This is a genomic window from Halofilum ochraceum (genome assembly GCF_001614315.2).
GTDB classification, from domain to species: Bacteria; Pseudomonadota; Gammaproteobacteria; order XJ16; family Halofilaceae; genus Halofilum; species Halofilum ochraceum.
In genome coordinates this window covers 57,341-98,687 of sequence record NZ_LVEG02000014.1, presented here as the reverse complement: position 1 = coordinate 98,687, position 41,347 = coordinate 57,341, and the positions used below count along the sequence as shown (strand labels likewise).

The window sequence follows — 41,347 nt, the reverse complement described above, 5'->3', positions numbered from 1 at the left end:
CAACCGGGTCTACGTCCTGCCCAAGCGCCTGGACGAGGAGGTGGCGAGCCTGCATCTCACCAAGATCGGTGCGAACCTCACGCGCCTCACCGACGAGCAGGCGGCCTACATCGGCGTCTCGCAGGACGGCCCGTTCAAGCCCGAGCACTACCGCTACTGATCCGGGCCGACCGGAGGCGGGGCCTGCGGGTCCCGTCTCCGGTCCATGGAACCACTGAATTCAAGAACCACGAATGAACACGAATGGACACGAATGGCTGCCGCAGGGGCCGGTAAGGTGATCGGAGCTATCGCTGATAGCCTGGTGATCCCGACGCCGGGATGAGAACCACGGATGAACACGGATGGACACAGATAAGGTCAAAACCTGCGTCGGAGCGAGATCAGGTTCTCGCGGTCAGCCATGCGGCGTCTTTGACTTTTATCCGTGTTCATCTGTGTCTATCTGTGGTTCATAACGAGACTTCATCCGCGCGGACACTTCAGCGAAGCTCCCGGGAGCCCGCCAGGCCCAGCGGCAGCATTCGTGTTCATTCGTGTTCATTCGTGGTTCAGAAATTTCGCTGAACCAGGTACGTTCAACATGAAAGTATCTTTCGAGTTCTTCCCGCCGCGCACGGAGGCTGCGGAGACGCGGCTCTGGGACGCGATTGTCGCCCTGGAGTCGATGCGCCCGGAATTCGTTTCCGTGACCTACGGCGCGGGTGGATCAACCCGCGAGCGGACCCATTCCACGGTTCGCCGCATCCTGCGGGAAACGGAACTGACACCCGCGGCGCATTTGACCTGTGTCGGCGCTTCGCGTGCCGATATCCAGCAGATCGCACGACGGTACTGGAAGAACGGCGTCCGTCGCCTGGTCGCCCTGAGAGGCGATCTGCCCGACGACGATCCAGGGCATGCGCTGCGCAGCGATGGTTACGGCTGCGCGGCCGAGTTGATCCCCGGGCTGCGGGAGGTCGGGCATTTCGATATCAGCGTTGCCGGTTATCCAGAGGTCCATCCCGATGCGACGTCACCCGATGCCGATATCGAATACCTCAAGCGCAAGGTCGATGCCGGTGCCAGCCGCGTGATCACGCAGTTCTGTTTCGACGACGACACGATCCTCCGCTTTCGTGATCGTGCGGTCGCGGCCGGGATCGATGTACCGATCGTGCCCGGCATCCTGCCCGTCGCCGATTTCCCGAAGGTGGCGCGGTTCAGCCGCAGCTGCGGGGCGACCGTGCCGGCCTGGCTCGAGCGGCTGTTCGCCAGTCTGGAACACGACCCGCGCGAGCAGGATATGGTCGCCGCGTCCGTGGCTTCGGACCAGTGCCGGGGCCTGATGGCCGAGGGCTTCGATCAGTTCCACTTCTACACCATGAACCGCGCGCCGCTGACGCGGGCCGTGTGCCGCATGATCGGCATCCTGCCCGACGAGCGCGCGCGTTCCGAACAGGCGAAGAGGAACCACGTCGCCTGAACGATGGGAGTATCCATGAATATCGACACACTGCATGAACGCCTGGCCGAGCGGATCGTCATTCTCGACGGCGGCATGGGCACGATGATCCAGCGCGAACCGCTGGAGGAGGCCGATTTCCGCGGCGAGCGTTTCGCCGATGGTTCCGGGGAGCTGTTCGGCAACAACGATCTGCTCAATCTGACCCGTCCGGATGTCATCGAGCGCCTGCACCGCGGTTATCTCGAGGCCGGGGCCGAACTGATCGAGACGAACACGTTCAACGCCAACCGGATCTCCCAGGCCGATTACGCCATGGAATCGGTCGTGGCGGAGATCAACGCCGAGGGTGCACGGATCGCGCGGCGCGCGGCCGATGCCGTCGCCGAAGAGACGGGCGAACCGCGCTGGGTCGTGGGCGTGCTGGGTCCGACCAATCGGACGGCCTCGCTGTCGCCGGACGTCAACGATCCGAGCAAGCGCAACGTGCGCTTCCCGGAACTCGTCGAGGTCTATCGCGAAGCCGCGGAGGCGCTGCTCGATGGCGGTGTCGATCTCATCATGGTCGAGACAATCTTCGACACCCTGAATGCAAAAGCCGCGCTCTACGCGCTCGACGATCTCTTCGAGGCGCGTGGTATCCGACTGCCGGTGATGATCTCCGCCACGATCACCGATGCCAGCGGCCGCACGCTCTCCGGGCAGACGGTCGAGGGTTTCTGGAACAGCGTTCGCCACGCGAAACCGTTCAGCGTCGGGCTCAACTGCGCGCTCGGTGCGGAACAGCTGCGCGAGTATGTGGAGGAGCTCGGCCGGGTCGCCGAGGTGCCGGTCAGCGCGCATCCGAATGCGGGTCTGCCGAACGAGCTCGGTGAATACGACCAGTCCCCCGAAGCGATGGGCAAGTTGATCACCGAGTGGGGCCGCGAAGGGCTGGTCAACATCATCGGCGGCTGTTGCGGTACGACGCCCGAGCACATTGGCGCGATCGCCGAGGCGGTGCGCGGTGTCGCGCCGCGTGAACCGGCGCAGCCGCCGCAGCGGCTGCGTCTGTCCGGGCTGGAGCCGCTGAACGTCGGGCCCGAGACGAATTTCGTCAACGTCGGTGAGCGCACCAACGTGACCGGCTCGGCGAAATTCCGGCGTCTGATCGAAGCCGAGGACTATGAGACGGCACTGGAAGTCGCGCGCCAGCAGGTCGAGGACGGCGCCCAGATCATCGACGTCAACATGGACGATGGCCTCCTGGATGGCGTCGCCTGCATACGCCATTTCCTCGATCTCGTCGCGACGGAACCCGATATCGCCCGCGTGCCGGTCATGGTCGACTCGTCGCGCTGGGAGATCCTGGAAGCGGGCCTCGAGTGCCTCCAGGGTCGCGCCATCGTGAACTCGCTGAGCCTGAAAGAGGGCGAAGACTCGTTCCTCGATCAGGCCCGCCGCGTGCGCCGCTACGGCGCGGCCGTGGTCGTCATGGCCTTCGATGAAGAGGGGCAGGCCGAGACCGTCGAGCAGCGCGTCGCGATCGCGAAACGCGCGGTTGCTCTGCTGACCGAGCGGGCCGGCTTCGCGCCTGACGATATCGTCATCGACGCGAACATCTTCGCCGTCGCGACCGGTATCGAGCAGCACAACGACTACGCCAATGCCTTCATCGAGGCGGTCCGCCGCATCAAGGAAGAACTGCCGGGCGTGCGGACCTCGGGCGGACTGTCGAACGTATCGTTCTCGTTCCGCGGCAATGAGCCGGTTCGCGAGGCCATGCATTCGGTATTCCTGTACCACGCCATCCAGGCCGGCCTCGACATGGCGATCGTCAACGCCGGTCAGCTGACGGTCTACGACGATATCCCGGAAGACCTGCGCGAACGCGTCGAGGATGTGATTCTCAATCGCCGCGACGATGCGACCGAGCGGCTGCTCGAGATCGCGGAGGACTACCGCGAGTCCGGCGAACGCCATGAGGTCCAGGCGGCATGGCGCGAGGAGGTAGTCGAGAAGCGCCTTGAGCACGCGCTCGTGCACGGCGTGGTCGATTACGTCGAGGAAGACGTCGAGGAAGCGCGCCAGCGCGCCGAGCGCCCACTGGATGTGATCGAAGGGCCGCTGATGGACGGCATGAACGTCGTCGGCGATCTGTTCGGCGCCGGCAAGATGTTCCTGCCCCAGGTCGTGAAGTCCGCGCGCGTGATGAAGAAGGCGGTCGCTTACCTGATCCCGTATATCGAGGCCGACAAGCGACCGGGGGACCGGGCCAAGGGTCATGTCGTGATGGCGACGGTGAAAGGCGACGTCCACGATATCGGCAAGAACATCGTCGGCGTCATCCTCCAATGCAACAACTTCGACGTCACCGACCTGGGCGTCATGGTGCCGGCGGATAAAATACTCGACACGGCCGTGGAGCAAGAGGCCGATATCGTCGGTCTCTCCGGCCTGATTACCCCCTCGCTCGACGAGATGGTGCGGGTGGCGAAGGAGATGCAGCGCCGCGGTATGGAACTGCCGCTGCTGATCGGCGGGGCGACCACCTCGCCGCTGCACACGGCGCTGCGGATATCGCCGGAATACGATCAGCCGGTTACCTACGTGAAGGACGCGTCACGCGCGGTGGGTGTCGTGAGCAAGCTGCTCAATCCGGACGTACGCGATGAATTCATCGCGCAGATCGCCAGTGACCAGGAGAAGCAGCGCGAGCGTCATGCCGGGCGCGGTGAACGCAAATCCTACATCGACCTCGAGACGGCCCGCGCCAACGCGTTCAGCTGGGACCCCGAGCAGCACCGCCCGCAGCAGCCGGCGCGCACGGGCGTCATCCCGGTGGCGGATGTCTCCGTGGCCGAGCTGCGCGAGTACATCGACTGGACACCCTTCCTGCACACCTGGCAGATCAAGGCGAGTTACCCGAAGGTGCTGGACGATCCGGACAAAGGCGAGGCGGCACGCAACCTGCTCGCCGACGCGGAGCGCATGCTGGATCGCATGGAAGCGGAGGGCTGGTTGCAGCCACGCGGTGTTGCAGGCATCTTCCCCGCCGGCGCCATGGGCGACGACGTCGCGATCTACGCCGATGAGCCGCGCCAGGCCATACGGATGCGGGTGCACTTCCTGCGTCAGCAGACCGAGCGGCCCCAGGGCAAGCCGAACCTCTGCCTGGCGGACTACGTGGCGCCGGCCGCTTCCGGGGTGCCGGACTGGATGGGGGCGTTCGCGGTCACCGCGGGCCGTGAGACCGCCAACCACGTCAAGCGTTTCGAAGAGGCCGGCGATGACTACAACGCGATTCTGGTCGAGGCGCTCGCGGACCGCCTCGCGGAGGCCTTCGCCGAGTATCTGCATCTGCGCGTGCGGCAAGAGTGGTGGGGCTACGACCCCGATGAATCGCTGGCGAACGAGGATCTGATCGCCGAGCGTTACCGGGGGATCCGACCGGCGCCGGGCTATCCCGCGTGTCCGGAGCACACGGAGAAGGCGTTGATCTGGCAGCTTCTCGACGTGGAGAGGCACACGGACATGCGCCTGACCGAGAGTTTCGCCATGGATCCCGGGGCTTCTGTCAGCGGCTTCTATATCGGCCATCCCGAGGCGCGTTACTTCGGTCTCGGCAGCATCCAGCGGGATCAGGTTCTCGACTATGCCGAACGCAAGGGCTGGTCGATCGAGGAGGCCGAGACCTGGCTGGCGCCGAATCTGGCGTACGACCCGGAGCAGGCGCCCGCCGAAGCGTTAAGCCGGGCGGGCTGACTCCGTGCCGCCGGTCAGGGCCACTCGTATTACATAGAGGCAGGGCGTTGAGGAGTGATGTAGGTCGGGCTTATAGCCCGACATTCGTAAGCCCCGGATCTGTCGGGCTATAAGCCCGACCTACAGGATTCCCGAAGATCAGGGGTTACCTGACGGGGCGAAAGACAATCAGAAATGCCGGCGCGGCCTCACGGTGGTGTCGGTATAAAACGAGGTGAAGCGAGGAACCGGAATGAGCAAATACGACGTCTACGGCATCGGCAACGCGCTGGTGGATATGGAGTACAGCCTGACGCCGGAGGATCTGCAGCGTCTCGGGATCGACAAGGGCGTGATGACGCTGGTGGACGTCGATCACCAGTCGGAGATGATGGTCTATCTGGATGAACATCACGTCCATCGCAGCGCCGGCGGTTCCGCCGCGAACACGGTCATCGCCCTGGCCCAGTTCGGTGGCCGCGGTTTCTACACCTGCAAGGTGGCCGATGACGATCTCGGCCGGCTGTATGCGGATGATCTGAAAGACAACGGCGTCGAGACCAACGCCCACGAGGTGGTGGAGCCCGGCTACACCGGACGCTGCATGGTACTGGTCACGCCGGATGCCGATCGCACGATGTGCACCTATCTCGGGATCACCGGGAGTCTCGGGAAGACGGAACTGGTGCCCGAGGCCATCCGCGAATCGGAGTATCTGTATCTCGAGGGCTATCTGGCGACTTCGGAGACGGCGCGCGAGGCGGTCGCCGAAGCCCGCCGGATCGCCGACGATGCCGGCGTCCGCACGGCCATCTCGCTATCGGATCCGAACATCGTCAGCCATTTCGGTGTCCAGCTCCGCGAGATGATCGGCGCGGGTGTCGATCTGCTGTTCGCGAACGAGGACGAGGCGAAAGAACTCACCGGCACGGAAACGGTCGAGGATGCGATCACCGCCCTCAAATCAAGCGCGCGTGAATTCGTCGTCACGCGCGGCCCGAAGGGCGCGGTCGTCTTCGATGGTGACAGGGAGTTCTCGGTGGACGGCCGTCAGGTCGACGCGATCGATACCGTCGGCGCGGGCGATATGTTCGCCGGGGCGTTCCTCTATGGCCGGACGCAGGGATGGAGTCATGAACGGGCGGCGCGGTTCGCGGTCAGCGCGTCCGCCGACATCATCACGACCTATGGTCCGCGCCTGACCCGGGATCGCGCGCTGGGTGTGCGCGACGCGATGGCCGGCGCCGCCTGATCACTGCCCCGCGACGCGGGCCCACAGCGCACTGGGCTCGCGTGGCGCTGTCGTATCCACGGTGACGATGCGGTCCGCTTCATCCGCCGTCACCGGTTCACGCAGATCGATCTGGTGCTCGAGTACCGCTTCGTCCGCCTCGGATGCATCATCGCGGCGCTGCGAGCGTGCCCGTACACGCTCCCGCAGGACCGCTTCCGGGGCGGTGACGTCCAGCACGACCCCGGGTACCCCGCGTCCACGCGCCAGGGCAAGAAACGGTTCGCGCTGGTCCCGCGTCAGGAAAGCCGCATCCACGACCACGGGCCAGCCCGCGTGCAGCAGCCGGCCCGCCTGTTCGAGGAGCCGTTCATAGGTGCGCCGCCCGGCTTCCGGCGTGTAAATCCCCGCCGCCATGCCGGAAGCACTGCTGTCGTCCGGTGAGAGGCCATACAGGCGTTTGCGCTCGACGTCCGAGCGCAGGCGGATCGCGTCGCCCGCTTCGATCAACTCGCCACTGACCCGGCTCTTGCCGGAACCGGACAGCCCGTGCATGAGGGCCAGCCAGGTGGGTCGCGGTGCCAGCATGCGCTCGGCGAGGTCGAGGTAGCCGGCGACCTCCGTCGCGGCCGCTTCCGCTTCTTCCGCCCGGGTCTGCAGGCCGCGCAGCCCCGCGACCTTGGCACGCACCATGGCCCGGTACACCCGATAGAAATCCAGCACCGCCACGCCGGTGTAATCGCCGCTCCACTCCAGATAGCGATTGAGGACATGCCGTGCGAGTTCCGGATGCCCGCGGTCGGCGGTATCCATAACCAGAAACGCGAGTTCATTGATCGTGTCGATCCAGTAAAAGGCCGGATTGAACTCGATACAGTCGAACGCGATCACGCGGTCCCGGTGCCAGACGAGATTGCCGAGATGGAGATCGCCGTGGCATTCACGGACGAAACCCTCGGCACGGCGCCGGACCAGCGTTGGCCGCAGCCGCTCGCCGGTCGTTTCGGTCCAGTCCGAAACCGCACGCAGACCCGCCCCCAGCCGCGGCGACCATTCCGGCTGCCGCTGCAGCAATGCCTCGAGCTGCCGGATATTCTCCCGTGCCGGGCCCATGACCGCCTCGGGCGTTCCCGGCGCCGACGCCGGATCGACCCGTGTGGCTTCGGCGTGGAACCGCGCGAGACGACGCGCGAAATCGCCCATCTCCGCCCGGGTCACCTGGCCGGCCGCGAGCCGGTGATCGAGTCGTGCGTCGCTGTCGAAACGCCGCATCCGCACGCCGAATTCGAACGCCTCGCCGGGCTCATGGCCATCTTCGTACAGCTGTGGACTGGCGGGGTCACCGCAGACGGCGATGACGGCCTCATAGATCTCTGCCGCGAGTGGCTGGTTGCGACGCAGTTCCTCCTGGCAGAAGAAGCGCCGGCGCTCCAGGGTGGTGAAATCGACAAAGCCGAAATCGACCGGTTTCTTGAACTTGTAGGCATGCGCCCCTGCGAGCAGCACCCAGGAGATATGCGTCTCCACCACCTCGACCTGATCCACGGGATGCGGATAAGGACCGGGATCAAGCAGTGCGCGGATCCACGCGGGATAGCACTCAGCCGACATACCGGTCCCCCTTGCCGGTGCCATCCAGCGCGCGGCCCGGGGCTACCGAGTGGCGCAGTTGCCAGAGTGCATTGCCGCCTTCGATGAGCCCGCCGACCATGGCCGGCAACAGGCGGTGCGAATAGGCGACCGTCGCCAGCAGCAGGGCCTCGGGGCGCTCGAGTCCATAGGCGAGATAGACCGTGACCGCGGCGACTTCTCCCAGGGTTACGCCGAACAGGTTGACCGGCACCAGCTGGAGCAACAGCGTTGCGGCGAGCGCCACGACGATCTCGGCAAAGGTGGCCGGTATGCCCAATGCCTGGCTCACGAACCAGATCGCCACCGCGACGAGCAGATGCGCCAACGCCGAGACGATCACTGCCGGGATCAGTGGTGCGACTCGATAGGCGCCCGTGCGTCGGGCGATGAGGCCGATGAACCAGATGGTGGCGCCAGCCGCCAGGAGCAGTAAGAGCCAGACCCATGCCGGGGCCGTCAGCCATTCGAGGCGGCTGTCCGGTGCAAGCCGGGTGAACGGCAGGGTGCCGAGTAACAGCAGGAAAATGCCCGCACCACCCGCCACGCGTTCCGCGGCGACAGCCGCCGTTACGTGCCAGGCCGCCGTGTCACGGGCCTGCAGGGAGATCTTCGCGACCTTGGAAAGGTCGTAGCCGACACCGGCCGGGAGGAAGAAGTAATAAAAAAGCGATGTCAGGTGGATACGCCACAGGCTCGCCCGCCGCAATCGGATCGAGAAGGCGTCGAGGATCCACGCCAGGCGGATCGCGAACAGGCCGTACCCGAGCATCGCGACCGCGAAGGAAGCGGTGACGGCGATGGCCGCCTCACGCAGCGCGACCAGTGGCAGTTCCTCGATCAGCAGGTAGAGCAGGGTGACCAGCCCCACCGGAGCGACGATGATCTGCGCGAGCAGGAGGAAACGCCGTACGCCGGGCTCGTTCAGCTTCGAGACGAGTTTCATGTCGTGCGCGTGGCGCCACGATGAAGCGGTGGGCCGGACCCTGGCCGCGTACGGTTTGGGCCATCCGTGTGTCCCGGTAGTGGTTGCAATCGCATGGTCCGCAGTCTCGCCAGATCGGGCGGGATTGTCCAACCGGCCGCACGAATCCGGCGGACGTTCGGCCGCGCTGTATCGGCGTGCGGCGATCTGGAGCGATACTCCGGTTGTCGCCGCTTCAGGGCATCACGTGCCCGCCACCCATCAGCATCACGATCGGTGCAAGGGCCGTCCACAGGCCGAGGCCGATCACCACCAGGCCGGCGATGCGGCGGAAGCGCGGGTGATGGGTGTACCGGCGGAACCGGCTGGCGAACGCGCCGGTCGCGATCATCGCCGGCGCCGTGCCGAGGCCGAACGCCGCCATCAGCCCGCCTGACTCGACCGGGTTGGCGGCGGCGAGAGCGGCGAACAGCATGCCGTAGACGAGCCCGCAGGGGAGCCAGCCCCAAAGGGCGCCGAGGCCGACCGCGGCCCAGGCCCCGCGGCGCGCCATCAGACCGCGGGCCAGCGGCGCGATCCGCCCCCAGAGTCTCAGGCCCACGCGCTCGATCGGTTGCAGCAGCCGCAGGCCGAAAGCCACCTGCAGACCGATCGCGATCAGTACCAGGCCGGTAATCGCGCGCAGGACGACGCCGGTGCCGGGTGCCTGCAGGCTGCCGCCCGCCAGCAGGCCGACGCTGCCAACGATGACCCCGGCGACCGTATAGCTGGCGATCCGGCCGCCGTTATACAGCAGTGCATACCCCAGGCTCCGCCAGGGCCCGGACCGTTCACCGGCCGTGCCCAGGCCGAGCGAGGCGACGATGCCGCCGCACATGCCCATGCAGTGCGCGCTGCCGGCGATACCGGCGATGAACGCGGCGCCGAGTGTGGTCGGATCCGGAGTCACCGGTGCTCGTCGTCGGGTTCGTCGGACGGTTGCCCGTTGGCCGCTGTGCCGGTCCGGGTCGTGTCGTGTTCGCGACGCCTGCGCTCGTCGGTATCCATCAGGATGCGGTAGGCCGGCGTCTCCAGATCATCGAACTGTCCACTGCGCACGGCCCAGAAGAAGACCGCGACCGCGAGCACGAGCAGGACGAGCGAGACGGGGATCAGGAGGTAGAGCACATTCATCCTTCCGCTCCAGCGGCGGCCGGCACGGTGCCGGTCGGCGGCTCTACGCGTCGCGGAGGTATGCGTCCGAGCCGCAGGGCGTTGCCGACCACCAGCAGCGAACTCGCCGACATGCCGATGGCCGCCATCCACGGTGGCACCATGCCGGTGGCGGCGAGCGGCAGGGCGAGCACGTTGTAACCCGCCGCCCAGGCGAGGTTCTGGCGGATGATCCGCAGCGTGCGCCGCGCGTGACCGATGCCGTCGGTCAGGTCGGCGAGGTGGCCGCGTGTGAGGACCATATCGGCACTGGTCTGGGCCAGCGCCGAGCCGCTGCCCATGGCGACCGCGACGTCGGCACCGGCCAGCACCGGGCCGTCGTTGACGCCGTCGCCGAGCATGATGACGCGATGTCCTGCCTGCTGCAGGGCCTGCAGGCGTGCGAGTTTGTCCGCCGGGGTCTGGCGCGCGGACCACTGGTCAATGCCGAGCTGTTGGGCCACGGCCGCGACCGGCCCGGGGCCGTCGCCGCTGACGATTTCGACACCGACGCCGAGTCGCTGCAGGGTCGCCACGGCATCAGCCGTTCCGGGGCGGACGCTGTCCGCCAGATGGAACCGGGCCAGCAGACCGTCGCTGTCGCCCAGCGCGACGACCGTCCCGTCGGCGCTGGTATCACCGCCGCCGCCGAGGCCCCCGACCCAGTCGGGTCGCCCGAGCCGCAGGTTCCGCCCGGCGACGAGGCCCTCGATGCCGCGCCCGCCTTCGGTGCGGATCCGACTGGCCTCGCGGCCATCGTGTGCGTGTGCGAAGGCGCGCGCGATGGGGTGGCTGGAGTGCGCCTCGAGCGCGGCCGCGAGTGCAAGTGCCTCGCCGGCGTCGATCCGGTCCATGGGCTCGATCCGCTCGATGGTGAGTTCGCCCCGGGTCAGCGTGCCGGTCTTGTCGAGGACGACGTGATCGGCGCGCGCCAGCGTCTCCAGGCCCCCGGTTCGGGCGACCAGCAGACCGCTGCGGGCCAGTCTCGAGGTGGCGGCGACCAGCGCCGTCGGCGTGGCCAGCGACAGGGCGCAGGGGCAGGTGACCACGAGTACCGCCAGGGTCACGGCGAAGGCCTCGTCCGGTGCGATTCGACTCCACGCGAACGCCGTGCCCGCGGCGGCCAGCAGGATGCCGCAGACGAACCAGCGCGCGACGCGGTCGGCCACACGCGCCAGCGCCGGCCGCTCCGCCTGGGCCCGGTCGAGCAGCCGCACGATGCCGGCCACGAGGGTGTCCCGACCGACGCGCGTGATCTCGATATCGATCGGCGCGTCATCGTTGATGCTGCCGCCGATGACCTCGCTGCCCGGGCCGCGGGTGACCGGCATGAACTCACCGGTCAGCAGGGATTCATCCAGACGGCTCTCGCCGGCCATCACGCGACCATCGGCCGGGACCGGGTCGCCGGCCGGTACGCGTACCCGATCGCCGACCGCGAGTTCGTGCACGGCGACCCGCTCGTCGCCGGCGGGGCTGATACGCAGCGCGGTCGCCGGCAGCATCCGGGCCAGCGCCCCGGTCTGTCGCGACGCCCGGTGGCGTGCCGTCATCTCGAAGAAGCGGGCGACGGTCAGGAAGAAGACGAACATCGTGACCGAGTCGAAATAGACCTCGCCGTCGCCGATGGTGGTGTTCCAGACACTCGCGGCGAAAGCGCCCCCGATCGCCAGCGCCACGGGTACGTCCATGCCCGGGCGGCCGGCCCGAAGATCCCGCCAGGCGCCACGGAAGAAGGGGGCGCCGGCATAGAGCACCACGGGGATGGCGATCAACAGGCTGACGCCGCGCAGCAGTTCGGTGATCCCGGGCTCCATGTCGGCCTGGATGGCGCCGGCATAGAGCGCGACCGCGTACATCATGACCTGCATCATGCCCAGACCGGCCACAGCCAGGCGCCGCAGGGCGGCACCGCGCTCGCGGGCGATCAGCGAGTCGCCGGCGTCTACCCCGAGCGGATGCGGCCGATAACCGGCCGCGGCGATCCGGCGCAGCAGCCGGGACAGGGCGACGCGGTCGGCTTGCCACCGTACCAGGGCGCGGCCGGTCGCTGGGTTGACCTCGATCGTCTCCAGCCCGGGCTCGCCGGCCAGTACGTGCTCGATCAGCCAGGCACACGCGGCACAGTACAGACCCTCCACCAGCACGACGGCCTCGCGGTGCTGATCGCCCAGCTCGCGTACGAACACCTTCTGGACGGCGTCGCGGTCAAACGCGGTCCATTCATCGGCGGTGGGCCCGCTCGGCGTGGGGGCGGGACCCGTGCGGTAACGGTAGAAATCGGCCAGGCCGGCGTCCGCGATCAGGCCGGCGACCGCCTCGCAACCGGGGCAGCATACCGGGTGATCGGCACCGTCGACATGGACGTAGCGGATGCCACGGCGCGGCAGGTCTTCGCCGCAGTGGAAACAGGTTGCCGTGACGGTGTTCATGCTCGAACGGGTGCGCCGGCCTATGGTGGAGAGGGGCGGCCCGGGCGTTGCCGGATGGCGTCAGCGCCGTGGGCGACCGTCATGGCTGCGGTTCGGGGCGATCCCGGCTACCGTCTTTCGACGCGTCCAGTGGTTCCATCTGGAATTTGCCACCGGGCGCGACATCGGCGAGCGCGTCGTCGGCGTGGCGCATCGATACCGCCACGGTCAGGACACAGCCGAGGATCGACCCGGTCAGCGCGAGAATACCGACCCAGAGCACCGGCACCTGGTACCAGCGAACCCCATCCGTTTCCCGCTCTTCGCTCATTCCGTATCGCTGCTCCCGCCGGTGTCCTGCGCCGGACCGCCCGCGCGGACCCAGGCGGTCAGTATCCGGATCTCTTCCTCGCGCAGACGCTCGGACCAGCCCGGCATGACGCCGCTGCGCCCGTCGCGGATGCTGGTAATGATGTCCTCCAGGCGCCCGCCATACAACCAGCTGTCGTCGGTCAGGTCGGGCGCGCCCATCGCGGTCTTGCCCTTGCCCTCGGGGCCGTGACAGGCCACGCACTGGGATGCATACAGTTCCTCGCCCTCGGCGACCAGGTCTTCGCGCGGCCAGTCGCGGCCGTTCATCTCGTAGACATACGCGGCGACCGCGCGGGTGCCGCGTTCGCCGAGCGCGCTCCCGAGCGCGGGCATCTGACCCTGGCGGCCCTTGGTCAGGCTGGTATGGATCGCCTCCACGCTGTCGCCGTACAGCCAGGCATCGTCGACCAGATTCGGCGCCCCGATGACCTGATTGCCGCCGGCGTTGGCGCCGTGGCAGGCCGCGCAGTTGTCTTCATAGAGCACCTGACCGGCGTGGATCACCTGCGGGTCGCGGGCGAGGGTGTCCACGGACTCGGTTCGCACGCGGTCAAACAACAGCGAGAGGCGCTCTTCGTTTTCGGCCATATGCCGTTGCACCCGCTCCTCGGAGGTCCACTCCTGCGTGCCTCCGAATGCCCCGAAACCGGGATAGCGGAAGAGGTAGACGGTGCCGAACACGATCACCACGAGCGAGAGCACGACCCACCACATCGGCAGGCGCCGCACGCCCTCGCGGATGGCGCCGTGGGCCCAGACGTGACCGGTGGTGCCATCCCGGTAGGTCGGAATGGGCACCCGGGTGCCATAGATCAGCAGGAACGTCACCAGAAGCCAGTTCAGCGTGACGAAGAAGATGATCCAGCCGCTCCAGAAGGCGCTCATCGCTGCTCTTCCCCGTGGTTGTTCGTGCGTTGTTCATCGCCCCGGCGCTCGCCGGGCGCGGTGTCGTTTTCGAGCGGGACGCGCGCCATCCGGCTGAACACGCGGTGGTGCCGGGGCAGCCAGGCCCAGATCCATACACCGACGAAAGCGACGATCAGCAGGATGATCACCACCCCGATGACGTGTCCCCAGATGTCGCTCATTGCCCGGCGTCCCCCGGGGCGGTGTCGGTGAGACGCTCGAGCGCTTCCTCGTCGACCTGCTGCCCGAGCCCCTGCAGGTAGGCGACCAGGGCGTCGAGTTCGGTCTTGCCTTCGAGCGCCTCCGGTGCCGACTCGATCTGCTCTTCCGTGTAGGGGTCGCCGACCAGGCGCAGCGCGCGCATGCGCGCAACGATTTCGTCCGCATCGATCGGTTCCCCCTTCAGCCACGGATAGGCCGGCATGTTCGAGTCCGGTACCAGTGCCTGCGGATCGAGCAGATGGGCGCGCTGCCATTCATCCGAGTATTTGCCGCCCACACGGGCGAGATCGGGCCCGGTGCGCTTGCTGCCCCACTGGAACGGACGGTCATAGGCGGACTCGCCCGCCAGCGAGTACGCGCCATAGCGCTGCACCTCGGCACGGATACGTCGGATCTGCTGCGAGTGGCAGCCATAGCAGCCTTCGCGGACGTAGATATCCCGGCCCGCGAGTTCGAGTGGTTCGTACGGTTCGACGCCGGGTGCCGGTTCCGTCGTGGTCGCCTGGTAGAACAGCGGCACGATCTCGGCGAGTCCACCCAGGGTCAGAGCGACGGCCAGCAGCACACCGAACAGGCCGAGGCGCTTCTCGATGGCTTCGAAATAACGATGGTGAAACTGCATGTCGGCATTCCCGGCTGTCAGGTCCCCGGTCGACGCGCGTCCGAGGGATCCGCGCGGTGACCGCTTTGCGATCACCGCGCACGTGGATAGTCAGTTCGATCGTGATTCGCGTTCGCGCACCGCGCTTTACCGGGCGGGCGATGCCGATATGCCGGCATCCGGTATGGGCTCCGGAATCGGCACCGGGATCGGCGAGATCAGTTTCGCGCGGGCGGCGGCGGCCGTGTGCCAGAGGTTCCAGGCCATCACTACCATGCCGCCCATGACCAACACGCCGCCGAGGAACCGCATGATGTAGAGCACATCGATGGTCCGGAAGATCTCCATGAAGCTGTAGACAAGCGTCCCGTCCTCGGCCGTGGCGAACCACATGGAGCCGGTCGCGACGCCGGAGACCCACATCGCGGTGACATAGATCAGCAGCCCCATCGTGTGCATCCAGAAGTGCAGGTTCATGGCCTTGACCGAATGCATGGGGCGGTCGAGCGCGCGCGGCGCCATCGCGTAGATCGACCCGATCGTGATCATCGCGACCCAGCCGATGGAGCCGGAGTGCACGTGCGCGATGGTCCAGTCGGTGTAATGGCTCAGGGCGTTGGCACTGCGGATCGCGAGCATCGAGCCTTCGAGCGTCGCGGCGGCATAGAACACCAGCGCGATCACCATGAACTTGGCGGCCGGGTCGACCCGGACCTTGTGCCAGGAACCGTTGAACGTGAGCAGGCCGTTGGCCGCGGAGCCCCAGCTCGGCATCAGCAGGATGACCGAGAACACGACGCCGACCGTCTGCACCCAGTCCGGCAGGGAGGTATAGATCAGATGGTGCGAACCGGCCCACATGTAGACCGAGATCAGCGCCCAGAAGTTCACGATCGAGAAGCGGTAGCTCCACAACGGTTGGCCGGCCTGGCGCGGCACGAAGTAGTACATCATGCCGAGGAAGCCGGCGGTCAGGAAAAACGCCACCGCGTTATGCCCGTACCACCACTGGACCATCGCATCGACGGCGCCCGAGTAGACCGGATAGGACTTGGTCAGCGAGACCGGGATCGCGATGTTGTTGACCACGTGCAGCAGGCCGACCGCGACGATGAAGGCCGCGTAGTACCAGTTGGCGACGTAGATGTGGCGGATGCGCCGCTTCGCGAGTGTGGCGAAGAAAACCACCCCGAAGGAAATCCAGACCACGGCGATGAGAATGTCGATCGGCCATTCGGGTTCGGCGTATTCCTTGCTCTGGGTGATGCCGAACGGCATCGTCGCCAGCGCCAGGAACACCGCGACCTGCCAGCCCCAGAAGGTGAAGGTGGCCAGACGGCCGAGGGCGAGACGCACGTGGCCCGTGCGTTGCACCACGTAGTAGCACGTGCCCATCAGCGCGGAGCCGCCGAAGGCGAAGATGATCGAAAACGTGTGGTTGGGCCGGATGCGGCTGAAGGTCAGCCAGGAGGTGTCGAAATTGAGCCAGGGCCAGGCCATCTGGGCCGCGATAAGGACGCCGATTGCGGTGCCGACGATGCCCCATACGGCCGCCGCCAGCAGAAACAGGCGGACGACATGGTCATTGTAGGTTTCTTGCTGTGCCATGCTTGCGGGTCCTGGCTGGAAAGCGATTGCCGGCTATTGTGCCGACGACAGGGCTGATACGACACATCGATCGGCTATTCCCCCGTCGATCGCGACCGGTTGTCAACGAAAGGCGGAACGTACCAGAGTCGAATCGCCGGCGACTTGATCAGGATCAAGTACAGGGGGGGCGGACTCTATTACGCGCCGGCGGAAATCACATGGGGATCGCGGCAGCCAGGCCGGCCTGCGACCGGCGGGAGCCAGCCGGCGGACATCGCTGGGCCGCGCCGCAGGGGCAGGCCGGCTGTTGCCTGTCGGCAAAAGCCGGCCTGCGAGTGAGCACTGGTGCAATTCGAGCCGGCCGGCGGGTTTTGCTGCCGCGGGGCCTCGCATATAGTAAGCCGCTCCCACTGACCCGGATGCCCGGCATGCTGCACATTGCCCGCGGGATCGCCCCGCCGAAGCATTCATGACGCCGGAGCGCCGCCGTATCTTCGCGTGGGCGTTCTACGACTGGGCCAATTCCGCCTACGCCACAGTGGTCATCGCCGGGTTCTTTCCCCTGTTCTTCCGTGATTACTGGGGCTCGGGGCTGGAGCAGGCGGAGCGCACCTTCTGGCTCGGTGCCGCCAATTCCGCCTCGAGCCTGCTGATCGTCCTGCTCGCGCCACTACTCGGCGCGGTGGCCGACCGCGCGGGCCTGCGGCGGCGTTTCCTGATCCGTTTTGCCCTGCTGGGCATCCTCGCCACCGCGACGCTGGCACTGATCGGTGCCGGACAATGGGGGTTCGCCGCCGGTGCCTTCGCCGTGGCGACGGTCGGGTTCATGGGCGCGAATGTTTTCTATGACGCGCTGATCACGGAGGTCGCGCCGCGGGGGGAGGGGGATCGCGTTTCGGCACTCGGATACGCGCTCGGCTATCTTGGCGGCGGGATCCTGTTCGCAGGCTGCGTGGCCCTCGTGCTGATGCCGGAGACGTTCGGGCTGGCCGACCGTGCGGCCGCCGTGCGGTTGTCGTTCCTGCTCACGGCGGTCTGGTGGGCCGTCTTCTCGATCCCGCTGCTGCGTACGGTCGGGGAGCGCGACGGCCCGCGGGTGCCGTTCGGTCAGGCCTTCGTCGAGGGGGCGGCTCAACTCCTGCAGACGCTGCGGGATATCCGCAAGCATCGCCAGGTCGCGCTGTTTCTGGGCGGCTATTTCCTCTATATCGACGGCGTCGACACGGTCGTGCGGATGGCGGTCGATTACGGGATGTCGATCGGTTTCGGCACCAACGACCTGATCGCCGCGCTGCTGCTGGTCCAGTTTATCGGCTTTCCGGCGACCCTGGTGTTCGGTCGCCTCGCCAGGCCACTGGGTGCGCGTGGCGGAATCCTGTTGGCCCTGGCGGCCTATGCCGGGGCGACGATCTGGGCGTCGACCATGAGCGCAACGTGGGAATTCTATGGCCTCGCGGTGACCATCGGCCTGGTTCAGGGTGGGGTCCAGGCCCTGTCGCGCTCGTTCTTTGCCCGCCTCGTCCCGGCCGACTGCGCCGCCGAATTCTTCGGCTTCTATAACATGATGGGGAAATTCGCCGCGGTAATCGGGCCGGTTCTGGTCGGCTGGGTCGGCTGGATGACCGGCGATCCGCGGATCGGGATCCTTTCGTTGCTGCTGCTGTTCGGCGGTGGTGCACTGCTGCTGATGCGGGTGCGCACGCCAGCGGACACATGATCGGCCCGTGCCCGTGGCGTGAGGCCTGTGGGACAATCCGGCTGCGGCACCCGTCCGGGTGCCTGGAATGACGGGACGAGTAGACGGTGAGCGACGACGATATCGATACCGAGTGGTTCCGCGCACGGTTGCTGGAACTGCGCGAGGAACTGACGGCGGCAACCGGCAACACGGACGCCAATACGGTCGAACTCGATCAGCAGCGTCAGGGGCGCCTGTCGCGCATGGACGCCCTCGGGGCCCAGCAGATGAGCCTGGCCGCCCAGCGCCGCCGCCAGGAAACGCTGCGCCGCACGGAGGCGGCGTTACGCCGGATCGACGACGGCGACTATGGGCTGTGCCAGTCCTGCGACGAACCGATCAACCCGAAACGCCTCGAATTCGACCCGACTGTCCTGTACTGCATCCACTGCGCCAGCAAGGCCGAGCAGGCGTAATACTCCTATCCGGGCGCTGTGCAGTTTGGGTTCTCGCCAAGGCGCGGAGGGCGCCAAGGGACGCGAAGAAGGCAAAACATTGTAGGAGCGAGCTTGCTCGCGAACCGATGTCCTCTCCCGCAAGGTCTCTTCAATCGTTCCGGTAACGGACGTTGCAGGCAACATTCGTCCGCCCAGCCAATAAGAACCGCGAAGGCCCCGAAACCGGTTCGCGGCCAAGGCCGCTCCTACAGCATTTCTTTGCGTCCCTTGGCGCCCTCTGCGCCTTGGCGAGAACCCTCACGCACAGCGGTGGATCCGGTAACCGGGTAACACGAAGTCCGAAACGGCATGATCCGGGATGATAAGCGCATTCCCCGAATATCAATCCACTGGCTTGACCGTATAGCCGGCCTCTTCCAGCAGCCGCAATACCCCGCGCTCGCCCGGCAGATGCAGCGCGCCGACGGCGACGAACGCGCCGCCGCGTTCGATCAGAGGCTGCATGCGCTCCACCATGCGCTCGTTGCGTTCGTCGACGACCCGCTCCATGAAGGCGTCATTGCGCTCGGCGTCCGGCAGCATCGGGTTGTTCTCGCCGATCTCCATGAGCGCGGCCAGATCGCCGCGCAGCCAGGCCCGGGTCAAGGACTCGAACATCGGTGCGAGGCCGCCCTGTTCGGCCAGGTCGAGGGTGGCGCGCAACAGATCGAGCTGTTGCGTTTCGGGCAGATCGGAGAACAGGGCAAGCTGCTCCTCCGCCGTCTCGAGACCGGTCACCGGGCGCCCCAGATCGGAAGCACGCTGGAACAGGACCCGATCCAGCGTGGCGGTCGGGTCCATCGGGGGTACCGACAGCGTGATGGCGAGTGCCCAGGGCTCCATCAGCAACAGCGCGTCGCCCGGAACGCCCCGGGCCTGCGCCGCACGGCGGGCGCGTTGCCAGTCTGGTCCGCCGAGTTGTTCCTCCAGCGTCGGCGGCGCCCGGTCGAACATCGCCCGCGCCATGGTCTGTTGGATATCGGCGCCGAAATCGAGTTCGAAGGCGTAACGCCGGGCCGATCGAAACGCACGCTCGATGGTCGGATCGAGATCGAGCACGCGGGGGTCATCGCTGTGGATCGTCCCGAGAACGTGGCTCGGCTGCGTTTCGCCGGGACCCTCGATCTCCCAGAGCACACCATCGGCGTGTACCGGCGTGGCGCCGTGCCCGGCAGCCGGCAGCAGCAGGCAGGCCAGCAGCAGGGTCATCCGTCGGTATGTATATCCTGATCCTTTCATGGGCTCCCTCCGTTTGTCCCCGACGCGGGCGGTGTGACGCACGTCTCCGTGCGTGACCCGGATATTACCCCGCGAGGCGGGGTCTGGATGTCCAGGCACCAAGCCCGGCAAGCGCTGTCATACTGTGTATATGATCCAGTCCACGGGAAATATGACACAAAATCGGATTCTGTCGCCGTTGCTGCCCCTTGTGCTGGCCGCCGCCGGGCTGTTGCTCCCGGGGCGGGCGGAGGCGCTGCGCTGCAATGGCAGCCTGGTCGATGAGGGGGACCCCGCGTTCGAGGTGCGCGAGGCGTGTGGTCAGCCCGATTATGTCCAGCCGCTGTACGCGCATGGTCATGGCCATGTGCTCGAGGAACTCTGGTACTACAACTTCGGCCCTCAGCGGCTGCTGCGCGAGCTGCGGTTCCGCAATGGCCGGCTCCAGCGCATCCGCACTCCCGGGCGCGGCTTCCGCGAACGCGATCGGGTTGGCGACTGCGTTCCGGTCGACGTCAACGCCGGCATGACGGCCTATGAACTGCTGAGCCGCTGCGGCGAACCGGTGCAGCGCGAGGCGCGGCGCCTGCTGCGGCGGGACCATCGAGGCGGCCTCAAGCACGGCTATCACCACGTCTGGATCGAGGACTGGTACTACCCGTTCGGCGACCAATACCTCAATCGACGGGTGCGGCTGACCGATGGGCGCGTCACCGATATCGATACCGTCGACTGAGGCGGTTTACACCGGTGCCTGCGGGACCGCTGCGATCGACCGGTCGATCCGCGGTAACCACAGCGCGAGCAGCAGTGCACGCAGAACGAAGAACCCCATGAAGGCGAGCCACAGCCCGTGGTTGCCGAGATCCGGCACCAGCAGTTCGGTCGCGAGCCAGAATGCCCCGGCCGCGATCAGCATGCCGTTGCGCATCTCGACGGTGCGGGTCGTGCCGATGAATACGCCATCCAGCTGAAAGTTCCACACGGCGACGATCGGGGCCAGCAGCATCCACGGCAGGTAGGTGGTCGCCAGCTCCCGGACCTCGGGCAGGTCCGTCATCCAGCCGATAAAGACGCCGCCGAACAGCGCGTACACGACGGAATAACCGACCGCGAGGGCGGCCGCGCAGACGGTGCTCGTGCGCACCGCCGCGCGGAACTGGTCCCGGCGCCCGGCGCCGCGGGCCGAACCCGCCAGCCCCTCGACGGCGTGGGCGAAGCCATCGAGCCCGTAGGAGAGGAAGAACAGCAACTGCAGCAGGATGGCATTGGCCGCCACCACGACCTCGCCGAGCCCGGTTCCCACGGCGGTGAAGTAGAACAGCGACAGGACCAGGCAAAGCGTGCGCACGAAGATATTGCCGTTGACCCGGATCAGCGCACGCAGCGCGGCTGGTTCGAGCAGGGTGATTCGGTGGCCGGGGCGCGGCAGCGGCCGCAGCCGGCGTACGACCAGCCAGAGTCCGATGCCCACCGCCGTGAACTCCGCGATCACCGAGGCGAGGGCGACGCCCTCGACCCCGAAACCGAGCACCGGCACGAACAGCAGGTCGAGGGCCACGTTGGTGCCATTCAGCAGCAGCTGGACGACGAGGACGTCACGCGTTCGCTGCAGCCCGATGAGTGTGCCGACGATCGCGTAATTGGCGAATACCGCCGGCGCTGACCAGATGCGCCACCCGAAGTAGACCCGGGCGAGTTCTTCGACCCGCTCGCTGCCATCGACCATGTAAAAGGCGATCATCCCGATCGGGATCTGCAGCGACCACACCGCGAGCGCCAGCCCGCCCGCGATCAGCAGGGCACGCTTCAATGCCGCCGCGGCCTCGCCGCCGTCGCCGGCACCGGCGGCCTGCGCCACGAAGCCCGTCGTGCCCATGCGCAGGAAGCCGAAGGCCCAGTAGATGATCGAGAACAGGTTGGCGCCCAGCGCCACCGCGCCGATATAGGCGGCGTCGGGCAGATGCCCCATGACCGCCGTGTCCACCGCGCCGACGAGCGGGATCGACGAATTCGCCAGGATGATCGGCCAGGCGAGCTGCCAGGTACGGCGGTATCCGGGGGTCTCGGCGGTCTGCATCGGGGTCGGGGGCCTTCGGGAAAGGGCGCATACTACTAACGTGGGCACTGGTAAGGCCACACGCGGTGGCTGTTGTCCGGGGCGACACGCGCGGGGGCGTAACCGGCCGCGGTTTAGGGGCTCGTTTGACGCGGATCAAAGTATGGTTGTCATGCTCGTCTACTATAGGGACCGTAGACGCCGATATGGGCGAACCCTTCGACCAACGACAGGATGGGATCCGTGATGTACGAACCAATCAGTAAAAAATGGGCAGTCCTCGCACTCGCTTTGTCCGCCACGCTGGCGAGTGGTGCGGTCATTGCCCATGGCGGCAGTGCGTCCGGCATGGGTGGTGGCCAGGGCATGATGGCGCAGGGCCAAGGCATGATGGGCGGTCAGGGCCAAGGTCAGGGCATGATGCGCGGTCAGGGCCAGGGAATGATGGGCCACGGAATGGGGCAAGGCATGATGGGGCAGGGAATGGGCCCGGGCATGATGGGGCAGGGAATGGGTCCCGGCATGATGGGGCAGGGAATGGGTCCCGGCATGATGGGGCAGGGAATGGGCCCCGGCATGATGGGCCAGGGCATGATGGGCCAGGGCATGATGGGGCCTTACATGAGCGGGGTGCTTGGCCTGTCGGCGGAACAGCGTCAACGGCTGGAAGATATCCAGCGCGAGAACGCCGGCGAGCACTGGCAGATGATGCAGGAAATGCAGCAGCACCGGCGCAACATGATGGAGGCGTACGGGCAGGAGGCGCCGGACCCCGGTAAGGTCGGCGATGCCTTCTCGCGCATGATGGAAACCCGGCGGGACATGATCGAACAGCAGGTCCGGATGCAGAACCGGATGCACGAGGTGCTCACCGACGAACAGCGCGAGCGGATGCAGGAAATGCAGCGGTTCCACTGGTCGGATCAGTAGCGCCGAGGCTGCGTTGGACTTCGTGTCACCGGGTTACCGGATCATCGCGCCCTGCAATGCCGGTTCTCGCCAAGGCGCCAAGCGCGCCAAGGGACGCGAAGAAGGCAAAACATTGTAGGAGCGAGCTTGCTCGCGAACCGGCGTCCTCTCACGCGACGCCCGGGTCAATTGCTCGGGCAACGGACGTGACTGGCAAAATTGTGCCGCTCAGCCAATGAAAGCCGCGAGGGCCCCGAGACCGGTTCGCGGCCAAGGCCGCTCCTGCAATCTTTCTTTGCGTCCCTTGGCGCGCTTGGCGCCTTGGCGAGAACCCGTATTGCAGGGAGTCTGACTGGAACCCTTTCGCGGCCAAGGCCGCTCCTGCAATCTTTCTTTGCGTCCCTTGGCGCGCTTGGCGCCTTGGCGAGAACCCGTATTGCAGGGAGTCTGACCGGAACCCTCACGGGGGGTGAAACCCGGTAAGGTGAATACGCCCGGAGACCGCCTTTGATGGCCTCCGGGCGCTGAGTCTCAGTGCCGCGGGCCTGCGTTACTGCAGCTCGGGATCGATCCCGCCCATGCACATGTACTTCACCTCGAGGAAGTCCTCTATCCCGTACTTCGAGCCCTCGCGCCCCATACCGGATTCCTTCACCCCGCCGAAGGGCGCGACGGCCGTGGAGATCAGCCCGGTATTGATGCCGACGATGCCGTACTCGAGCTCGCGGCCGACGCGCCACGCGCGGCCGATGTCGCGCGTATAGAAGTAGGAGGCGAGCCCGACCTCGGTATTGTTGGACATCTCGACCGCTTCGCGTTCCGTGCTGAAGCGGAACAGCGGGGCCACCGGGCCGAAGGTCTCTTCGCCGGCGATCTGCATCTCCGGCGTCACGCCGGTCAGAACGGTCGGTTCGTAGAAGGTGCCGCCCAGCGCATGGCGCTGCCCGCCCGTCAGGACCTTCGCGCCGTGTTCGAGCGCGTTGCCGACGTGCTCTTCCACCTTGGCCAGCGCGTTGTCGTCGATCAGCGGCCCCTGCACGACGCCCTCACCGAAACCTTCACCGACCTTCAGCCCGGCTACGCGCTTCGCGAGTTTCTCGGCGAATGCGTCGTAGACGCTGTCCTGCACCAGGATGCGATTGGCGCATACGCAGGTCTGGCCAGTGTTGCGGTATTTGGAGGCGATCGTGCCCTCGACGGCGGCGTCGAGGTCGGCGTCATCGAAAACGATGAACGGCGCATTGCCGCCGAGTTCCAGCGAGACCTTCTTGACCGTGGCGGCGCACTGTTCCATCAGCATTTTCCCGACCGCCGTCGAGCCGGTGAAGGTGAGTTTGCGCACGGTGGGATTGCTCGTGAACTCGCCGCCGATCGACTTCGCCCGTCCGGTAATGACGCTGAAGACACCGGCCGGGATACCGGCCCGGGAACCAAGTTCCGCCAGCGCCAGCGCGGACAGCGGCGTCTGTTCCGCCGGCTTGACCACCATCGGGCAACCGGCGGCGAGTGCGGCGCCGGCCTTGCGCGTGATCATGGCAAGCGGGAAGTTCCACGGCGTGACCGCGGCGCATACGCCGATCGGCTCCTTTGTGACGACGATGCGTGCATCCGCGGTGTGCTCGGGAATGATGTCGCCGTAGACACGCTTGCCTTCCTCGGCGAACCACTCGAGGAAGGAGGCGGCATAGGCGACCTCGCCCTTGGCCTCGGTGAACGGCTTGCCCTGTTCGGACGTCATGATCCGGCCGAGGTCCTCGACGTTTTCATGCATGAGTTCGTACCAGCGCCGCAGAATCGCGCTGCGTTCGGCGGCCGTCTTGCGGCGCCACTCCGGGAATGCGCGGTTCGCCGCTTCGATCGCCTGGCGGGTTTCCTTTTCCCCGAGACGGGGGACTTCGCCGAGCGTGTCACCCGTGGCCGGATTCTTGACCGGCAGGCTCTCGCTGCCCTTCACCCATTCACCATCGATGAAGCAGGCATCACGCAGCAGGGACGGGTCTTCAAGTTTCATGGGATCTCCGGCGACCGTTGAATGTGGCCTGCAGGATAGCGCATCCGGGCGGGATCGACCGAGCCCTGCTGCTGCCGGGTCAGTCGGGGTCGGCGAAGATCGCCGGGACCGGTGTGTCCACCAGGGCGGCGAACATGCGCAGCAGCTCCGCCTCGCTGGCCCGGATGTGATCGTCGGCCGAGATCGTCCGGGTGCAGGCCTCGAGCAGGGCGCGCTTGTCCCCCGGCTGCACGGCCTCGAGCACCGTCAGCGCCCGGGTGACGAGCTTCGGGCTGCACTCGCTCGGTTGCAACAGCTCCGTATCCGCCAGGCCGCCCGGCAGGCCCTCGACCCCGCGGGCATACGCCGTGGCGCGCTGTTGCCGGTCGCCACCGCCGGCGTGGGCGAGCAGCGACAGTACGATCGCCGCCTCCCCGCGATGGCGCTTCAGTTTGGCGGTGCCATAACGGGAGACCCGCTCGGTATCCAGTTCGCGCCGGAGCAGGGTCCGCGCCGCGTACTCGAACATCGATATGCGCCCGTTCACGCGGATCTGTGCATCCAGGCGCTTCAGGAAGGACGCGCGCGCCTCGGGCTCGAGCTTGCGCAGCGAGCGCAGCGCGAGTTCGAGTAGTGGCAGCCGTACCCGCGGATCGAGGCGGTCGGCGGTCTTGCCGGGCCAGTTGCATTCCAGCGCGAGGCGCAGGCGCCCGACCTGCTCACGCCGCGCCTCGGGCAGGACCCCGAGGTCGCGCTCGCGGGTGTCCGGCCCGTGCAGCAGCAGCGCGGACACCGCGTCCTCCGCGCCGTTCGGAGTGTGTACCGCCTGCAGGATCTCCTCGGGCAGGCGGCGCAACAGTTCGTGGGCGCGCTGGACCGAGCCGCCGTCGAGCGATCCGGCGATCCCCGCCAGCGTGGCCGCCGAGAGCCCGGCACTGACCGCGTCCGCACCACCGAGGCCGGCCAGCACCGCACCCTCGCTGGCGCTCGTCGCGGCCGCCCGCTGCTCGTCCTTGCGCGCCGCTTCCTCCTCCGCCTCGGCCTCGCGCTGTTCCCTGCGCCGGATGCGCTCGCCGTCGCGGTACCAGTATTCGTACTTGGGGCCGAGGGCCGCCATGCGGTCCTTGATCGGCGGGTGCGTGGCCGTCAGTCCGGTGATGCCGCTGACGGTGCGCCCGAAGCCCATGTGGCTGACCTCTTCCGCGTGGTGATTGCGCAGGCGACTGCCGCCGCCGGACGCCTCGTGGATCTCCAGCAGGGCGTGGGCGAGCCCGTCGGGATTGCGCGTGAACTGTACCGCCGCGGCATCGGCGAGGAATTCCCGCTGGCGCGAGACGGCCGCCTTGATCACGCGTCCGCCAAGGACGCCGATCCAGCCGATCGCCGCCACGATCAGGCCGGCGACGAGGATGGCCAGGTAGGCCTGACCCCCGCGGCCACGGGTGCCAAGGAACATGCTGCGACTGTGGTGCCCGCGATGCCGGCCCATCGCCATCGCGCGCCACGGCTTGGTGCCGATCTGGCTGATCATCGTCATGCCGGCCAGCAGACCGATCATGCGGATATTGAGCCGCATATCGCCGTTCAGGATGTGGCTGAACTCGTGGGCGATCACGCCCTGCAGCGCATCCCGGTCGAGACGCTCGAGCAGCCCGCGCGTGACCGCGATCACGGCATTCGCGGGGCTGTCGCCGGCGGCGAAGGCGTTGATCGCGTCCTCGTTTTCGAGCACGTAGACATCGGGCACGGTGATGCCGGCGGCGATCGCCATCTCCTCGACGACATTGATCAGGCGCGACTCATCTTCGTCCTTCGTGTCCGGGTCGACGATGCGCCCACCCAGCAGGAGGGCCACGCGGCCGCCGCCGCCCTTATACAGTTGCGCAGAGCGCCAGGCACTGGTGGCGAGGATGCTCACGAGCAGGACGGCGGTGATGATCCAGGCGCGCGGCGTGGCCAGCCAGGCGAGGAAATCGAGCGAGGTTCGATCGAGGACACGCAGCGTACCCCAGACCACGGCGTCGACCGCGATGGCGACCAGCAGGATGGCCACCACGAACGCCAGTACCAGCACCGCCGTCGACCGGCGGGCCTGATTCTGGCGTTCGAAGAAGTCCACGGGCTCGCGTGCGGGCAGGTGCGTGCGCGCTGGACGTCAGCCGAAGGACACGCGCACCGGCTGGCGCACCTCTTCGGGGTTGTCCAGTTCGAGCTGTTCAGCCGCCTGGAAACCGGTGGGCCCCGCGATCAGGCTGTTGGGGAACTGCTCGCGGTAGGTGTTGTAGTACATCACCGCGTCGTTGAAGTGCTGGCGCGCGAACGAGACCTTGTTCTCGGTGGAGGTGAGTTCCTCCATCAGGTCGCGCATGGTGCCGTCGGCCTTCAGGTCCGGATAGCTCTCGTTCAGTGCGAACAGCTTGCCGAGCGCGGCCGACAGCCCACCCTCGGACTGCGAGAGCTGGCGCATCGCCTCGGCGTTTTCCGGTTGCTGCGCGGCCTTCTCCTCGGCCGCCTTCGCCTGATTGCGTGCCTCGATCACCTGCGTGAGCGTCTCGCGCTCGTGCGTGATATAGCTCTTGGCCGTCTCGACCAGGTTCGGGATCAGTTCATAACGCCGCTGCAGCTGGACATCGATCTGCGCGAAGCCGTTCTTGACCCGATTCCGGAACTCGACCATGCGGTTGTAGATCACGATCGCATAACCGATCGCCACGGCCAGCACCACGAGAAAAACGATCATACCGGTGGACATAATCCGCTCCCTGAAAACACGCCAACGGCGATCCGCTGAGTCTATTCACATGGATCGAGGAGGGCAAACCGGGCGTAAAGGCGGGAACCACGAATGAACACGAATGGACACGAATGGTCACCGGGGATTGGTGACGCTCCTGGGAGCTTCGCTGAAATGTTTTGGAATCTGAATTTCAGTCTGGAACCACGGATGAGCACAGATGGACACAGATAAAGTCAAACCCGTAACTCCGCCGTTTTCTGCGTTCATCTGTGTCTATCCGTGGTTCCCGAATTACCGATATCCGATATTTAGCTCCGTATCAGCGCAGCTCCCGAAATATCTGCAGACCCCAATCCCATTCGTGTCCATTCGTGTTCATTCGTGGTTCTAAAAAACGCTACAACACCTCGGAAGCATAATCCGCCAGCCGCGAGCGTTCGCCGCGGGTGAGGATGATGTGTCCGGCGTGTTCCCAGCCCTTGAAGCGGTCGACGACGTAGGTGAGGCCGCAGTTGGTCTCGCTGAGGTAGGGCGTGTCGATCTGGGCGATGTTGCCGAGGCAGACGATCTTCGTGCCTGGTCCGGCGCGCGTGATCAGGGTCTTCATCTGTTTCGGCGTCAGGTTCTGCGCCTCATCGATGATCAGATAGCGGTTGAGGAACGTGCGCCCGCGCATGAAATTGACGGAACGTACCTTGATGCGGCTGGAAAGCAGATCGTTCGTCGCCTGGCGCTCCCAGCTGCCGCCGTCGCCATCGCCCGTCTGCGTGAGGACCTCGAGATTGTCCATGAGCGCGCCCATCCACGGCGTCATCTTCTCTTCCTCGGTGCCCGGGAGGAAGCCGATGTCATCGCCGACCGGGACGGTCACGCGGGTCATGATGATCTCGTTGTAAGTACGGTCGTCCAGGGTCTGTTCCAGTCCGGCGGCCAGCGTCAGCAGCGTTTTGCCGGTGCCGGCCATGCCGACCAGCGTCACGAACTCGATCTCCGGGTCCATCAGCAGATTGAGCGCGAAGTTCTGCTCGCGGTTGAGCGCCTTGATGCCCCAGACCGACTGTTTCTCGCTGTAGAACCGGCGCGCGTGCTCGATGATCGCGCCGTCGCCTTCCGTGCGCCGGACCAGGGCCTCGAACTCGTCCTCGTCATCGAGGTACAGGCATTCGTTCGGTACCCAGTCGGTGCTCTCCGGGCCCGTCAGGCGATAGAACGTACGACCTTCTTCCTGCCACGACTCCATCTGCTTGCCGTGCGTTTCCCAGAAATCGGCCGGTAATGCATGGACGCCGCTGTACAGCAGGCTGGCGTCCTCGAGGACCTGGTCGTTGTAGTAATCCTCGGCGTGGATGCCTACGACATTGGCCTTGATGCGCAGGTTGATGTCCTTGGACACGAGCGTGACCCGGTACTCGGGGTGCTCGGACATCAGCGCCAGCGCGGTGCCGAGGATCGAATTGTCCGGCCGGCTGCCGGGCAGCGACTCGGGCAGGGCCGAGCTGTGGCTCTGCATCTCGAAGAACAATCGGCCGGCCGGTGTTTTTTCGAGGTCGTGGCCATTGCCGTTGGCCGCGAGGAATGGGACCTCGGCCAGCGGCAGGCCGTGCCGGATCGGTTCGTCGGGGTGATTGACCATCAGTTCATCGATGAACCGGCTCGACTGCCGGGCGTTGCGGGCGGTCTCCGACATGCCCTTCTTGCCGGCATCGAGCTCTTCGAGCACGACCATCGGCAGATAGACGTCGTGTTCCTTGAATCGAAACAGGGCCGACGGGTCGTGCATCAGCACGTTGGTATCGAGGATGAACAGGCGACGTTCTGCGTCCGTCATTGGAGGCCCTCGCAGCGATACGGTGGTTGGCGGTGAGCTCAGTGCGCCGCGGGCGCCTCTGTCGGGAGTCCGGGCCGCGGCGAGCGATGTGGCGCGGGCGGTAGGTTCATGCGTCCCCGGACAGGTTCCTTGCGGCGGCAAGCACCTCGTCGACGTGGCCCGGCACCTTCACACCGCGCCACTCCTGCTGCAGCACGCCATTGGCATCGATCAGGAACGTGCTGCGCTCGATACCGCGGACTTTGCGCCCATACATGTTTTTCTCGCGCAGCACGTCGAAGGCATTGCAGGCCACTTCGTTGGTGTCGGCCAGGAGATCGCAACCGAGTTCATGTTTGCTGCGGAAATTCTCGTGACTGCGGACGCTGTCGCGAGAGATGCCGATGACGACCGTATTCGCCTGCTCGAAGTCGCCGGCGCGGTCGCGGAATTCCTGGCTCTCGGTCGTGCATCCGGGGGTGTTGTCCTTCGGATAGAAATAGAGCACGACGTTGCGGCCACGGAAATCGGCCAGGCTCAGGGTCTGCCCGCCGGTCGCGGGCAGCTGGAAATCGGGGGCCGGTGTGCCCACTGCCGGTCGCGTCATGGTATCGAGCGGGTCCCGTGGAGTCGGATGGTCGGGATCGAGTGTACACGGGCGCCGCGATACTGAAAACGCGCCGGCGCGGCCCGCGCGGCAGACCGCCCGCGGCAGCGTGCCGGGACGGATGCCCGGTCCGCCGCAGCTTGTCAGTCGTGCCCGCTGGCAGTACCATTCCCGTTTTCGTGTCTGCAGGAAATCCCCTCATGTATCAAGGGAGTATGGTCGCGCTCGTCACCCCTATGCATGGGGATGGCTCGCTCGACGATGCCGCGCTCGCGCGTCTGGTCGAATTCCACATCGAAAACGGGACCGATGCGATCGTCTCGGTCGGCACGACCGGCGAATCGCCGACGCTGAGTCCCGGTGAGCATATCGATGTCATTCGTCGCACCGTCGAACTGGTCGCCGGGCGGATTCCCGTTCTGGCCGGGGCCGGCGGCAACGCGACCACCGAGGCGATCGAACTCGCGCGCGCCGCGGTCGATGTCGGCGCGGATGCCACGCTGCAGGTCACCCCGTATTACAACAAACCGACCCAGGAAGGCCTGTACCGGCACTTCGCGGCCGTCGCCGAGGCGGTCTCCTGCCCGCATATTCTCTACAACGTCCCGGGTCGCACCTCGGTGGATCTGCTCCCGGAAACGGTCGAGCGCCTGGCGGCGATCGAGAATATCGTCGGCATCAAGGAGGCGACCGGCGATCCGGCACGCGCCCGTGACATCATCGAACGCTGCGGCGACCGCATGGCGGTCTACAGTGGCGAGGATCCGACCGCGCTGGATCTGATTTTCGAGGGTGGGCGCGGCGATATCTCCGTGACCGCCAACGTGGCGCCGCGCCTGATGCACGACATGTGCATGCTGGGTATCCAGGGCGACCGGGAAGCCGCCCAGGCGATCGACGACCGGTTGCGCCCGCTGCACGCGGCGCTCTTCTGTCAGACCAGCCCGATCCCGGTGAAATGGGCGCTGGCCGAGATGGGGCTCATGGAGCCCGGCATTCGCCTGCCGCTGGTCCCGCTCGAGGAGCGCTACCACGAAACCGTCCGTGAGGCACTGCGAGCCATTGATGCGCTGTAACCGTCTGACCCGCCTGCCGGCCGGGTCGCTGCTGGTGGTCACCCTTCTGCTGGGTGGCTGCAGTCTCACCGCCGACGAGGGACCGACCGTCGATTACCGCGATGCCGAGAGTGCGAAATCGCTGGAGGTGCCGCCGGACCTGACCGGGCCCGACTCGCGTGCCGGGCTCTCGGTGGATGGTGGCGCGACCGGTGATTCCACGATGGCCTCCACCGGTACTTCGTCGACCGGTACGTCCGGTGTCGGCAGCGGTCTTGACGGTTCCGGCCAGGCGGGCGTCCTCCCTGAGTTCGACAACGTGCGCTTCGTGCGCGCCGGCGCAAGCTCCTGGCTGGAGGTCGATAATGCCGCCCCGGACGCGGTATGGCCGCGCGCCGAGCGCTTCATTCGTGCGCAGGGCCTCACGATCGAGCGTCGCGAGCCCACGCTCGGCGTGATCGAGACCGATTGGGCCGAGCGGCTCGACGGCCCCGAGTCCGGCGGCCTGACCGGATTCCTGAGCGACGCACTGGGCGGGTTGACCTCCGAGAACCTGCGGGACCGCTACAACCTGCGGCTGGAACGCATGGATGACGGCGGCACCCGGATTTTCGTGACCCATCACCTCGCCCAGGAGATCGATGCCGAGGCCGATACCCGCCGCGAGGCGGATTTCGAATGGGTTCGCCGCCGTGGGGATCCGAGCGTCGAGGCCGAGATGGCCCGGCGCCTGCTGGTCTACCTCGGGGTCTCCGAGGAGCGCTCCGAGACGATCGTCGCCGACGCCGGCGAGCCGCTGGAAGGTGCCGTGCGCTATCAGCAGGACGACGGTGTCGCATGGGTCGTCGTGGATGACCCCGATCCGCGGCGGGTCTTCGTCCGGGTCGGCGATGCGCTGGCGCGGATCGGTGCGGATATACGCTCCAGCGAGCGCGAGCAGCGTGTCTACGTGTTCGACTGGCAGCCGCCGGAAGGGGCCGTCGACAGTGGCGGCCTGTTCGGCTTCTTCGGCGATGACGAGCCGGAAACGCGCCGTCTGCAGCTGCAGCTTGCCCGGGAAGCCGGGCGGACCGAAATCCGGGCTGCGGACGAGGGTGGCGAGCCCCGCAGTGGTGATGTCCATCGGGCACTGCTGCGCGAGGTCGCGGTGGCCATGGGCGCTGACGAGGCGCTGGTGCGCGGTGACGGTGACGGTGACGGCGGCGACACGGGCCGTTCCGGTGGCGGGGGCTACCAGGAACCGGAGCGGCCCCCAATGTGATCCGGCGAATGTGCGGTCGCGTATCCCGCCTGATCCCGTGATGACGCGGTCAGGGGACGGCGCCCGCAGCCGGCTGGCGCCGCTCGCGAATGAACACATAGAGCCCGGCGGCAACGATCAGCGCGGTACCCGCCCAGGTCATCGCGTCCGGAAACTCCCCGAAAAACAGCAGGCCGAGCAGCGTCGCGCTGATGATCTCCAGGTACTGGAAGGGTGCGAGGATGCCGGCCTCCGCGAAGCGGAAGGCGAACGCGATCGTTACGTGCGTGGTGGCGGAGAACGCACCGAGGCCCACCAGCAGCGCCCACTCGTGTGGTGCGGGCAGCACCGGGTCGATGGGCCCGATGCCCGTGCCGTCACCGAACCCGATGATCGCCGTGAGTCCGAGCGTGGCCGCCAGCCCGGCCCATAGCTGCATGGCCAGCGGGTGCTCTCCGTCGCCCGAATGGCGTGTCAGCGCCAGATAGCCGGCGAAACAGACCGCCGCCCCGAGTGGCAGGACCGCCGCCCAGCCGAACATCGCCCAGTTCGGGCGGATCACGATGAGTGCCCCGACCAGCCCCACCGCGACGGCCGCCAGTCGCCGCGCGCCGATCCGTTCCCCGAGAAACGCCGCCGACAGCAGGGTCAGGATCAGCGGCTCCACGAAGAAGATCGCGATCGCGTTCGCCAGTGGCAGGTACTGGAACGCCCATATGATCAGAAGCAGGGCGCCCGCGAGCAAGAACCCGCGTGCCCCGTGCAGAAGCGGGCGCCCGGTGCGGATCGTGCGGCCGGACAGCCAGAGCACCGGCAGGATCGTCAGCGTCTGGAACAGGAATCGACCCCAGGCGATCTGAGCGGGCGCCAGCGTCGCCGTCAGGGTCTTGGCGATCGCATCCAGTCCCGGCACCAGCAGCATGGCCACGGCCATCAAGGCCATGCCGGTCTCCGCGCTGCTGCGCGCACCGGCCGCGTCGGCACTGTTGCTGGAGATCACGGTGGGTTCCTTCTGGTCGGACGGAACCCGGCATCGTACGGGGGGCACGCGCATGCGCCAATCCCCGGGGAGTCATCCCGAGAGAGCAGGAGTGCGCCAATGCGGGTGGTGACGGGTGCAGGTCGGACTTCCAGTCCTTCCTGAGCACGTACCGGCGCTGCGCCATTGCAGGTGAGTCTCCCCACGAACAATACGCACGGGCGCGCCACGGTGGTCGGTCGATTGTGATGGACGCAAAAAAAAGCCCCGGCGGGTAGCCGGGGCTTTCGATTGCGTGCCTCTTGTCGTCAGAGGCTTACAGGTCGAGTGCGTCGCCGATGATCGCCGCGGGATCACCCGTGCCGTCGGCCTTCTTGATGCCGCCGGTCTGGTAGATGCCGCTGCGGCCGAACCAGCGTTCCAGCATCTCCGGATTCTGGCGGATGACCTTCTTGCCGGCCTCCAGGGGCGTCATGTCGTCGTTGTTGACGTAGCCCATCGCCAGGCTCTGCTCCTCGACGGTCCAGTCGTAATTGTCGAGGAACTGACCGACGTTCGGGCAGGCCCAGGCGAAGCCGGTCGGCGTGACCGTATTCACGATGACCTCGCCCTTGTTCGGCCCCCAGTAGTCTTCGCCACCGGCGAGGTATTCCAGGTCATGGTTGATGTTCATCGGGTGCGGCGCCCAGGCGAGGAACGCGATCCATTCCTCATTGCGTTCGCGCTTGCTGACCTCGGACAGCATGCCCGGCTCACTGGATGCGATCAGTTCCCAGTCACCCAGCCCGGCATAGTCGTCAGCGATCATATTCTTGATCGTATCGTTGCCGCCGCTGCCCGGTTCGATCCCGTAGATCTCGCCACCGAACTTCTCTTTGTTCTTGTCGAGGTCTTCGATGCTCGTGATCCCGGCGTCGTAGACGTAGTCGGGTACGGCCACGGTGTAACGGCCACCGACGAGGTTGGGTGATACCACATCGAGGGAGCCTTCGATGCCGAACTCGCGGTATTGCTGGCGCTGGGACGGCATCCACTGTGCGAGCAGGACGTCGATCTCCCGGTCCGACATCGTCTGGTAGACGATGGGCAGCGATCCCTTCGTCGTCTCGGTCTCATAGCCGATCTGCTCGAGCATCCAGGTGGCCGTATCGGTCTTGATCGATACGCCGGTCCAGTTCGGCTGGCCGAAGTGCACGCTGCCGCAGTCGAAATCATGATCCGCTTCGGCAGCGCTGGCCGCGGACCCGAAGGAGAGGGTCGCGGCGGCGAGCGTTGCGAGCACGTGGTGTTTCATATGGTGCACCTCCATCGGTGTTTCGCGTTATCGGTCGTTGTGCGCGGCCACGTCGCAGGGGCTTCCCGCGCGTCTTTGCAGGCCGCGAAGGGGATCAGCTTGGCGACCGGGGTGTAGAGTGTCAATAGTCAATGGTTGATTGTTGACAATTTTCGTCGGCGACCGGTATTGTTCGACACATCAAAACAGGACGTATGCCCTGTTTTTCACTCTATCGACGGGAGGTTCCATGGAGACGGTCAGTTTCCGCCAGATGAAAGACGGCACGAAGGCCGACTACGAACTGCTCGGGCGGCTCGAGCAGCAATTCATCGATGAGCTGCCGGATCGGATACTGGGCGCCCTGAAGGCGCTCGACGATACCCTCAGCGGATACCAGGTCACCCGCCTGGAGCACTCGCTGCAGACGGCCACCCGCGCCGAGGCCGATGGTGCCGACGAGGAAATGGTGCTGGGCGCGCTGCTGCACGATCTCGGCGACGACTTGGCGCCGGAGAACCACTCGCGTTATGCCGCGTCGATCATTCAGCCCTACGTGCGCCCCGAGGTGACCTGGGTGGTCGAGCACCACGGTCTGTTCCAGAAGGTCTATTTCGCGCACCATTTCGGTGAGGATCCGAACCAGCGCGATATCTACCGGGATCACCCGTATTACGACTCCTGCGTGCGCTTCTGCGAGCGCTGGGACCAGGCGGCCTTCGATCCGGACTACCCGACCCAGCCGCTCGAGTACTTCGAGCCCCTCGTGCGCCGGATGTTCGCGCGCGAGGCCTTCGATCCCGCGGTGGTGAACCGGACCGAGGCGCTGGCGGCGTAACGGCGCAGGGAGGCATACGGGAATGGCGACCGGAGAAGTCGATTCGATCACGAAGCGCAGCCTGGAAGCCCAGGCGACCGATCTCGTGCGGCGCCGGATCGTGTCGGGCGATCTCGGACTCGGCGAGCGTCTGGTCGAGACTGCGCTGGCCGAGCGTTACGGCCTGTCACGCGGCACCATTCGGGCCGCACTGCGGCGCCTCGTCGACGAAGGGCTCGTGCGCCAGGTCCCGTATGCCGGTTACCGCGTGGTCGATTTCAGCGACCACGATCTGTGGGAACTCTACACGCTGCGCGGCGCACTCGAAGCGCTTGGTGCGCGACTGGCGGCCGGGCGGATTACCGCGGACGGTCGTGAGCAACTGCGCGCCGCTTTCGACGCGCTGGTAGCCGCTGCCTCCGCCGACGACCAGAGCGAGGCCAACCGCTGCGATCATGAACTGCACCTGCTGATCATCCGCCTTTCGGGCAATGAACGCCTGGTGCAGCACTATGCCCGCGTCGCCAACCAGGTGCGTGCCTATATCTCGCTCGCGAACCGCGCCGTCGATTCGCAGGAAATCTGCGAATCCCATCGCGCACTGGTCGAGAGCATCTGCGCCGGGGAGGGCGAGCGGGCAGGGCGCCTGGCCGAGGCCAATGTCACGTTCTTGTCAGCTCCGGCATCTTCCGGGGATGCCGGTGCGGAGGATACCGATGGTCAATGAAACCCGCGCCCGTGAAGACCTGGCAGCCGCCTTTCGCTGGGCAGCGCGGCTCGGGCTGCATGAAGCGGTCTCCAATCACTTCAGCGTGGCCCTGGGTGACGGGCCCGAGGCGCCGTTCCTGATTCAGCCCAGCGGTTGTCACTTCTCGCGTGTCCGCGCGAGTGAACTGCTCAAGATCGGCCCGGACGGGGAAGTGCTCGCGGGTGATGCCACGCCGGACCCCACGGCGCTGCACATCCACGGCTCGATCCATCGCCAGGTGCCGGCGGCGCGCTGTGTGCTCCATACCCACATGCCGTACGCGACCGCGCTGACCTGCCTGCAGGGCGTGGACCTGGAGCCGGTCAGCCAGAACGCACTGCGCTTCTACGAGCGCGTCGCGTGGGACGAGGACTTCGCCGGCATGGCGCTGGACGATGACGAGGGCACGCGTCTCGCCCGCGCGCTCGCCGACAAGCCGGTCCTGTTCATGGGCAATCACGGCGTCACGGTGGCCGGGCGCGACGTGGCCGAGGCCTTCGACCGGCTCTACTTCCTCGAAAAGGCGTGCGAGGCCCAGGTCCTCGCCATGTCGACCGGACGCGAGCTACGCCGCGTCGACCCGGCCACGGCCCGCCTGACCCGCGACCAGTGGGAGGCCTACCCGGACGGCCCCGAAAACCACTTTGCGGAAATCCGCGCGATCCTCGACGAAGAGAGCCCTGGCTATCGACAGTAGCGCGCGTTCGCCTTCGGCGAAAACGCGCCTACGCCACGGGGCGGCGCCCGTAACACCGTAGGCGCGTCTTCGGCCGGCGCCACCGCACCGGCCGAATGCGCGCAGCCGGCCCGAAACGCCAGATCCCACTGGCAGGACCGATCAAAGGTTCGGTTTCACGTTGAGCGGATTTTCGCGCTGTTACCTCAGGCCAACTCCCCGCACTCCCGCACGAACCAGTCCACGATCGGTGCGATCACGGCGCTGTCTTCATGGGGCGTCCCGAGGAGATAACCCTGACCGGTGCGCTCGACCACCGGTGACAAGGCGACCAGCGTGCCTTCTTCCAGCAGGGAACCGATCAGCCCGTGCCAGCCGAGCGCGACGCCCTTGCCCTCGATGGCCGCGTTCAGCAGCAGCGGATAGTTGTTGTAGTGAAAGCGCGCGGCCCGCGGTGGCGCGCTCAGTCCGGCGAGTTCGCACCAGCGCGGCCAATCGAGCCAGCGTGGGTCGCGATCGTCCATGTGCAACAGCGGCAGGCGCGCGATCGCCGCGCTGTCGAGTTCCCCCTCGATACCGTGCGTGGCGGCGAACGCGGGACTGCAGACCGGATAGACGGATTCGGCGATCAGGGGACGTTCGTTCAAGCCGCTCTCCGCGAAACGGCCGAAACGGACCGTCAGATCCGCGCCGGTCACTTCCTCGCCCCAGAGCTGGTCGACCGGCAGCACCTCGAATTCGGTGCCGGGAAACGCCGCCTCGAGCCGCGGCAGCCTCGGCAGCAGCCACAGATGCGCGAACCCGAAATGCACGGCGATGCTGAGTTCGCGGCTGCGCGCACTGGCGCGGGCCCGCAGACGCCGGGTCGCGCCCTGGATCCGGCGCAGCGCGCCGGCGATCTCTTCATGGTAGGAACGGCCATCGGCGGTCAGCCGGGGGCGGCGTTGCGTCCGATCGAACAGGGGCAGCCCGAGGGCGTCTTCCAGCTGCCGGATCCGCTGCGAGATCGCCGGCTGGGTAGTGCCGAGTTCGCGTGCCGCCGCCGTCATCGATTCCCGTCGCACGGTCGCGTCGAACGCGGTCAGGCATTTCAGCGGTGGATCATCCTCTTTCATAAGAAAACGTTATGGTTCGTATCATGATATGGCCAGTTTACCGGCAGTTGGAAAGAACCACATAATAAATCCGGTATAAATTGCGATGGAGAGACCTATGACGTCCGTGCGTTTCCACGTCGAGTCCGGGACACCGCGTGTGCTGGCGCGGACCCCGCAGGATGAATTCGAACTGCCGGCCCTGTGGCTGCGCGAGCGTTGCCAGGATCCGGACCACGTCGATCCCGATACGGCCCAGCGCGTGTTCGACCCGCATCGTCTGCCCGAGGACCTCGAACTCGTCGCGGCCAGCGAAGACGGCGACGGCCATCTCCGCCTCGCGTTCAGTGATGGCTATGAGGGTCGCTATGACCCGAACGGGCTGGCCGCGGACTTCGATCCGACGGACGGCCTCCCCGCGGCCGTGGCATGGGACGCGGAGCTGGCGCTGGACTCGGTCCGTGTCGACTGGACGGCGCTGGGGGATCCGGCGGCCCTGCAGGATGCCGTCGGTACCTTCCTGGCGTACGGCTTCATCGTGCTCTACAACGTCCCGACCGATTCGGAGCGGATCCTCGAGGTGGCACGGACCTTCGGGCACCCGCGCGAGACCAACTTCGGCCGCTACTTCGAAGTCTATTCGCGGCCGCGCTCGAACGATCTCGCCTATCGGCCGGTCGCCCTCGGCGCGCACACCGACAATCCCTACCGCGAACCGGTGCCGGGCATCCAGTTGCTGCATTGCCTGGTGAACGAGACCACGGGCGGCGAGTCCACGCTCGTGGACAGCCTTGCGGTCGCTTCCGCACTGCAGCGCGAAGACCCGGAAGGCCTCGAACTGCTCGCGAACACGCCGGTCAGGTTCCGTTTTATCGACGATCATGAAGAACTCGTCGAACGCCGCCCGATCGTGCAGCGCGATGCCACCGGCCGGATGACCGGCGTGCATTACAGCCCGCGGCTGGATTATCTGCCGGTGATGGACGCCGAGAGCACGCGTCGGTTCCAGCGCGCGCGGCGGCGCCTCGGTGAGCTGTTCTCGGATCCCGCGTTCGAACTGCGGTTCCCGCTCGCCGCGGGCGAGTTGATGATGTTCGACAACAGCCGCGTGCTGCACGGCCGGACATCCTATGACCCGTCCGAGGGGTTCCGTCACCTGCAGGGCTGTTACATCGACCTGGATGGCCCGCGCAGCCTGTACCGGACCCTCAACCGGGAACACCGCAGGGCGGCCTGAGGTCGCCCTCTGCGGCCGGACGGACCTGCGCGGATGTCCCGCACGGGGCGGCGGACTGGTTCGATGGATACGCGAGGCGGGTGGACGATCGGGCGGCGAGTGATGCGCCAAGGAGCCTCTGATCAAGTCGAGGCACCATGTTCAGTAACGGTGTAGGTCGGGCTTCAAGCCCGACAGATCAGGGGCTCACGAGTGTCGGGCTGCCGCGCCGATCCGCTCCCGGCGGATCGGTCAGTCCGAGAGATCAGGGGCTTACGAGTGTCGGGCTGTAAGCCCGATCTACAGAATTCCCGATGATCAGACGTTCCCTTAGAGGAAATGCTGCCGGACCGGCGATGATCGCCGGCCCGGCCGTCAGCGCGCGTCGGATCAGGCGGAGGCGGCGTCCTTGACCCGGTTGATGATCGCGTACGCCTGGTGGTTGTGGATGGCCTCGAAATTCTCGGCCTCCAGCTTGTAGGCGCGGATCCGGTCCTCGCGGTCGAGCGCACCGGCCATATCGCGGATCATGTCCTCGACGAACTTGGGGTTGTCGTAGGCACGCTCGGTCACGTACTTCTCGTCCGGGCGTTTGAGGATCGCGTAGAGCTGGCACGACGCGGCTTCCTCGACCAGGTCGATGATGTCCTGGATCCAGATCGGGCCGTCGACGCGCGCGTTCACGGTCACGTGGGCGCGCTGGTTGTGCGCACCGTAGTCCGAGATCTCCTTCGAGCACGGGCACAGGCTCGTGACCGGGATCTGGACACCGATGTAGAAGCTGCGATTGCCGTCGAGATCGCGCTCGCCGGTGAGGGTCACCTCATAATCGAGCAGGCTCTCGGTGCCGGTGACCGGCGCGGCCTTGCGGGCGAAGAACGGGAATGCGAGCACGATCCGGCCGGCCTCGGCCTCGAGGCGCGCGAGCATGGATTCGAGCAGGGCGCCGAAGGTGTCCGCGGAGATCGGCTCCTTGTGCTGGTGCAGGATCTCGATGAAGCGCGACATGTGCGTGCCCTTGTACTGCTCGGGCAGCTGCACGGTCATGGTCGCGTGCGCCACCGTCGGCAGGGCCTCGCCGGCGCGGTCGCGAACCGTGATCGGGTAGCGGATATCCTTGATCCCGACCTGATCGATCGCGATCCGGCGCGTATCGGCTGTGCCCTGGATGTCCGGAATGTCGTTGATGTTGGCCACCATCGTGGTATCAAGCCTCCCCTTCAGTGTATCGCACGCAGGCGCGGTCGTTTTCCCAAACGGTCACGGCCTGTACGGATACGGCCGGTCGGTCGATTCGCGCGCCGATTTCGTGGAAGCAGTGCGCGGCAATGTTCTCGGCTGTCGGATTGATCTCGGTGAACGGTTCCAGTTCGTTGAGGTAGCGGTGGTCCAGCCGATCCGTTACCTCGCGGGCGATCTTCCGGATCTCCCGGAAGTCCATGCCCATACCCGTTTCGTCCAACTCGTCGGCCCGGATTTCGATTTCGACTTTCCAGTTGTGCCCGTGCAGTCGGCTGCACGAACCCGGATAGCCGCGCAGGCTGTGCGCGGCGGCGAATTCGGTTACGACGCGGAGTTCGTAGGTGGCCATATGGGGTGGGTACCCGACCAAAGCGGTGGGATATTAGAGGACCGTGCTGCACTGCGCAACCCCGCATGGCCCGCCATGCCCCGGCGTGTCGCCGTCAGGCCTGTCGCTGTCGGTCTCCGGCCAGGGGGGCGGGCAGGGCCTCGATGCGGGCCTGCAGCGAGGCCGCGTCCAGGCCGGCGTCGCGCAATTGATCGCCGCGGGAACCGTGGCCGACGAACCGATCCGGGATACCGATGTTGTGCACATCGACCCGGACGCGATGGGCCGTCAGGCAGCTGTTGATGGCCTCGCCGGCGCCGCCCGGCACTGCCGCTTCCTCCAGCGTGACCAGCACATCGTGATGCTCCGCGGCCTCCAGCACGGCGGCCTCGTCCAGTGGCTTCACGAACCGCATATTGTACAGCGAGGCGTCCAGCGCCTCAGCGACCTCCGCGGCCGGCGCGACCATGCTGCCGAACGCCAGCAGGGCGATGCGCTGGCCGCTGCGGCGCTTCTCGGCGCGGCCAATCTCCAGCGCCTGCATGGTCTCCTCGATCGCGGCGCCGGGCCCGGGCCCCTTGGGATAGCGGACCGAGGCCGGGCCATCGAGCTGGAGCCCCGTGTACAGCATCTGGCGGCATTCGTTCTCGTCGGCCGGCGCCATGACCGTCATGCCCGGCAGGCAGCGCATGTAGGCGAAATCGAAACTGCCGAAATGGGTCGGTCCGTCCTCGCCGACGAAGCCGGCCCGATCGAGCGCGAACAGCACCGGCAGCCCCTGCACGGCGACGTCATGCACGAGCTGGTCATAACCACGCTGCAGGAACGTGGAATAGATCGCCACGACCGGCTTCTGGCCCTCGCAGGCGAGGCCCGCGGCCAGCGTTACCGCGTGCTGCTCGGCGATGCCGACATCGAAATAGCGCTGCGGG

The 41,347-nt window shown here is 66.6% G+C and carries 37 protein-coding genes (1 of these 37 only partly in view); 14 read left to right on the top strand and 23 right to left on the bottom strand.

Annotated elements, in window-relative coordinates; all coding sequences use genetic code 11:
- From A0W70_RS16480 to A0W70_RS12855, 4 genes are all read left to right on the top strand, one after another.
- Nucleotides 1-160: adenosylhomocysteinase (locus A0W70_RS16480; protein WP_139150865.1), on the top strand; the 160-nt coding region annotated here is incomplete at its 5' end.
- 423 nt (nucleotides 161-583) lie between these two features.
- Nucleotides 584-1,465, top strand: coding sequence for a methylenetetrahydrofolate reductase [NAD(P)H] (gene metF, locus A0W70_RS12865; RefSeq protein ID WP_067563143.1), 882 nt, complete (start codon nucleotides 584-586; stop codon nucleotides 1,463-1,465).
- Nucleotides 1,466-1,480: 15 nt separating this feature from the next.
- The gene (metH, locus tag A0W70_RS12860; protein WP_217495445.1) at nucleotides 1,481-5,188 is read left to right on the top strand and encodes a methionine synthase; all 3,708 of its coding nucleotides are present in this window, start codon (nucleotides 1,481-1,483) and stop codon (nucleotides 5,186-5,188) included.
- A gap of 232 nt (nucleotides 5,189-5,420) precedes the next feature.
- The gene (locus tag A0W70_RS12855; protein ID WP_067563136.1) at nucleotides 5,421-6,419 is read left to right on the top strand and encodes an adenosine kinase; all 999 of its coding nucleotides are present in this window, start codon (nucleotides 5,421-5,423) and stop codon (nucleotides 6,417-6,419) included.
- Here the strand turns inward: A0W70_RS12855 and A0W70_RS12850 are convergent, their stop codons facing one another.
- The 10 genes from A0W70_RS12850 to ccoN form a co-directional block, all read right to left on the bottom strand.
- Nucleotides 6,420-8,009: a bifunctional aminoglycoside phosphotransferase/ATP-binding protein gene (locus A0W70_RS12850; protein WP_245675883.1), complete on the bottom strand. Its 1,590-nt coding sequence runs from the start codon at nucleotides 8,007-8,009 to the stop codon at nucleotides 6,420-6,422.
- The gene (locus A0W70_RS12845; protein WP_067563130.1) at nucleotides 7,999-8,973 is read right to left on the bottom strand and encodes a lysylphosphatidylglycerol synthase domain-containing protein; all 975 of its coding nucleotides are present in this window, start codon (nucleotides 8,971-8,973) and stop codon (nucleotides 7,999-8,001) included. The genes A0W70_RS12850 and A0W70_RS12845 overlap by 11 nt, the downstream gene beginning before the upstream one ends.
- A 214-nt stretch (nucleotides 8,974-9,187) precedes the next feature.
- Complete coding sequence (locus A0W70_RS12840) at nucleotides 9,188-9,901, bottom strand: sulfite exporter TauE/SafE family protein (RefSeq protein ID WP_067563126.1); 714 nt, start codon at nucleotides 9,899-9,901, stop codon at nucleotides 9,188-9,190.
- On the bottom strand, nucleotides 9,898-10,125 hold the full coding sequence (gene ccoS / locus A0W70_RS12835) for a cbb3-type cytochrome oxidase assembly protein CcoS (protein WP_067563123.1): 228 nt from the start codon (nucleotides 10,123-10,125) through the stop codon (nucleotides 9,898-9,900). The genes A0W70_RS12840 and ccoS overlap by 4 nt, the downstream gene beginning before the upstream one ends.
- Nucleotides 10,122-12,575: a heavy metal translocating P-type ATPase gene (locus A0W70_RS12830; protein WP_067563121.1), complete on the bottom strand. Its 2,454-nt coding sequence runs from the start codon at nucleotides 12,573-12,575 to the stop codon at nucleotides 10,122-10,124. The genes ccoS and A0W70_RS12830 overlap by 4 nt, the downstream gene beginning before the upstream one ends.
- A gap of 79 nt (nucleotides 12,576-12,654) precedes the next feature.
- Nucleotides 12,655-12,885 (bottom strand): hypothetical protein, encoded by a 231-nt coding sequence (locus A0W70_RS12825; protein WP_067563118.1) that lies wholly within the window; start codon nucleotides 12,883-12,885, stop codon nucleotides 12,655-12,657.
- Nucleotides 12,882-13,811: a cytochrome-c oxidase, cbb3-type subunit III gene (ccoP, locus tag A0W70_RS12820; RefSeq protein ID WP_067563115.1), complete on the bottom strand. Its 930-nt coding sequence runs from the start codon at nucleotides 13,809-13,811 to the stop codon at nucleotides 12,882-12,884. The genes A0W70_RS12825 and ccoP overlap by 4 nt, the downstream gene beginning before the upstream one ends.
- A complete protein-coding gene (locus tag A0W70_RS12815) occupies nucleotides 13,808-14,014 on the bottom strand; it encodes a cbb3-type cytochrome oxidase subunit 3 (protein WP_067563112.1) in 207 nt (68 codons plus the stop codon). Before A0W70_RS12815 ends, ccoP begins: the two co-directional genes overlap by 4 nt.
- A complete protein-coding gene (gene ccoO / locus A0W70_RS12810) occupies nucleotides 14,011-14,676 on the bottom strand; it encodes a cytochrome-c oxidase, cbb3-type subunit II (protein WP_067563108.1) in 666 nt (221 codons plus the stop codon). Before ccoO ends, A0W70_RS12815 begins: the two co-directional genes overlap by 4 nt.
- A 126-nt stretch (nucleotides 14,677-14,802) precedes the next feature.
- On the bottom strand, nucleotides 14,803-16,263 hold the full coding sequence (gene ccoN / locus A0W70_RS12805) for a cytochrome-c oxidase, cbb3-type subunit I (protein ID WP_067563105.1): 1,461 nt from the start codon (nucleotides 16,261-16,263) through the stop codon (nucleotides 14,803-14,805).
- A gap of 451 nt (nucleotides 16,264-16,714) precedes the next feature.
- Here ccoN and A0W70_RS12800 point away from each other — a divergent pair, with 451 nt between their 5' ends.
- Together A0W70_RS12800 and A0W70_RS17180 are read left to right on the top strand one after the other, a co-directional pair.
- Nucleotides 16,715-17,962, top strand: coding sequence for an MFS transporter (locus tag A0W70_RS12800; protein ID WP_067563102.1), 1,248 nt, complete (start codon nucleotides 16,715-16,717; stop codon nucleotides 17,960-17,962).
- Between the two features lie 86 nt (nucleotides 17,963-18,048).
- Entirely contained in the window at nucleotides 18,049-18,399 is a 351-nt protein-coding gene (locus A0W70_RS17180; protein ID WP_067563098.1) for a TraR/DksA family transcriptional regulator, read from the top strand.
- A 363-nt stretch (nucleotides 18,400-18,762) separates the two neighbouring features.
- On the opposite strand, the gene A0W70_RS12790 is transcribed toward A0W70_RS17180, so the two are convergent.
- Nucleotides 18,763-19,659: a TraB/GumN family protein gene (locus A0W70_RS12790; protein ID WP_070989410.1), complete on the bottom strand. Its 897-nt coding sequence runs from the start codon at nucleotides 19,657-19,659 to the stop codon at nucleotides 18,763-18,765.
- A gap of 151 nt (nucleotides 19,660-19,810) precedes the next feature.
- On the opposite strand from A0W70_RS12790, the gene A0W70_RS12785 reads away from it, so the two are divergent.
- Entirely contained in the window at nucleotides 19,811-20,374 is a 564-nt protein-coding gene (locus A0W70_RS12785; protein WP_070989409.1) for a DUF2845 domain-containing protein, read from the top strand.
- 6 nt (nucleotides 20,375-20,380) lie between these two features.
- Here the strand turns inward: A0W70_RS12785 and A0W70_RS12780 are convergent, their stop codons facing one another.
- Nucleotides 20,381-21,718, bottom strand: a complete 1,338-nt coding sequence (locus tag A0W70_RS12780; protein ID WP_067563089.1) for an MATE family efflux transporter — start codon at nucleotides 21,716-21,718, stop codon at nucleotides 20,381-20,383.
- Between the two features lie 225 nt (nucleotides 21,719-21,943).
- Here A0W70_RS12780 and A0W70_RS16615 point away from each other — a divergent pair, with 225 nt between their 5' ends.
- Nucleotides 21,944-22,627, top strand: coding sequence for a Spy/CpxP family protein refolding chaperone (locus tag A0W70_RS16615; RefSeq protein ID WP_067563086.1), 684 nt, complete (start codon nucleotides 21,944-21,946; stop codon nucleotides 22,625-22,627).
- A 529-nt stretch (nucleotides 22,628-23,156) separates the two neighbouring features.
- On the opposite strand, the gene A0W70_RS12770 is transcribed toward A0W70_RS16615, so the two are convergent.
- The 5 genes from A0W70_RS12770 to A0W70_RS12750 form a co-directional block, all read right to left on the bottom strand.
- A complete protein-coding gene (locus tag A0W70_RS12770) occupies nucleotides 23,157-24,617 on the bottom strand; it encodes an NAD-dependent succinate-semialdehyde dehydrogenase (protein WP_067563083.1) in 1,461 nt (486 codons plus the stop codon).
- A gap of 79 nt (nucleotides 24,618-24,696) precedes the next feature.
- The gene (locus A0W70_RS12765; RefSeq protein ID WP_067563079.1) at nucleotides 24,697-26,715 is read right to left on the bottom strand and encodes a M48 family metallopeptidase; all 2,019 of its coding nucleotides are present in this window, start codon (nucleotides 26,713-26,715) and stop codon (nucleotides 24,697-24,699) included.
- Between the two features lie 36 nt (nucleotides 26,716-26,751).
- The gene (locus A0W70_RS12760; RefSeq protein WP_067563076.1) at nucleotides 26,752-27,348 is read right to left on the bottom strand and encodes a LemA family protein; all 597 of its coding nucleotides are present in this window, start codon (nucleotides 27,346-27,348) and stop codon (nucleotides 26,752-26,754) included.
- A gap of 382 nt (nucleotides 27,349-27,730) precedes the next feature.
- On the bottom strand, nucleotides 27,731-29,161 hold the full coding sequence (locus A0W70_RS12755) for a PhoH family protein (protein WP_067563073.1): 1,431 nt from the start codon (nucleotides 29,159-29,161) through the stop codon (nucleotides 27,731-27,733).
- Nucleotides 29,162-29,267: 106 nt separating this feature from the next.
- Complete coding sequence (locus A0W70_RS12750) at nucleotides 29,268-29,747, bottom strand: peroxiredoxin (RefSeq protein WP_067563066.1); 480 nt, start codon at nucleotides 29,745-29,747, stop codon at nucleotides 29,268-29,270.
- Nucleotides 29,748-29,947: 200 nt separating this feature from the next.
- Between A0W70_RS12750 and dapA the strand changes: the two genes are divergently transcribed.
- Both dapA and bamC read left to right on the top strand, forming a co-directional pair.
- The gene (dapA, locus tag A0W70_RS12745) at nucleotides 29,948-30,823 is read left to right on the top strand and encodes a 4-hydroxy-tetrahydrodipicolinate synthase (protein ID WP_067563062.1); all 876 of its coding nucleotides are present in this window, start codon (nucleotides 29,948-29,950) and stop codon (nucleotides 30,821-30,823) included.
- On the top strand, nucleotides 30,813-32,063 hold the full coding sequence (gene bamC / locus A0W70_RS12740; RefSeq protein ID WP_067563059.1) for an outer membrane protein assembly factor BamC: 1,251 nt from the start codon (nucleotides 30,813-30,815) through the stop codon (nucleotides 32,061-32,063). Before dapA ends, bamC begins: the two co-directional genes overlap by 11 nt.
- 49 nt (nucleotides 32,064-32,112) lie before the next feature.
- Here bamC and A0W70_RS12735 read toward each other — a convergent pair whose 3' ends face one another.
- Together A0W70_RS12735 and A0W70_RS12730 are read right to left on the bottom strand one after the other, a co-directional pair.
- Complete coding sequence (locus A0W70_RS12735; RefSeq protein ID WP_217495444.1) at nucleotides 32,113-33,042, bottom strand: DMT family transporter; 930 nt, start codon at nucleotides 33,040-33,042, stop codon at nucleotides 32,113-32,115.
- A 295-nt stretch (nucleotides 33,043-33,337) separates the two neighbouring features.
- A complete protein-coding gene (locus tag A0W70_RS12730) occupies nucleotides 33,338-34,315 on the bottom strand; it encodes an ABC transporter substrate-binding protein (RefSeq protein WP_175443121.1) in 978 nt (325 codons plus the stop codon).
- A 229-nt stretch (nucleotides 34,316-34,544) separates the two neighbouring features.
- Between A0W70_RS12730 and A0W70_RS12725 the strand changes: the two genes are divergently transcribed.
- From A0W70_RS12725 to A0W70_RS12715, 3 genes are read left to right on the top strand one after another with little or no spacing between them, the layout of a single operon-like run.
- A complete protein-coding gene (locus A0W70_RS12725) occupies nucleotides 34,545-35,132 on the top strand; it encodes an HD domain-containing protein (RefSeq protein ID WP_067563049.1) in 588 nt (195 codons plus the stop codon).
- A 22-nt stretch (nucleotides 35,133-35,154) separates the two neighbouring features.
- The gene (locus A0W70_RS12720; protein WP_067563046.1) at nucleotides 35,155-35,838 is read left to right on the top strand and encodes a GntR family transcriptional regulator; all 684 of its coding nucleotides are present in this window, start codon (nucleotides 35,155-35,157) and stop codon (nucleotides 35,836-35,838) included.
- A complete protein-coding gene (locus A0W70_RS12715) occupies nucleotides 35,828-36,556 on the top strand; it encodes an aldolase (RefSeq protein WP_067563043.1) in 729 nt (242 codons plus the stop codon). The genes A0W70_RS12720 and A0W70_RS12715 overlap by 11 nt, the downstream gene beginning before the upstream one ends.
- Before the next feature lie 185 nt (nucleotides 36,557-36,741).
- Here the strand turns inward: A0W70_RS12715 and A0W70_RS12710 are convergent, their stop codons facing one another.
- Complete coding sequence (locus A0W70_RS12710; RefSeq protein ID WP_067563040.1) at nucleotides 36,742-37,650, bottom strand: LysR substrate-binding domain-containing protein; 909 nt, start codon at nucleotides 37,648-37,650, stop codon at nucleotides 36,742-36,744.
- 97 nt (nucleotides 37,651-37,747) lie between these two features.
- Between A0W70_RS12710 and A0W70_RS12705 the strand changes: the two genes are divergently transcribed.
- On the top strand, nucleotides 37,748-38,866 hold the full coding sequence (locus A0W70_RS12705; RefSeq protein ID WP_139150863.1) for a TauD/TfdA family dioxygenase: 1,119 nt from the start codon (nucleotides 37,748-37,750) through the stop codon (nucleotides 38,864-38,866).
- Between the two features lie 369 nt (nucleotides 38,867-39,235).
- Here the strand turns inward: A0W70_RS12705 and folE2 are convergent, their stop codons facing one another.
- From folE2 to dxs, 3 genes are all read right to left on the bottom strand, one after another.
- On the bottom strand, nucleotides 39,236-40,045 hold the full coding sequence (gene folE2 / locus A0W70_RS12700; protein WP_067563034.1) for a GTP cyclohydrolase FolE2: 810 nt from the start codon (nucleotides 40,043-40,045) through the stop codon (nucleotides 39,236-39,238).
- 7 nt (nucleotides 40,046-40,052) lie between these two features.
- Nucleotides 40,053-40,436 (bottom strand): 6-carboxytetrahydropterin synthase QueD, encoded by a 384-nt coding sequence (gene queD, locus A0W70_RS12695; RefSeq protein WP_067563031.1) that lies wholly within the window; start codon nucleotides 40,434-40,436, stop codon nucleotides 40,053-40,055.
- 94 nt (nucleotides 40,437-40,530) lie between these two features.
- Nucleotides 40,531-41,347: the final stretch of a 1-deoxy-D-xylulose-5-phosphate synthase gene (gene dxs / locus A0W70_RS12690; RefSeq protein ID WP_067563029.1), read on the bottom strand. The gene runs 1,079 nt beyond the window's last position; only the last 817 of its 1,896 coding nucleotides appear in the window; the start codon falls outside the window, past its right edge — the gene reads right to left on this strand; the stop codon is at nucleotides 40,531-40,533.

What these genes read in the sequence shown, in the direction of transcription:
- A0W70_RS12715 (WP_067563043.1), top strand. Translation starts at nt 35,828, where the DNA reads ATGGTCAATGAAACCCGCGCCCGTGAAGACCTGGCAGCCGCCTTTCGC.
- A0W70_RS12755 (WP_067563073.1), bottom strand. Translation starts at nt 29,161, where the DNA reads ATGACGGACGCAGAACGTCGCCTGTTCATCCTCGATACCAACGTGCTG.
- queD (WP_067563031.1), bottom strand. Translation starts at nt 40,436, where the DNA reads ATGGCCACCTACGAACTCCGCGTCGTAACCGAATTCGCCGCCGCGCAC.
- A0W70_RS16615 (WP_067563086.1), top strand. Translation starts at nt 21,944, where the DNA reads ATGTACGAACCAATCAGTAAAAAATGGGCAGTCCTCGCACTCGCTTTG.
- A0W70_RS12830 (WP_067563121.1), bottom strand. Translation starts at nt 12,575, where the DNA reads ATGAACACCGTCACGGCAACCTGTTTCCACTGCGGCGAAGACCTGCCG.
- A0W70_RS12725 (WP_067563049.1), top strand. Translation starts at nt 34,545, where the DNA reads ATGGAGACGGTCAGTTTCCGCCAGATGAAAGACGGCACGAAGGCCGAC.
- bamC (WP_067563059.1), top strand. Translation starts at nt 30,813, where the DNA reads ATGCGCTGTAACCGTCTGACCCGCCTGCCGGCCGGGTCGCTGCTGGTG.
- folE2 (WP_067563034.1), bottom strand. Translation starts at nt 40,045, where the DNA reads ATGGTGGCCAACATCAACGACATTCCGGACATCCAGGGCACAGCCGAT.
- A0W70_RS12750 (WP_067563066.1), bottom strand. Translation starts at nt 29,747, where the DNA reads ATGACGCGACCGGCAGTGGGCACACCGGCCCCCGATTTCCAGCTGCCC.
- A0W70_RS12760 (WP_067563076.1), bottom strand. Translation starts at nt 27,348, where the DNA reads ATGTCCACCGGTATGATCGTTTTTCTCGTGGTGCTGGCCGTGGCGATC.
- metF (WP_067563143.1), top strand. Translation starts at nt 584, where the DNA reads ATGAAAGTATCTTTCGAGTTCTTCCCGCCGCGCACGGAGGCTGCGGAG.
- A0W70_RS12800 (WP_067563102.1), top strand. Translation starts at nt 16,715, where the DNA reads ATGACGCCGGAGCGCCGCCGTATCTTCGCGTGGGCGTTCTACGACTGG.
- ccoS (WP_067563123.1), bottom strand. Translation starts at nt 10,125, where the DNA reads ATGAATGTGCTCTACCTCCTGATCCCCGTCTCGCTCGTCCTGCTCGTG.
- A0W70_RS12845 (WP_067563130.1), bottom strand. Translation starts at nt 8,973, where the DNA reads ATGAAACTCGTCTCGAAGCTGAACGAGCCCGGCGTACGGCGTTTCCTC.
- A0W70_RS12705 (WP_139150863.1), top strand. Translation starts at nt 37,748, where the DNA reads ATGACGTCCGTGCGTTTCCACGTCGAGTCCGGGACACCGCGTGTGCTG.
- A0W70_RS12770 (WP_067563083.1), bottom strand. Translation starts at nt 24,617, where the DNA reads ATGAAACTTGAAGACCCGTCCCTGCTGCGTGATGCCTGCTTCATCGAT.
- A0W70_RS12790 (WP_070989410.1), bottom strand. Translation starts at nt 19,659, where the DNA reads ATGAAAGGATCAGGATATACATACCGACGGATGACCCTGCTGCTGGCC.
- A0W70_RS12720 (WP_067563046.1), top strand. Translation starts at nt 35,155, where the DNA reads ATGGCGACCGGAGAAGTCGATTCGATCACGAAGCGCAGCCTGGAAGCC.
- metH (WP_217495445.1), top strand. Translation starts at nt 1,481, where the DNA reads ATGAATATCGACACACTGCATGAACGCCTGGCCGAGCGGATCGTCATT.
- A0W70_RS12730 (WP_175443121.1), bottom strand. Translation starts at nt 34,315, where the DNA reads ATGAAACACCACGTGCTCGCAACGCTCGCCGCCGCGACCCTCTCCTTC.
- A0W70_RS12855 (WP_067563136.1), top strand. Translation starts at nt 5,421, where the DNA reads ATGAGCAAATACGACGTCTACGGCATCGGCAACGCGCTGGTGGATATG.
- A0W70_RS12825 (WP_067563118.1), bottom strand. Translation starts at nt 12,885, where the DNA reads ATGAGCGAAGAGCGGGAAACGGATGGGGTTCGCTGGTACCAGGTGCCG.
- A0W70_RS12710 (WP_067563040.1), bottom strand. Translation starts at nt 37,650, where the DNA reads ATGAAAGAGGATGATCCACCGCTGAAATGCCTGACCGCGTTCGACGCG.
- ccoP (WP_067563115.1), bottom strand. Translation starts at nt 13,811, where the DNA reads ATGAGCGCCTTCTGGAGCGGCTGGATCATCTTCTTCGTCACGCTGAAC.
- ccoO (WP_067563108.1), bottom strand. Translation starts at nt 14,676, where the DNA reads ATGCAGTTTCACCATCGTTATTTCGAAGCCATCGAGAAGCGCCTCGGC.
- A0W70_RS12785 (WP_070989409.1), top strand. Translation starts at nt 19,811, where the DNA reads ATGACACAAAATCGGATTCTGTCGCCGTTGCTGCCCCTTGTGCTGGCC.
- A0W70_RS12815 (WP_067563112.1), bottom strand. Translation starts at nt 14,014, where the DNA reads ATGAGCGACATCTGGGGACACGTCATCGGGGTGGTGATCATCCTGCTG.
- dapA (WP_067563062.1), top strand. Translation starts at nt 29,948, where the DNA reads ATGTATCAAGGGAGTATGGTCGCGCTCGTCACCCCTATGCATGGGGAT.
- ccoN (WP_067563105.1), bottom strand. Translation starts at nt 16,263, where the DNA reads ATGGCACAGCAAGAAACCTACAATGACCATGTCGTCCGCCTGTTTCTG.
- A0W70_RS12850 (WP_245675883.1), bottom strand. Translation starts at nt 8,009, where the DNA reads ATGTCGGCTGAGTGCTATCCCGCGTGGATCCGCGCACTGCTTGATCCC.
- A0W70_RS12780 (WP_067563089.1), bottom strand. Translation starts at nt 21,718, where the DNA reads ATGCAGACCGCCGAGACCCCCGGATACCGCCGTACCTGGCAGCTCGCC.